This is a genomic window from Roseospirillum parvum (assembly GCF_900100455.1).
Classification (GTDB): domain Bacteria; phylum Pseudomonadota; class Alphaproteobacteria; order Rhodospirillales; family Rhodospirillaceae; genus Roseospirillum; species Roseospirillum parvum.
This window is the reverse complement of the sequence record NZ_FNCV01000002.1, coordinates 56,072-112,786: the sequence shown is the minus strand read 5'-3', so window position 1 is coordinate 112,786 and position 56,715 is coordinate 56,072. Positions and strand designations below refer to the sequence as shown.

General features: G+C 69.9%; 46 protein-coding genes, 1 tRNA gene and 1 other RNA gene (2 of these 48 only partly in view). 23 read left to right on the top strand and 25 right to left on the bottom strand.

The window, feature by feature from the left end:
- The 5 genes from BLR95_RS03560 to BLR95_RS03540 all read left to right on the top strand — a co-directional run.
- Positions 1-258: the 3' portion of a Bbp19 family protein gene (locus BLR95_RS03560; protein WP_092615547.1), read on the top strand. Its footprint begins 21 nt before the window's first position; 258 of the gene's 279 nt are visible here — the last part of the coding sequence; its start codon lies beyond the left edge, outside the window; its stop codon occupies positions 256-258.
- 66 nt (positions 259-324) lie between these two features.
- The gene (locus BLR95_RS03555) at positions 325-1,077 is read left to right on the top strand and encodes a capsid assembly protein (RefSeq protein ID WP_092615544.1); all 753 of its coding nucleotides are present in this window, start codon (positions 325-327) and stop codon (positions 1,075-1,077) included.
- A gap of 300 nt (positions 1,078-1,377) precedes the next feature.
- Entirely contained in the window at positions 1,378-2,079 is a 702-nt protein-coding gene (locus BLR95_RS03550; RefSeq protein WP_092615541.1) for a CPBP family intramembrane glutamic endopeptidase, read from the top strand.
- A gap of 391 nt (positions 2,080-2,470) precedes the next feature.
- Positions 2,471-3,289 carry a phage capsid protein gene (locus tag BLR95_RS03545; protein ID WP_092615538.1) on the top strand — a complete coding sequence of 273 codons (819 nt, stop codon included), beginning with the start codon at positions 2,471-2,473 and terminating at the stop codon, positions 3,287-3,289.
- A gap of 38 nt (positions 3,290-3,327) precedes the next feature.
- Complete coding sequence (locus BLR95_RS03540; RefSeq protein ID WP_092615535.1) at positions 3,328-3,597, top strand: hypothetical protein; 270 nt, start codon at positions 3,328-3,330, stop codon at positions 3,595-3,597.
- 66 nt (positions 3,598-3,663) lie between these two features.
- Here the strand turns inward: BLR95_RS03540 and BLR95_RS03535 are convergent, their stop codons facing one another.
- From BLR95_RS03535 to BLR95_RS03510, 6 genes are all read right to left on the bottom strand, one after another.
- On the bottom strand, positions 3,664-4,674 hold the full coding sequence (locus BLR95_RS03535) for a helix-turn-helix domain-containing protein (protein ID WP_176787584.1): 1,011 nt from the start codon (positions 4,672-4,674) through the stop codon (positions 3,664-3,666).
- 693 nt (positions 4,675-5,367) lie between these two features.
- On the bottom strand, positions 5,368-6,177 hold the full coding sequence (locus tag BLR95_RS03530; protein WP_092615529.1) for a phosphatase PAP2 family protein: 810 nt from the start codon (positions 6,175-6,177) through the stop codon (positions 5,368-5,370).
- 116 nt (positions 6,178-6,293) lie between these two features.
- Positions 6,294-7,979, bottom strand: coding sequence for an ArnT family glycosyltransferase (locus tag BLR95_RS03525; RefSeq protein WP_092615526.1), 1,686 nt, complete (start codon positions 7,977-7,979; stop codon positions 6,294-6,296).
- Between the two features lie 37 nt (positions 7,980-8,016).
- The gene (locus BLR95_RS03520; protein ID WP_218119490.1) at positions 8,017-8,853 is read right to left on the bottom strand and encodes a 3-hydroxybutyryl-CoA dehydrogenase; all 837 of its coding nucleotides are present in this window, start codon (positions 8,851-8,853) and stop codon (positions 8,017-8,019) included.
- Between the two features lie 106 nt (positions 8,854-8,959).
- Positions 8,960-9,904 (bottom strand): electron transfer flavoprotein subunit alpha/FixB family protein, encoded by a 945-nt coding sequence (locus BLR95_RS03515; RefSeq protein ID WP_092615520.1) that lies wholly within the window; start codon positions 9,902-9,904, stop codon positions 8,960-8,962.
- A 2-nt stretch (positions 9,905-9,906) separates the two neighbouring features.
- The gene (locus BLR95_RS03510) at positions 9,907-10,656 is read right to left on the bottom strand and encodes an electron transfer flavoprotein subunit beta/FixA family protein (RefSeq protein WP_092615518.1); all 750 of its coding nucleotides are present in this window, start codon (positions 10,654-10,656) and stop codon (positions 9,907-9,909) included.
- A gap of 361 nt (positions 10,657-11,017) precedes the next feature.
- On the opposite strand from BLR95_RS03510, the gene BLR95_RS03505 reads away from it, so the two are divergent.
- From BLR95_RS03505 to BLR95_RS03495, 3 genes are all read left to right on the top strand, one after another.
- Positions 11,018-11,689, top strand: coding sequence for a tetratricopeptide repeat protein (locus BLR95_RS03505; protein WP_176787582.1), 672 nt, complete (start codon positions 11,018-11,020; stop codon positions 11,687-11,689).
- Positions 11,690-12,032: 343 nt separating this feature from the next.
- Complete coding sequence (locus tag BLR95_RS03500) at positions 12,033-14,432, top strand: methyl-accepting chemotaxis protein (protein WP_092615512.1); 2,400 nt, start codon at positions 12,033-12,035, stop codon at positions 14,430-14,432.
- 111 nt (positions 14,433-14,543) lie between these two features.
- The gene (locus BLR95_RS03495) at positions 14,544-14,780 is read left to right on the top strand and encodes a hypothetical protein (RefSeq protein WP_092615509.1); all 237 of its coding nucleotides are present in this window, start codon (positions 14,544-14,546) and stop codon (positions 14,778-14,780) included.
- A gap of 77 nt (positions 14,781-14,857) precedes the next feature.
- On the opposite strand, the gene BLR95_RS03490 is transcribed toward BLR95_RS03495, so the two are convergent.
- From BLR95_RS03490 to BLR95_RS03445, 10 genes are all read right to left on the bottom strand, one after another.
- On the bottom strand, positions 14,858-17,986 hold the full coding sequence (locus BLR95_RS03490; RefSeq protein WP_092615507.1) for a type I restriction endonuclease subunit R: 3,129 nt from the start codon (positions 17,984-17,986) through the stop codon (positions 14,858-14,860).
- Between the two features lie 176 nt (positions 17,987-18,162).
- Entirely contained in the window at positions 18,163-19,296 is a 1,134-nt protein-coding gene (locus tag BLR95_RS03485; protein ID WP_092615504.1) for a Fic family protein, read from the bottom strand.
- A complete protein-coding gene (locus BLR95_RS15885; protein ID WP_218119477.1) occupies positions 19,293-20,627 on the bottom strand; it encodes a restriction endonuclease subunit S in 1,335 nt (444 codons plus the stop codon). Before BLR95_RS15885 ends, BLR95_RS03485 begins: the two co-directional genes overlap by 4 nt.
- Complete coding sequence (locus tag BLR95_RS03475; protein WP_092615501.1) at positions 20,624-20,956, bottom strand: hypothetical protein; 333 nt, start codon at positions 20,954-20,956, stop codon at positions 20,624-20,626. Before BLR95_RS03475 ends, BLR95_RS15885 begins: the two co-directional genes overlap by 4 nt.
- Entirely contained in the window at positions 20,953-22,695 is a 1,743-nt protein-coding gene (locus BLR95_RS03470; protein ID WP_092615498.1) for a type I restriction-modification system subunit M, read from the bottom strand. The genes BLR95_RS03475 and BLR95_RS03470 overlap by 4 nt, the downstream gene beginning before the upstream one ends.
- A 419-nt stretch (positions 22,696-23,114) precedes the next feature.
- Positions 23,115-23,189 (bottom strand) — tRNA-Gln (locus BLR95_RS03465).
- A 138-nt stretch (positions 23,190-23,327) separates the two neighbouring features.
- Complete coding sequence (locus tag BLR95_RS03460) at positions 23,328-24,254, bottom strand: 4-(cytidine 5'-diphospho)-2-C-methyl-D-erythritol kinase (RefSeq protein WP_092615495.1); 927 nt, start codon at positions 24,252-24,254, stop codon at positions 23,328-23,330.
- A 288-nt stretch (positions 24,255-24,542) separates the two neighbouring features.
- A complete protein-coding gene (locus BLR95_RS03455; RefSeq protein WP_092615492.1) occupies positions 24,543-26,342 on the bottom strand; it encodes a tetratricopeptide repeat protein in 1,800 nt (599 codons plus the stop codon).
- Positions 26,343-26,455: 113 nt separating this feature from the next.
- The gene (locus BLR95_RS03450) at positions 26,456-26,854 is read right to left on the bottom strand and encodes a RidA family protein (protein WP_092615489.1); all 399 of its coding nucleotides are present in this window, start codon (positions 26,852-26,854) and stop codon (positions 26,456-26,458) included.
- A gap of 27 nt (positions 26,855-26,881) precedes the next feature.
- Positions 26,882-28,561 (bottom strand): electron transfer flavoprotein-ubiquinone oxidoreductase, encoded by a 1,680-nt coding sequence (locus BLR95_RS03445; protein ID WP_218119476.1) that lies wholly within the window; start codon positions 28,559-28,561, stop codon positions 26,882-26,884.
- A 255-nt stretch (positions 28,562-28,816) separates the two neighbouring features.
- Here BLR95_RS03445 and BLR95_RS03440 point away from each other — a divergent pair, with 255 nt between their 5' ends.
- The 5 genes from BLR95_RS03440 (at position 28,817) to BLR95_RS03420 (ending at position 33,934) form a co-directional block, all read left to right on the top strand.
- Positions 28,817-30,040 (top strand): mechanosensitive ion channel family protein, encoded by a 1,224-nt coding sequence (locus BLR95_RS03440; RefSeq protein ID WP_092615486.1) that lies wholly within the window; start codon positions 28,817-28,819, stop codon positions 30,038-30,040.
- Complete coding sequence (locus tag BLR95_RS03435) at positions 30,037-30,915, top strand: uracil-DNA glycosylase (protein WP_092615483.1); 879 nt, start codon at positions 30,037-30,039, stop codon at positions 30,913-30,915. The genes BLR95_RS03440 and BLR95_RS03435 overlap by 4 nt, the downstream gene beginning before the upstream one ends.
- A gap of 10 nt (positions 30,916-30,925) precedes the next feature.
- Positions 30,926-32,806, top strand: a complete 1,881-nt coding sequence (locus BLR95_RS16190) for a lytic transglycosylase domain-containing protein (RefSeq protein WP_092615480.1) — start codon at positions 30,926-30,928, stop codon at positions 32,804-32,806.
- Positions 32,803-33,330 (top strand): molybdenum cofactor biosynthesis protein B, encoded by a 528-nt coding sequence (gene moaB / locus BLR95_RS03425; protein WP_092615477.1) that lies wholly within the window; start codon positions 32,803-32,805, stop codon positions 33,328-33,330. Before BLR95_RS16190 ends, moaB begins: the two co-directional genes overlap by 4 nt.
- Before the next feature lie 88 nt (positions 33,331-33,418).
- Positions 33,419-33,934, top strand: coding sequence for a cupin domain-containing protein (locus BLR95_RS03420; RefSeq protein WP_092616454.1), 516 nt, complete (start codon positions 33,419-33,421; stop codon positions 33,932-33,934).
- Between the two features lie 189 nt (positions 33,935-34,123).
- Here BLR95_RS03420 and recR read toward each other — a convergent pair whose 3' ends face one another.
- The 6 genes from recR to BLR95_RS03390 all read right to left on the bottom strand — a co-directional run bounded on the left by recR (position 34,124) and on the right by BLR95_RS03390 (position 39,370).
- Positions 34,124-34,726, bottom strand: coding sequence for a recombination mediator RecR (gene recR / locus BLR95_RS03415; protein ID WP_092615474.1), 603 nt, complete (start codon positions 34,724-34,726; stop codon positions 34,124-34,126).
- 22 nt (positions 34,727-34,748) lie between these two features.
- A complete protein-coding gene (locus BLR95_RS03410; RefSeq protein WP_092615471.1) occupies positions 34,749-35,072 on the bottom strand; it encodes a YbaB/EbfC family nucleoid-associated protein in 324 nt (107 codons plus the stop codon).
- Positions 35,073-35,127: 55 nt separating this feature from the next.
- Positions 35,128-36,918, bottom strand: coding sequence for a DNA polymerase III subunit gamma/tau (locus BLR95_RS03405; RefSeq protein WP_092615468.1), 1,791 nt, complete (start codon positions 36,916-36,918; stop codon positions 35,128-35,130).
- 179 nt (positions 36,919-37,097) lie between these two features.
- Positions 37,098-37,194: signal recognition particle sRNA small type (gene ffs, locus BLR95_RS03400), an RNA gene on the bottom strand.
- Positions 37,195-37,402: 208 nt separating this feature from the next.
- Positions 37,403-38,878: an ImmA/IrrE family metallo-endopeptidase gene (locus BLR95_RS03395; RefSeq protein ID WP_092615465.1), complete on the bottom strand. Its 1,476-nt coding sequence runs from the start codon at positions 38,876-38,878 to the stop codon at positions 37,403-37,405.
- Positions 38,879-38,896: 18 nt separating this feature from the next.
- Positions 38,897-39,370 carry a hypothetical protein gene (locus BLR95_RS03390; RefSeq protein ID WP_092615462.1) on the bottom strand — a complete coding sequence of 158 codons (474 nt, stop codon included), beginning with the start codon at positions 39,368-39,370 and terminating at the stop codon, positions 38,897-38,899.
- A 307-nt stretch (positions 39,371-39,677) separates the two neighbouring features.
- Between BLR95_RS03390 and BLR95_RS03385 the strand changes: the two genes are divergently transcribed.
- The 8 genes from BLR95_RS03385 to cysN all read left to right on the top strand — a co-directional run bounded on the left by BLR95_RS03385 (position 39,678) and on the right by cysN (position 50,459).
- Positions 39,678-40,478, top strand: a complete 801-nt coding sequence (locus BLR95_RS03385) for an FkbM family methyltransferase (protein ID WP_176787580.1) — start codon at positions 39,678-39,680, stop codon at positions 40,476-40,478.
- Entirely contained in the window at positions 40,475-41,488 is a 1,014-nt protein-coding gene (locus BLR95_RS03380; RefSeq protein ID WP_092615455.1) for an MraY family glycosyltransferase, read from the top strand. The genes BLR95_RS03385 and BLR95_RS03380 overlap by 4 nt, the downstream gene beginning before the upstream one ends.
- Positions 41,485-42,450 carry an NAD-dependent epimerase/dehydratase family protein gene (locus BLR95_RS03375; protein ID WP_245689226.1) on the top strand — a complete coding sequence of 322 codons (966 nt, stop codon included), beginning with the start codon at positions 41,485-41,487 and terminating at the stop codon, positions 42,448-42,450. The genes BLR95_RS03380 and BLR95_RS03375 overlap by 4 nt, the downstream gene beginning before the upstream one ends.
- The gene (locus BLR95_RS03370) at positions 42,447-44,435 is read left to right on the top strand and encodes a polysaccharide biosynthesis protein (protein WP_092615452.1); all 1,989 of its coding nucleotides are present in this window, start codon (positions 42,447-42,449) and stop codon (positions 44,433-44,435) included. Before BLR95_RS03375 ends, BLR95_RS03370 begins: the two co-directional genes overlap by 4 nt.
- On the top strand, positions 44,432-45,721 hold the full coding sequence (locus BLR95_RS03365) for an RsmB/NOP family class I SAM-dependent RNA methyltransferase (RefSeq protein WP_092615449.1): 1,290 nt from the start codon (positions 44,432-44,434) through the stop codon (positions 45,719-45,721). The genes BLR95_RS03370 and BLR95_RS03365 overlap by 4 nt, the downstream gene beginning before the upstream one ends.
- A gap of 273 nt (positions 45,722-45,994) precedes the next feature.
- Positions 45,995-47,575, top strand: coding sequence for a bifunctional phosphoribosylaminoimidazolecarboxamide formyltransferase/IMP cyclohydrolase (gene purH / locus BLR95_RS03360; protein WP_092615446.1), 1,581 nt, complete (start codon positions 45,995-45,997; stop codon positions 47,573-47,575).
- Positions 47,572-48,537, top strand: a complete 966-nt coding sequence (cysD, locus tag BLR95_RS03355) for a sulfate adenylyltransferase subunit CysD (RefSeq protein WP_425438431.1) — start codon at positions 47,572-47,574, stop codon at positions 48,535-48,537. Before purH ends, cysD begins: the two co-directional genes overlap by 4 nt.
- Positions 48,537-50,459 (top strand): sulfate adenylyltransferase subunit CysN, encoded by a 1,923-nt coding sequence (gene cysN, locus BLR95_RS03350; RefSeq protein ID WP_092615440.1) that lies wholly within the window; start codon positions 48,537-48,539, stop codon positions 50,457-50,459. Before cysD ends, cysN begins: the two co-directional genes overlap by 1 nt.
- 206 nt (positions 50,460-50,665) lie before the next feature.
- On the opposite strand, the gene BLR95_RS03345 is transcribed toward cysN, so the two are convergent.
- Positions 50,666-51,916: a UbiH/UbiF/VisC/COQ6 family ubiquinone biosynthesis hydroxylase gene (locus tag BLR95_RS03345; protein WP_092615437.1), complete on the bottom strand. Its 1,251-nt coding sequence runs from the start codon at positions 51,914-51,916 to the stop codon at positions 50,666-50,668.
- A gap of 347 nt (positions 51,917-52,263) precedes the next feature.
- Between BLR95_RS03345 and BLR95_RS03340 the strand changes: the two genes are divergently transcribed.
- Positions 52,264-52,602: a P-II family nitrogen regulator gene (locus BLR95_RS03340; RefSeq protein WP_092615434.1), complete on the top strand. Its 339-nt coding sequence runs from the start codon at positions 52,264-52,266 to the stop codon at positions 52,600-52,602.
- Between the two features lie 64 nt (positions 52,603-52,666).
- A complete protein-coding gene (locus BLR95_RS03335) occupies positions 52,667-54,016 on the top strand; it encodes an ammonium transporter (protein ID WP_092615431.1) in 1,350 nt (449 codons plus the stop codon).
- A 307-nt stretch (positions 54,017-54,323) separates the two neighbouring features.
- Here the strand turns inward: BLR95_RS03335 and BLR95_RS03330 are convergent, their stop codons facing one another.
- Positions 54,324-54,947, bottom strand: coding sequence for a methyltransferase family protein (locus BLR95_RS03330; protein WP_092615428.1), 624 nt, complete (start codon positions 54,945-54,947; stop codon positions 54,324-54,326).
- 536 nt (positions 54,948-55,483) lie between these two features.
- On the bottom strand, positions 55,484-56,715 hold the 3' portion of the coding sequence (gene rfaE1 / locus BLR95_RS03325; protein WP_281241282.1) for a D-glycero-beta-D-manno-heptose-7-phosphate kinase. 232 nt of this gene lie beyond the right edge of the window; the window shows 1,232 of its 1,464 coding nt (coding positions 233-1,464); the start codon falls outside the window, past its right edge; its stop codon occupies positions 55,484-55,486.

Sequence of the window (56,715 nt, the reverse complement as noted above, 5' to 3'; positions counted from 1 at the left end):
CCGATGGCGTCGCTGGGTGGCGGCTGGGAGTCGCTGGAGCGGCGCCCGGCCGATCCCGACCAAACACCCGACCATCTGGCGCGCGCCTTCGCCCGCTGTTTCGCCGGCCCCTCCGGCGAGCTGGCGCTGGCCCACCTGGAGTCCCTGACCCGTCAGCGGGTGCTCGCCCCCGAGGCCGGCGACGCGGCGCTGTGGCACCTGGAGGGCCAACGCCACCTGGTCGCCCGCATCCTGGCCCTGATCGCGGCCGGGCGATAAGGCCGCGCCACCCGGCCCGGCTGTTTCGTGTTTCACCCATCCTTCCCAATCTAGGAGACCGATCCCATGACCGATTCCCTGCTCACCGCCAGCCCGCGCGAGGTGGCCGATGCCGCCGACGGGGTGGACAAGCCGGCCTGGCTGCCCGCCAAGTTCTGGGACAGCAAGAAGGCCGATGTGCGCGTCGAGACCCTGGCCAAGGCCTATGTGGAGCTGGAAAACCGCCTGCACGCCCTGACCTCGGGCGGCGGCAAGGGCGACCCCAAGCTCGACAAGGTGCGCGCCGCCATGGGCGTGCCGGGCTCGCCCGATGCCTACCGGATCACCGTCAACCCGGTGCTCGGCGGGCCGGACGGCGAGGTCAATCGCCGCCTGCACCAGGCCGGCTTCACCGAGGCCCAGGCCCAGGTGGTCTACGACCTGGCCGCCGAGCGCCTGCTGCCGGCGGCCGAGGCGATGGCCGCCGACTTCGAGGCCGACCGCCAGCTCGCCCGTCTGGTCGAGCACTTCGGCGGCGAGGAAGCCTGGGGCGAGGTGTCGCGCCAGCTTCTCACCTGGGGCCAGGCCAACCTGCCGCCGGGGGTGCTCGATGCCCTGTCGGGCACCTTCGAGGGGGTGCTGGCCTTGAAGGGCATGATGGAGAAGGGCGGCGAGCCGGGCCTGATGGGCACCGGCGGGCCGCGCCCGGCGAGTGCCCGCGAGGACGAGCTGAAGGCGATGATGCGCGATCCCCGCTACTGGCGCGACCGCGACCCGGCGCTGATCGACAAGGTGGCCCAGGGCTTCAAGCGCCTCTATCCGGGGCAGTCCCAGGGCTGAGGCGCGGGGGCCTCGGCCCCCGGACCCCCCGATTGGGGAGGCCTTTCAAGGCCTCCCCAAACCCCTCCAAGCCTTTTTTGGTTCCGCGGCCCGGCTTCGCCGGGCTGCAATCAACCCCCGCCTGAGTTCGGCTCGAACCGAGCGTATCGCTCCCATGAAAGGAGGGGGTCCGGGGGACGCCCGGCGTCTCCCGGCGGGGTCTAAGGGGCGGAGCCCCTTTTTTGCCTCGCCGATGCGCAAACCGTTTCACACGACTCTGCGAAACAGGCAGTTTGATCCGTGGTTCACGGAAAGGGTGCCATGTCCGGATCATCTCCGCCGTCGGTTCCAAGGCCTGCCGCCGCCCGTTTGTGGCTCGCGGTGGGCTTGGCTTTCTTGCTCGGCAAGGTGCTGGTGCCGCTGGGTTTTTCGTTGCTTGCCGGCGACGGGTTGCGGCTGGATGGCATGGCCGTTTACGGGGCCGACTGGGCGGGGCGGGTCGTGTTGCTGGCCGTTCTGTTGGCGCGGCCGGAGGTGCGTCGCCTGTTGCGCTTTTCCGAGGGCGGCTGGGGGCGGGCTGTGGTGGCGACCCTGGGCATCGGGGTGGTGGTGCCCCTGGTTGTGATCATCTTCGACTTCGCCTGGGTTGTCGGGCGGGTGGACATGTGGTTTTCCGCCTTTCCGCCGATCGTGACCTGGGCGCCCCTTTCCGGTGGCTGGTTGTGGTTCGACCTGACGGTCGGTCTGCTGCTGGTCGCGCTGAGCGAGGAGTTGGTGTTTCGCGGCCTGGGGCCGGCCGCCTTGGCGGATCGCCCGGCGGTTCTGCGGGTCGTGGTGCCGACACTGCTGTTCGTGCTGATCCATTGGCACCGGGGATTGGCGGGCATGGTGTGGGTGGTGCCGTTTGGTCTGTTGGCGGCTCTGTTGGCGCTCAAGCCTGGGCGCCTGCCGGGGCTGATCGCCGCCCACTACCTGATCAACCTTTGGGTCTTCCTGCCTGCCCGAGTTGATGGCTCCGCCTGACTCCTGAAGGTTTTTTTGGTTCCGCGCCCCGGCTTCGCCGGGGTGCCATCGAGCCACGCCTGAGTTCGGCTCGGGCCGGGCGCCTTGCCTCCATGAAAGGCGGGGGTCCGGGGGACGCCCGGCGTCCCCCGGTGGGGGTTCGGGGGCAACGCCCCCGAGCCTCTGCCTCACCTCTTTCCCTTCCCTGACCACGGGAGAACCGCCGCCCTTTTTTGCTGAAGGGCACGCGGCCCTGGTGGTCCTTCGCTGACCCGTTTCGGAGATGTCCAGCGCGGCCCGGGCGGCGTCCTGTCATTTGGCGGGGCTGCCACAACCCGGGCCGTGGGTGGTCGGCGTTGTCTCTTTTTCCGCTTTCAAGCCAATCCAACCCAATCCAACGGAGACACCGTCCATGACGACGACCGTCGATCTTTCCTTCGTCAAGCACTTCGAGAGCGAGGTGCATCTCAACTACCAGCAGATGGGCTCGAAGCTGCGCAACACCGTGCGCACCCGCAACAACATCCAGGGCAGCACGGTGACCTTCCAGAAGGTGGGCAAGGGCACCGCCGCGACCAAGGCCCGGCACGGCAAGGTGCCGGTGATGAACGTCGATCACGAGCCGATCAGTTGCACGCTGTACGACTACTACGCGGGCGACTGGGTGGACCACTTCGACGAGCTGAAGCAGGCCCACGACGAGCGCCACGTGGTGGCCAAGGCGGGGGCCTATGCGCTGGGCCGCAAGAGCGACGAGCTGATCATCAACCAGCTCGACACCTCGACCAACTACGCCCTGGACGGCACCACCGCGCTGACCAAGGAGAAGGTGCTGACCGCCTTCGAGATGCTGGGCGAGGCCGATGTGCCGGATGATGGCGAGCGTTATGCCATCGTCGGCTGGAAGCAGTGGTCGGACCTGATGGGCCTCGAGGAGTTCGCCAGCGCCGACTACGTGGGCGACGACGCGCTGCCGTGGAAGGGCACCCAGGCCAAGCGCTGGCTGGGTTCCTTGTGGATGCCCCACTCGGGGCTGACCAGGAGCGGCACCGTTCGCTACTGCTACTGGTACCACAAGACGGCCATCGGTCATGCCATCGGGGCCGACGTGAAGACCGACGTCACCTGGCACGGCGACCGGGCGGCTCACTTCGTCAACAACATGATGTCGCAGGGTGCCTGCCTGGTCGATGGCTCGGGCGTCGTCAGCCTGCGCTGCCTGGAAAGCTAGGCTGCGCCAGCCTCTCAACCAAAAGGAGATAAACGAGAATGTCCTACGAGAGCAAGAACCTGTCGGTGCTGGCCTACGCCAACGGCTTCACCCTGTGGCACTACACCAGTGGCGACACCGCCGCCCAGGTGGCCGGGTCCGGCTACTTCAACGAGGCGGCCGACATGCTGCGCGTCGGCGACATCATCGTCGCCAACGTGGACACCGACGGTTCGCCGGCGGCCGGGCTGTTCCTGATCAACGCCAACAGCGCCGGCACGGTCGACGCGGCCAACATGACCGAGGTCGGCGGCAGCGACGCGGGCTGAGCAGGCTCCCCCATGGTCACCCGGCGGCCCCGTTGCGGCGGGGCCGCCGGCTGGTCCGGCGGTTGGTTACTCGGCCGCCTGGTTCTGGGTCGCCGCGCCGTTGCCCCGCTGGCGGCGGATGTAGCGCCCCGGGGGCTCGCCGAAGCGTTCGCGGAAGGCGTTGGAGAAGTTGGTCACGTAGCGGAAGCCGACGGCCTCGGCGACCTCCTTCACCGGCAGGCCGCGGTCGACCAGCAGATGGCGCGCCAGATCGAGCCGGCGTTCCTTGAGCAGGCCGTGCGGGGTGGCGCCGAAGGTCTGGACGAACTCGCGCACCAGACGTTTCTGGCTGATGCCGGCGGCGGCGGCCAACTCGCCCAGGGTGGGCGGGTCGGTCAGGCGCTCCATCAGGCCTTCGCGGATGGCGTACAGGCGCTCGATGTCGGGCCGGCGGGGGCTGCCGTGGGGTCCGGGCAGCGGGCGCGAGCCATCCAGCGGCTCGGCCATCTGCACGGCCAGCAGTTCCAGCACCTTGCCTTCCATGTAGATTTCGCGCAGCCGGCCGCTGTAGGGACAGGCCAGGATCTCGCTCAGCACGGCCCGGATGCGCGGCCCGATGCGGCCCTTCATGGCGAACGGTGGGCATGCCTCGCCGGCGGCGAAGGCGCGGATCGGTTCGGGCAGGGCGAGGCCGTTCATCAACTCGGCCGCCGGTCCGCGTCCGAGCAGCACCGACACCGCCAGGACCGGCCGGCCCGGCTGGAGCTCGAAGCGGCCCTCGGCCTGATCGGGCAGGAAGGCCAGGGTCTCGGTCCGTTCGATGGCGAGCTTGCCGTCGATGCCCGGCAGGTGCCCGATCATCGCCCCGTCGAGCAGGAAGATGCCGGCCAGCAGGGGATCGTCATCGGGCAGCTTCAGGTCCAGGGTGACCGGGCGCGACACGCTGACCTCCAGGCGGTTCACGGCCAGTCCGGGGCGGATCCAGAAAAACTCCATCTCGCCCTGGCAGCAGGCGCTGGGCAGGTCGACCCGGGGCGCCGGCGGCACCGAGTGGAGCAGTTCGGACTGCGGGTCATGGACGAGGCATTCGTAGTTCATTGTCGATGTGATTCGCTCTGTCATGGTGGCCCCCACGGCAGTTGGGAGGAAGGAGGCGTCCGTTCCCTGGACGGAGCAGGCCGGTCACCCTGAAGTGGAACAATAGGTACAATTTTATGATTCAGGCGCCGCTCACCATCCTCTAGATCATATGGTGAATTGTTGACTATCCATGGCGCCAATGTCAAAGCCAAATAGCTTACCCTTTGGCAATACAAACCCGCACCGTTGACATGGCTTGGAAGGGATGGCGGATTTTCGCGGGGTACGGGGCAATCGCGCAGCTTTGATTTAAAGCACTGAAAAAGAAAGTTTTGACCTGCCTCGGGCGGACCGCCAGGAACCCTCCCCGCTCGTCTGGTCCGACCCTGTGCTCCCGGCAACGCCCGTCCGGGTGGACATGGGAATGAAATCGCGACCGAGTCGCACTTATCGGGAGAAGTCGTGCGCCCCGGTAACATCAAGGGCTGAATTATGAATGATAGCCGACCACCCGATGCGCGCCCGCATGGCGCGTGCGTGGGGCGTGGTGGGGGGGCATGGTGGTCGGGCGACGCCGGCAAAACCGGGAGGCGGGAACGGGATTTGCGGCAATATCAAGGGCCTGGAGCGTATTGCGTGTTTCACAAAGCACGCAACACGCTCCAGGGGGCCGATGCCCGCTCCCGCCGTGCGGGGGGCCTGGTCGTCGGCTCAGCCGTGGCGTTCCAGGGCCAGCGGCACACCGGCCGCCTCGAACCGGGTCTTCAGGGCGAAAGCCACGGCGATGGCCAGATAGCTGCCCATGACCACGTCGGACAGGTAGTGGGCGCTGACCCCGACCCGCGACAGGGCGACCAGGACGGCCAGACCCATCAGCCACTTGGTGTACTTGGGCACCATGAAGGCCAGCGCGATGAGGGCCGAGAAGATGGCCTGGGAATGGCCGCTGGGGAAGCTGTTGAACCCGGAGAAAGGCTCGAAGCCGAAATAGGTGCCGTCGTCGATCAGGTGCTTGGGGCGCGGCCGGCCGACGGTCAGCTTGATGACGTGCAAAAGGATTCCGGCGGCCAGCATGTTGGCCAGCATGAAGACCCACGAGCGGGCATGCTGGCGCCAGCGGGCGATGGCGGCCTCGTCGTGCTCCGGCGGCGGCGGCGGTTCCTCGCCTTCCGGGGTCGGGCGGGCCTTGTCCAGCCACTTGGCCAGCCTGGCCGAGACCATGGTGCCCATGGCGGCGTGGCCGCCGGCCGCGGTCACCCGGTGCTGGCTGTACAGCCAGCCGCCGACGGCCAGCAGATACCAGATGGTGGCGTCGCCCAGCGGGCTCAGGTACTGCGAGGCGGTGAGCAGGCAGCAGGGGATTTCATCGTGCACCAGCCGGGCCAGCGGCCGGTCGATGACGAGGAAGGAGAGCAGGCTGAACCCCCCGGCCCACAGTCCCCAGGCGAGCAGCGGCCGGGCCCGGGTGAAGGCGGCCAGCGGCGCCAACCGGCGGCCGAGGTCATACAACGACTGAACCATGGACAACGTCTCCAGGTTTGGGAAGGGGCGGTGAAGCGGGGTTCAAGCACGGGCCTGATAGCGCCGGCCATGACCTAACGCAAGCCCACCCATATGGCACCGGGCGCCGGGACCGCTCAGTCGGTCGGCGGGGCGGCGTACAGCGACAGGGTGGTGGGGTCGCCGCGGGAATAGTTGAGGCCCTCGATGCCGATCAGCGGCTCGGGGAGGGGCGCCTTGGGCCGGGCGGCCTGAAAGGCGGTCAGGAAGGCGGCCTGTTCCGAGTCGGCGACCAGGGCCACCGCCTTGGGGTCGCGGGCCAGCCGGGCCGCCGCCGCCGCGCCGCCGGGGGCCAACTCGGTCGCCGTGCCGAGCAGGAAGACCAGCGAGGGTTCGTGGAAGCCGGCGGCGACCACCGGGGCGCCGGGGGCCAGACTGTCGATGGCCCGCGCCGCGCGCTGGCTGAGCCACAGGTCCGACAGGGCCGGCGCCACCCCCTGGAAGACCACGCCGAGGAACAGCACCCCGGCGCCCACCGGGGCCAGCGCGGCGAGCAGCGGGCGGCGTCGCGCCAGCTGCCACAGGCCGCCGCCGACCACCAGCAGGCCGAGCCCGGCGGCGAGCAGGCCGACCGGCAGGCCGGAGGCGTCGCCATACTGCGTCACCAGCACCGGCATCGCCCCGGCCAGGGTCAGGCCGATCACGGCCCACAGGCCGATCCACGGCCACCAGCGTTTGGCCAGCAGGCGGCTCGGGGTGTCGTCGCGCACCGCCAGCAGCACCGTGGCCATGAGCAGGGTCAGGGCCGGGAACAGGGGCAGCACGTAGTGCGGCAGCTTGGTCGGGATCAGCTCGAAGACCAGCCACGCCGGGCCGGCCCAGGCGAGCAGGAAGGCAACCGCCGCCTCGCCGCGCCGCGACACCGAACGCACCACCGCCGGCAACAGGAACAGCGAGGCCGGCCACAGGGTGAGCACGGCGAGCAGGCTGTGATAGCCGGGCGGGGCGCCGTGGCTCTCCTGACCGCCGAGCAGCTTGGGCAACAGGTCGCCGCCCACCGCCTGCCCCAGGAAGGCGCCGCCGGTGGCCTGCTGCACGGCCAGGAACCAGGGCAGCACGATGGCGGCGAGCAGCAGCAGGCCGCGCCCCGGCTTCAGGCCGAGCAGCCAGCCCGGGCCGGGGCCGCGCCTGCGGTCGGCGATCAGGAGGGCGAGCACGGTCAGGGCCAGGACCATCGGCACCACCGGCCCCTTGATCAGGATGGCGCCGCCCAGGGCACCCCAGAACAGCACCGCCTCGGCGGTCGGCCGGGCGGGCGGCGGCCGGGCCCCGCGCGCCGCCAGATAGCGCCCGGCGAGCGGGAACACGCAGGCCAGGGTGAGGGCCAGCAGGACGGCGTCGGTCTTGGCCAGATGGGCCTCGATGACCAGTTGCAGCGAGCCGGCCAGCAGGGCGGCGCCGACAAACCCGGTCTGGCGGTCGAACAGCCGGCTGCCGACCGCGAAGGTCAGCAGCACGGCGGCCACCATGCCCAGCATCGAGGGCACCCGGTAGGGCGCGATGGCCGGGCTGTCGGGGGTGGAGAGGGTGGCCACGCTGGCCGCCTGCAGCCAGTAGATGCCCACCGGTTTCTTGTTGCGCGCCGTGTCCTGGAAGCGGATGGCGATGAAATCATCCGTTTCCAGCATCTGCCGGGTGGCCTGGGCGAAGCGGGCCTCGTCGCGGTCCATCACCGGCAGGGTGGCCTGCCCGGGCAGGGCCAGCATCAGGGCGAGCAGGGCCAGGGCCGCGTAGGGTCGCCAGCCGGTCAGCAGACGGTGCATGGCGGGTGGTTCCTTCGCGGCCGACCGGCAGCCCGGCTCAGCGGGTCGGGGTGGGGACGTCGCCCGAATAGTCGTAGAAGCCGCGCCCGGTCTTGCGGCCCAGCCAGCCGGCCTCGACGTACTTCACCAGCAGCGGACAGGGCCGGTACTTGGTGTCGGCCAAGCCATCGTGCAGCACCTGCATGACGGCCAGACAGGTGTCGAGCCCGATGAAGTCGGCCAGTTCCAGCGGCCCCATGGGGTGGTTGGCGCCCAGTTTCATGGCGGTGTCGATGGCCGACACGCTGCCCACCCCCTCGTACAGGGTGTAGACCGCCTCGTTGATCATCGGCAAAAGGATGCGGTTGACGATGAAGGCCGGGAAATCCTCGGCCGAAACCGCCTGCTTGCCCATCCGGTCGACCACCGTCTTGAGGGCGGTGAAGGTGGCCTCGTCGGTGGCGATGCCGCGGATCAGCTCGACCAGCTGCATCACCGGCACCGGGTTCATGAAGTGCAGGCCCATGAACTGGCCGGGGCGGTCGGTGGCGGCGCCGAGGCGGGTGATCGACAGCGACGAGGTGTTGGAGGCGAGGAAGGCTTCCGGCTTCACCAGCGGGCACAGCTTCTGGAAGATGTTCTTCTTGACCGCCTCGTCCTCGGTCGCCGCCTCGATCACCAGATCGCAGTCGGACAGCGCCTCCAGGCGGGTGTCGATGGAGACGCGGCCCAGGGCGGCGGTCTTGTCGGCCTCGCTGATCAGGTCGCGGCCCACCTGACGGCCCAGGTTGCGGTCGATCAGCTTGAGGCCCTTGTCCAGCGCCTCGCGGTTGATGTCGGTCATCACCACGTCATAGCCGGCCAGCGCGGCCACATGGGCGATGCCGTGGCCCATCTGGCCGGCGCCGATGACCCCAATCCTCTCGATGTTCACGGCTCGCGTCCTTCTAGGCTGGTGGGGGCGGGGGGGGGGCGCCGCCCCGGGAGGGGGCGGCGGTGGCTCAGTCGAGGCCGGCTTCCAGTTCGGGCAGGGCCTTGAACAGGTCGGCCACCAGACCGTAATCGGCGACCTGGAAGATGGGCGCCTCTTCGTCCTTGTTGATGGCCACGATGACCTTGGAATCCTTCATCCCGGCCAGATGCTGGATGGCGCCGGAAATGCCCACCGCGATGTACAGCTCGGGGGCGACGATCTTGCCGGTCTGGCCGACCTGGAAGTCGTTGGGCACGAAGCCGGCGTCGACCGCGGCGCGCGAGGCGCCGATGGCGGCGCCCAGCTTGTCGGCGAGGCCTTCCAGCAGCTTGAAGTTCTCGCCCGAGCCCATGCCCCGGCCGCCGGAAACCACCACCCGGGCGGCGGTCAGCTCGGGACGCTCGGACTTGGACAGCTCCTGGCCGACAAAGCCCGACAGCCCGGGGTCGGCGGCCGGCGCCAGAGTCTCGACAGCGGCCGAGCCACCCTCGGCCGGGGCCGGGTCGAAGGCGGTGGCGCGCACCGTGATGACCTTCAGGGCATCGGCGCTCTTCACCGTGGCGATGGCGTTGCCGGCGTAGATCGGGCGCTGGAAGGTGTCGCCGTCGACCACTCCGACGATCTCGCTGATCTGGGCCACGTCCTTCAGCGCGGCGACGCGCGGCAGGACGTTCTTGCCGGTGGTGGTGGCCGGGGCCAGAACGTGGCTGACGCCGTCCAGGTTGGCGGCGATCAGGTCGGCCAGCGGCTCGGCCAGCGGGTGGGCGTAGTGGGCCGCCTCGGCGTGCAGCACCTTGGCCACGCCGGCGATGCGCCCGGCCGCCTCGGCCACCGGGGCGGCGTTCTCGCCGGCCACCAGGACGGTCACCTCGCCGCCGCTCCGTTGGGCGATTTCCAGGGCGGCGGCGACGGTCGACAGGGTGACCGGCTTCAGCGCCGCGTTGTCGTGTTCGGCCAGAACCAGGACGCTCATGATCAGATCACCTTCGCTTCGGTCTTCAGCTTGTCGATCAGGGTGGCGACGTCGGGCACCTTGATGCCGGCCTGACGGACCGGCGGCTCTTCCACCTTGAGCGTGGTCAGGCGCGGCGCCACGTCGACCCCCAGCTCGTCGGGGGTCAGGGTGTCGAGCGGCTTCTTCTTCGCCTTCATGATGTTGGGCAGCGAGGCGTAGCGCGGCTCGTTGAGGCGCAGGTCGGTGGTGGCAACCAGCGGCAGGTTGACCGATACCGTCTCCAGGCCGCCATCGACCTCGCGCACCACCTCGGCCTTGCCGTCGGCCAGGGTGATCTTGCTGGCGAAGGTGCCCTGGGCCCAGCCCATCAGGGCGGCCAGCATCTGGCCGGTCTGGTTGGCGTCGTCGTCGATCGCCTGCTTGCCCAGCAGCACCATGTCCGGGCTTTCCTTGGCCACCACCTCTTTCAGCAGCTTGGCCACCGCCAGGGGCTGCAGCTCGGCCTCGGTCTCGACCAGGATGGCGCGGTCGGCGCCCATGGCGAGCGCGGTGCGCAGGGTCTCCTGGCACTGCTTGACGCCCAGCGAGACGGCGACCACCTCGCTCGCCGTGCCGGCCTCCTTCAGGCGCACGGCTTCCTCGACGGCGATTTCGTCGAAGGGGTTCATCGACATCTTGACGTTGGCGGTTTCAACGCCGGTGTTGTCGGACTTGACGCGAATCTTCACGTTGTAGTCCACGACCCGCTTGACGGCGACCAGAACCTTCATGGCACTTCCCGGATGCTGACGGACGAAAGGGAGGGCGGCGGGCGCCGTCGATGGGGCCCGACAGGCCCATCTTAACACAGCCCTTGCAGGGGCAACCCCAGGTGTTGCGGGGCCGACGCTGAAGTCGCTCCGCCGGCCGGAAAACTGCCACGGCGGCGGCGGGGCGACAGGGCGCGGGACGGCAATCCCGATCTGTGCGCCGCACCATAGAAGCTTGAAAATGGGGTGTCAATCAGGGGCGACCGGGGCGGGAAGCCGCTTTTGCCGGCCGGCTTTTGCCAGCCAGCTTTTGCCAGGTTGTCCGATGTCGGCTACCATGGACGGAATTATTCCATACACCGGCTCGGCGCGGGAGGCAGCGATGCGGCCGTCACGTCCATTCCCGTGCGCCGTCTGCCTGCTGGCGGCGGCGCTTGTCCTGGCCCGGCCGGTGGCGGCCGACGAGTCCGATCTGGTCAAGGTCAACCAGGGCTACGCCGCCTATGCCAGCGGCGACTTCGCCACCGCCCGGGCGATCTGGGAGCCGCTGGCCAACCAGGGCGACGGCTGGGCCCAGTACTACATGGGCCTGATGTACGAGGCCGGCCAGGGCGTGCCACGGGACGACCGGGCGGCGCTCGACTGGTACCTGAAGGCGGCCAATTCGCGCCAGCGCTTCGTCGAGGGCAGCCGGCTGATCGGCCATCCCGACGCCAAGTTCCGGGCCGGGCTGTTCCACTACCTGGGCCGGGGCACCGAGCCCGATCCCTACAAGGCCTTCAACCTGTGGTCCTCGGCCGGCGGGCGCGGCCATGCCGAGGCGCTCTATAATCTGGCGGTGCTGATGGAAACCTCGGAGGACCGCAAGCTGCAAAGCGATCGGCTGGCCTGGGAGTACTATCATCTGGCGGCCGAGCAGGGGCACCCGGAGGCGCTGGCCCAGCGCGACCGACTGGGCGGCCGCCTGAGCGAGAACGAGATCCGCGAGGCCCGCGAGGCGGCGGCCCGCGAGCGCCAGCGCATGGGCATTCCGGCCCAGGTGGCGGTGCCCTGAGGGCCGCGCCATCCACCCCCGAAGCGGGACCAGGCCGACATACTCAGGTTGGCGAGGGGTCAGGCCGCCGCGCCGCCAACTCCACCGCGAAGCGTGTCCTTGATGGCTCCCACCATCAAGCCAAGTGAAGGCCTCACCCGATCATCAAGTCGGGGCGGGCGTCACGCGATCATCATGCCCAACTTCTGGCCGATTGTTCTATTTACCCCGGGCCGTTTGAGATGTTCAATAAACGGCCCACCCTGCCCCGTGATCAGCCGGCGCCCGCAGGCCAATGGTCCCGTCCACTGTCTCCGCGACCGGCCGCGCCGCCTTGTCCATCCGCCGATTCGTGGAGCCCCCCATGCCACGTCCCCAACTCAAGATCACCACCAAGCTCGTCCTGGCCAGCGCCACCGTGGTGGTCGCCGGTCTGATGATCGGCACCCTGCTGCTCGGCCTGCAGGCCGGTCGGGAAGTCCGTCACCTCGCCCTCAACGAGGGGCGCACCCTGGGCCGCGCCATCGGCGGCGAGATCCAGGCCCAGTTGGAAGAGGGGCTGACGGTGGCGCGCGGGGTGGCCCGCAGCTTCGCCGCCCAGAAGGCCAAGGGGGCGGTGGACCGCGCGGTGTTCGACGAGATCCTGCGCCGGGCGCTGGTCGACAACCCGCAACTGGCCGGGACCTGGGCGGGCTATGAGCCCAACGCCCTGGACGGCCGCGACGCCGAGTTCGCCGGCCAGGGTGGCACCACCGACGAGACCGGGCGCTACATCACCTATTGGTACGATTTCGGGGGCGGCGCGGAGCCCTACTACCTGACCGGCTACGACGATCCGGGCCCCGGTGGGGCCTTCTACCAGGTTCCCCTGTCGACCGGGCGTGACTACGTCACCGAGCCGACCATCTACGACATCGACGGCAACATCGTCTTCCTGACCTCGCTGGCCGTGCCGGTGATCGAGGACGGGCGGACCATCGGCGTGGTCGGGGTCGATCTGCTGCTGTCGGACATGTGGACCCAGCTTGAGAACATCCGGCCGCTGGACAGCGGCTCGGTGTTCATCATCTCCAACGAGGGGCGCTGGGTGGCCTATCCCGATGCCGCCGATCGCGGCAAGCCGGTCGCCGACAGCATGCCTTTCCTGGCCGAGGTGCTGCCCGACATCAAGGCCGGGCGGCCGGCGGAGGTGCGCTCCGAGGATGTGAGCCATGCCAACCTCGGGCACGCGGCCTATACCCACCTGTTCACGCCAATCACGCTGGGCAACTCCGATCTGCCCTGGGCGGTGATGACCAACCTGCCGGAACAGGCGGTGTCGGCCGCCGCCCGGCAGTTGGTCACCAACATGGTGATCGGCAGCGTGGTGCTGGTGGTGGTGCTGCTGCTGGCCCTGGGTTGGGTCGGCCGGCAGTTGATCAACCGTCCGGTCAGCGCCGTGACGCAGGCCATGGCCTCGCTCGCCCAGGGCAAGCTGGAGACCGAGATTCCCTACACCGAGCGCGGCGACGAGATCGGCGTCATGGCCGGGGCGATCAACGTCTTCAAGGAAAACGCCCAGGCGGTGCAGCGCCTGCAAAGCCAGCAGGCCACCGAGCAGCGGCGCAACGCCCGCCGGGTGCAGGGCGAGATGCTGGCCCTGACCAACGCCCTGGACGAAGAGGTGCATACCGCCCTGTCCGGCGTGCTGGGCGAGGCGGCGACCATGCACGATTCCTCGGTCGGCATGACCGAGGCGGTGCAGCGCACCGAGGCCGATGCCGCCGCCGCCGCCAGCGCCTCGCAGGAGGCTTCGAGCAATGTCGACGCGGTGGCCGCCGCCTCCGAGCAGTTGTCCAACTCCATCGCCGAGATCGGGGTGCAGGTCAGCCACGCCGCCGAGGCCGCCCGTCAGGCGGTGGGCGAGGCCGAGACGACCAGCAACCGGGTGGCCGGGCTGTCCAAGGCGGCCGACCAGATCGGCGAGGTGGTCGACCTGATCAGCGACATCGCCAAGCAGACCAACCTGCTGGCCCTCAATGCCACGATCGAGGCGGCGCGGGCCGGCGAGGCCGGCAAGGGCTTCGCGGTGGTCGCCGGCGAGGTCAAGACCCTGGCCAACCAGACCGCCAAGGCGACCGAGGAAATCGCCAGCCAGATCGGCCAGATGCAGTCGGCAACGCGCGAGGCGGTGCAGGCCATCGGCTCGATCAGCCAGGTGATCAACCGGCTGGACGAAATCTCCGCCGCCATCTCCGCCGCCGTCGAGGAGCAGACGGCGGCCACCGGCGAGATCAGCCACAACGCCCAACTGGCGGCGCGCAGCACCCAGGACGCCTCGGACAACATCAACCACGTCTCGCAAAGCTCCGAGACCACCGGCGAGCGGGCCCAGGCGGTGAAGGGGTCGGCCGAGCAGGTGCGGCATCTGGTCGAGTCGATGCAGACCGCGCTGGAGCGCATCATCCGCTCGACCAGCGCCGAGGACCGCGAGGCCAACCGTCTGCGCACCCTGAACGTGGCGGTGGTCCTGGAGTTCGAGGACGGAACCACGCAACCCTGCCTGTTGCAGGACGTCTCGCTGACCGGCGTGGGCACGCTGGACCGGGTGATCGGGACCGACGCGGCCAAGGATTTCGAGGTGCGGCTGCCCGACCTGGGGTCGCTGCCGGGGCGCATCGTGACCACCACCGAGGTTTCCACCCACATCCGCTTCGAGGTCGAGGAGCGGCAGACCCAGGCCTTCGAGCGCTTCGTGGCGCGCCACGAGCGGGGCGGCAAGTAGGGGCTCCGGTGCGCGCCGGCCTCATCGCCGGCGCCACCGGGCATCTGGGGCGCTCTGGGGCGGTTCCTGGTCGATGACTACCGCCGGCGCGGCTGGCAGGTGTGGGCCCTGGTGCGCGACGCCACCAGGGCGCGGGCCTCGGGGCTGGTTGCCGACCGCCTGATCGAGGCCCAGGCGACGCAGCCGGAAACCTTGGCCGGGACCTTGGCCTGGACTATCGGCAGGTCACCGACCGGCACCCTGGCCCTTGTCCAGTACAAGCGCCGCGCCCGCAAACCGAGGAAACCCCGCGACATCGAACAACACCTGTTCGTCGCGGAGAAGGCGACGGCCCACCCCCGTCCCTGACAGGGCCGTGGAGGCCCCAGGGAAGCCCGCCGGTGAGTCTTGGCGACTCCCCGGCCCAACCACCATCCGGGGGGCGTTCAGGGATGGGCGGAAGTGCCGCCGGCGCCCCGGCTGCGGAGGGCTTCGTACAACCCGGCCTGGTTGAGCAGGATGTCGCGCAGGCCGTGTTGGACCTGCTTTGAGTCCAGCGCTTGGCGGCTCATGCTGCTGTGGGCGGTGAGGGCGTCCATGATGGCCTCCTCGAGGGCCCTCATGAGGTTCGGGGAGTCCGCGAAGTGGCTCTTGGAGTTGGTCGCGGCCTGCTGGGCAAGGACGTCGGACTCCTCCAGCTTGCCTTTGAGGGCATGGACGAAGCTCAGCTTGTCACCGTCCGTCAGGTCGCCCTCGAACAGTTCGTTGACCTTGGAGATGACCTCGCTCAGGCGCACCTTGTCCTTGTCCTGCACCTGACCGCTTCCGGTCTCGGTCATGGGCTTGATCCTGTCGCCCTCGCCCTCGCCCAGTGGCAGGTCGCGTTGACCCCGGTTGCGGAGATTGTGGTGGGTGAGTTGGACCCCCGACAGGTCCACCCCGTCGCGCTCCCGCCCGAAGTCCAGGAGCGGCAGAAGGCGGCGGAAGAAGATGGCCCGTTTCTCGACGGCCGTGGTGCCGTAGTCGAAAATCTGCGACAGGAACGAATAGGCCCGCAGGAAGGCCCCCATGTCGTTCTTGAACACGACCAGGGCCGCCATTTCGTCCCTGGCGTCCTTCTCCCGCTGGCCGTCCTGGGCCGCCTTCGCCGCCTGGGCCTGGGTCTGGAGCGCCTTGTAGCGCTTCAGCAGGCGGTCCGCGACCGGCTCAATCGCCGCCGCCAACTGTGCCTGGGAGGACTTCGGGTTCAACTCCGCCCTGACCACGCGCTCAATCTCGTGGTCGTCATAGTGGCCCACGGCGTCCAGCTTGGCCCGCAGATCGAAGACGAGGTTCGGATCGGTGGTCGCCTCAAGCTCGGCCGTTGCGTGGTAGGTCTTGAAGGCGGCCAGGACGTCTTCCGGCTCGTTCACGAAGTCGAGGATGTAGGTGGTGTCCTTCCCCGGGTGCGCCCGGTTCAGGCGCGACAGGGTCTGCACCGCCTGGATGCCGGCGAGGCGCTTGTCCACGTACATGCCGCAGAGCTTCGGCTGATCGAAGCCGGTCTGGAACTTGTTGGCGACCAGCAGGAGCTGGAACTCGTCGGTGTCGAACGCCTTGCGCATGTCCCGACCGTTGAGGGCCGGATTGAGGTCCTTGCTGGTCTCGGTCACGCCGTCGGGGGCGACCTCGTCGTCCCTCACCTCGCCGGAGAAGGCGACCAGCGTCCCGATCCTGTAGCCCTTCTCCTGGATGTACCTGCGCATGGCGATGTGCCAGCGGACCACCTCCTGACGGCTGGCGGTGACCACCATCGCCTTGGCCCCGCCATCCAGAAGGGGCGCGACGTTTTCGCGGAAGTGCTCGACGACCACCTGGACCTTCTGGCTGATGTTGTAGGGATGCAGGCGGACCCAGCGCATGATGCCCTTCATGGCGGCGCTGCGCTCGACCTCCTGCTCGTCCCATTCCCGGCCGCCGCTGGCCAGCTTGAAGGCCATCTTGTAGGGCGTGTAGTTGCGCAGCACGTCGAGGATGAAGCCTTCCTCGATGGCCTGACGCATGGCGTACACATGGAAGGGCTGCGGCAGGTTCCCCGGCCCGGGGGGCCGGGACGGGTCCGGGCGGCGGCCGAACATTTGCAGTGTCTTGGCCTTGGGCGTGGCCGTGAAGGCGACGTAGGTGATGCCGCCCGGGTTCGCCCGCGCGGTCATCTGGGCGGCCAGGATGTCCTCGTTGCTGACCTCCCCGCCGTCCTCGAGCTCCTTGATCTCCTCGGCCGAGAGCACCTGCTTCAGCATCGACGACGAGGCGCCGGACTGCGAGGAGTGCGCCTCATCGGCGATCACCGCGAACCGCTTGCCCTCGGTTGCCGCCAGTTTCTGCACGGTCTGGAGGGCGAAGGGGAAGGTCTGGATGGTGCAGACGACGATCTTCTTGTCCCCCGCCAGGGCCTTGGCGAGTTGGCTGCTCTTGCTCTGTTGGTCGCCGGTGATGCTCTCCACCACGCCGGTGGTGCGCTCGAAGGCGAAGATGGCCTCCTGGAGCTGGCTGTCGAGGACCGTGCGGTCGCTGACCACCAGGATGGAGTCGAACAGCTTTTCGTGCTGGTCGTTGTGCAGGTCGGCCAGGAAGTGGGCCGTCCAGGCGATGGAGTTGGTCTTGCCCGACCCGGCCGAGTGCTGGATCAGGTACTTCTGCCCCGGTCCCTCGGCCAGGACCGCCCCGACCAGCTTGCGGGTGGCGTCGAGCTGGTGGTAGCGGGGGAAGATGACCGTGTCGATCCGCTTCTTGCTGTCGCGCAGGGCGACCATGTAGCGGCCCAGAATCTCCAGCCAGCTTTCCCGTTCCCAGACCTCTTCCCACAGGTAGGCCGTGGGGTGGCCGTTGGGGTTCGGCGGATTGCCCGCCGCCCCGTCGTCGCCCCGGTCGAAGGGCAGGAAGACGGTCCGCGGCCCGGCCAGCCGTGTCGTCATGCGGACATGGGAGTTGCTGACCGCGAAGTGGACCAGGGCACCGCCGGGGAAGTCGAGCAGGGGTTCCGCCGCGCCCTGCCCCTTGGGCTTCGGGGGGCGGTCGAAGCGGTACTGGTCCACGGCGTCCTCGACCGCCTGGGTGAAGTCGCTTTTCAACTCCGCCGTGGCGACCGGGATGCCGTTGAGGAACAGCACCAGATCGAGGCAGTTCTCGTTGTGGATGGAGTAGCGGACCTGCCGCACCACCCGCAGCCGGTTGGCCGCGTAGCGGGCCTCAAGGTCGGCGTTCATGCCCAGCGCCGGCTTGAACTGGGCGAGGCTCAGAGGCTGCCGCAGGCCCAGCATTTCCACCCCGAAGCGCAGCACGTCCAGGGTGCCCCGGTCGTCCAGTTGCGTGCGCAGGCGGTCGAGCAGCACCTCTTGCGCCGCCGCCCCGTGGCTGTTGGTCAGCCCCTCCCAGGCCTTCGGCTGGGTCGCCTGGACCCAGGCCAGGACATCGGCCGGGAACAACGCCCGCTTGCGGTCATGGGCCGCCGCGTCGGCCGGGTCGTAGAGCCAGCCATGGGCCGCCAGATGGGCGCAGATGTCGTTCTCGAACTCGATTTCCTTGTGCAGGCTCATTCCGGCTCCCGTGCCCCCGTCCCCAGTTGGCCCGCTTCCCAGGCCTTGTAGGTTTCGCCCGTGCCCTGACGGCTCCCCGCGACCCGAGGGCCCATGCCCGCAAGCAGGCACATGGGCTTTCCTCCCCCGGCTCCCTTAACTCCGCGCGTGTCTTGGTTAAGGGAAGTGCGTTTTCCTTAACTAAGGAACAGCGCTAGGTAACGATCAAACGCATAGGCCCGCATCCGCCGCTGGCCCGTTATCTCCACCAGAATGCCCAACCGGATGAAGTCCCGGATCAGGGCATTCGCGGTTGGGGTGCTGATGTTCAACTCCGCCTCGATATCGGAGGCCGACACGATCGGCCTGCGATAGAGCATGTTCAGAAGCTGCCGGGCGTTGGGCGTTCGCTTCCCCAGGGTCATGACCGCCTGCTCCACCTCGGTGCGCAGGCTCAGGATTTGTCGGAAAACGCCGCGCCCCTTGGTGGCTGTCTCGGCGATCCCGTTCAGGAAGAACTTCACCCAGTGGATGATGTCGTTGGCGAGGCGCACCCGCATCAAGGCATCATAGTAGGCCGCCCGGTTGCGCTCGAAAAAGTCCGAGAGATAGAGCGATGGCTTGCTGAGCAGCCCGTGCGAGATCAGGTACAGCGGGATCATCAGGCGGCCTATGCGCCCGTTGCCGTCCAGGAAGGGGTGGATGGTCTCGAACTGATAGTGGCTGATCGCGACCCGAACGAGATGCGGCACGGTCACGGCCTCGTTGTGCCAGAACTTCTCAAGGTCGCTCATCAGATCGGGAACCCCGTCGGGGTGGGGCGGGATGAACACCGCATCCGCCACGCTGGAGCCGCCGATCCAGTTCTGGCTGCTGCGGAACTCGCCCGGCATCTTGTGCTCACCGCGCACCCCCTGCATCAGGGTCGCGTGGGTCTGCTTCAGCAGCCGGTTGGACAGTGGCAGTGTGTCCAGTTCCGCGATGGCGGCGTTGACGGCGCTGATATAGTTGCGCACCTCCCGCCAGTCGTCGCGCTTTTCCGGCTCGATCTGCTCCTCGGGCATCAAGGCTTCGTCGATGCCGGTCTGCGTGCCCTCGATGCGGCTTGAGGTCTGCGCTTCCTTGACCACGTGCATCTGGATGAACAGGTCGATGTCGGGGACGATCAGCGAGAAGGCGTTCAGCTCTCCAAGCGCCCTGTTGGCCGCCTCCAGCAGCGTGTTGACGCCCGGGTTTTCCCAGACCCATTCGTGGTTCACCGGTACCGGCTCGAAGCTCTTGTACCGGTACCGCTGCTCCCAGCGCCCCGCCTTGAAGGTTTCGAACTTCACGCGGCCTCCTCCTGCGTCACCAGTCCCCGTACGTCGATCTTGCCGGTGACGGCGGCCGAGATGAGGGCCGCGCGGCGTTCCTTGAGGAGGTCGATGGCACGTTGGGATTCGGTAATGAGCGCATCAAAAGTTGCGCCACAGCGGTCAATATAGCTTGCTATTCGCCTCTGTTCGTTCAGTGGCGGGACAGCCAACCAGATTTCCTTTGTTTTCTCCTGGTTCATGATCCCAATGGTGCTCGCGTTGGACAGGAACCGCATCTCGGCCACCTTGCCTGACAACGAGTACGCGAGAAACAGCCCATCCAGGCTCGGGCTTGGCAGAATAGTGTTAATCTGCTGGTTTGCCGATGCAGGGACCGAAAGAAACGCGGCCTTTCCAAGGGTAGCTCCGATTCCCACCACCAGGACAGAGCCGGGAGGAAAAACCTTTACCTCTCCAGCTTGGACTGCCTCGGGCGGCACCTTCTTTGCGGCGCTGCCAGTACGGATGGCCCCTGAGAAGTCCCCGGGAGTAAACCAGTCGACGCCTCCGTCGATTTCGGCCTCCGGGGGCGCAGAGGAGGGCGTACCACCAGTTTGGACGGTTTCAACTACTCGCCGAAGTTTCACCACCTCCCAGTGCTCCGGCACCTCGCCCAGCCATTCCACGCCGCTGTCCTTCATCGGGGCGTTCGGGTCGAGGCCTTTGGTGACGGCGTGGGAGATGACCGCCTGCCGCTTCTCCTTGAGCAGGTCGATCAACTTCTCCTGCTCGGCCACCAGCGCGTCGATCTTGCCGGTCTCCCGGTCGAGAAACGCGGCGATGGCGGCTTGCTCCGCGCGATCAGCGGGCATCGGCGCCTTGATCCGCATCAGCTCGTTCGCACTGATCGCGGGGTAGCTCACTCCGACCGAGCGTGAGATGATCTCACCGACAATGTACTCTGAGCGAAGGAGATAGCTGAGATAGCCGGAGTGGACACCTCGCGGCCGAACGACAGCGAAACCCGTTGAGGCAATCATGTTCTCGGGTGGTGCGACGACCGGGGCGATGGCTCTTAGGTACGTGCGAACGGTGGAAACTAGAACGTCACCATCTCTGACCTTCCGCCTCGCTCGCGAGGGCGCATCTGCGAAGGCGATCTTGGTGACATCGAAAATGCCGGCCATCGGGTCGACGCCAGAAATCTCCACATACTGAATAACGTGGTCAAAGGGGGTCGTCTCGGGCAGGACATCGTCGTTCCACGATGCCGTTGCCTTGAGCGGCAGGATAGACCAATCGGCGGGCACCGCCTCAATGCCAGCAACGCCGCTGTCCTTGTAGGCGGAATATGCCGGGAAGCTCATTCCTCCCCTCCCGGCTTCTTGCCCCGCCCGGCCTTGGCGGCGGTGCTGGCGAGGCGCTTCAGTTCCGCCTCGACCTCCTGGGCGTGCTCGCGCTCGGCGGTGTCCGCCTCGGCGGTGCGTCGGGCGGCGTCGAAGGTGGCGTAGCGGTCATCGATGATTTTCAGCATCTGCTGGTGGCTGACGCTGCCCGCATGGCTCAGGACGGCGCGATCCGCCAGCTTCGTCCGGTGCCGCCTGCCGTCCGAGGCAGTGGTCAAGGATTCCTTGACAACTGACCCTTTGGTCAGCTCCCCGTCCTCGGTGTTGTACGGGATGACGTTGCCGCTCATGCCGACAGCCCCTCGATCATCGCCTTGATGCGGTCGGTGGTCTGCTTGAGGTCGGCGTCGATCTCCGCCAGCGGGCGGGGCGGGGTGAAGACGTAGAAGTGGCGGTTGAAGGGAATCTCGTAGCCGATCCTGGTCTTGTCGGGGTCGATCCAGGCATCCGGGGCATGGGGCAGGACCTCGCGCTCGAAATAGGCTTCCACGTCCTCCTTGAGGGGCACGTTCTCGGTGTCGCGCAGCTTGCTGTCGGCGACCGGCTTGCCCTTCATCTTGCCGCGCTGGCCGAGGACGATGGCGCCCGCCTCGTCGCGCTCCGGCCGCTCCACGGTGATGGTGCGGTAGCCGAAGTCCTCGTTGTCGAAGAGGCGGCTGATCGGCTTGCCGTCCTGCTCCGCCTCGACGAACTGGCCGAACAGGCGGGTGATCTCCGCGATGTGGGCGTCCGACAGCTCCTTGCGCTTGGAGCCCAGGCTCTTGCGCATTTTCCGCCACATGCCGCTGGCGTCGATCAACTGCACCTTGCCCTTGCGGTGCGCGGGCTTGTGGTTGCTGACGATCCACACATAGGTGCTGATGCCGGTGTTGTAGAACATGTCCGTGGGCAGCCCGACGATGGCCTCCAGGAGGTCGTTTTCCAGCACATAGCGGCGGATTTCGCTCTCGCCGCTGCCCGCGCCGCCGGTGAACAGGGGCGAGCCGTTGAGGACGATGCCGAAGCGGCTGCCTCCCTGCGTCGCGGGTCGCATCTTGCTGATCAGGTGCAGGAGGAACAGCATGGAGCCATCCGACACGCGCGGCAGGCCGGGGCCGAAGCGGCCGTCGAAGCCCTGCTGGTCGTGCTCCTTCTTGACCTCCTTCTGGACGTTCTTCCACTCGACGCCGAACGGCGGGTTGGAGAGCATGTAGTCGAACCGCCGGCCCGGGTGCCCGTCGTCGGACAGCGTGTTGCCGAACACGATGTTGGACACGTCCTGACCCTTGATCAGCATGTCCGCCTTGCAGATGGCGTAGGATTCGGGGTTCAGCTCCTGGCCGAAGACCGTCAGGCTGGCCTCGGGGTTCAGCTCTTCCAGGTGTTCGCCGGCGATGGACAGCATCCCGCCGGTCCCCGCCGTGGGGTCGTAGATGGTGCGGACGATCCCCGGCTTGGACAACGCGTCGTCGTCTTCGATGAAGATCAGGTTGACCATCAGGCGGATGACCTCGCGGGGGGTGAAGTGCTCACCGGCCGTCTCGTTGGACAACTCCGCGAACCGTCGGATCAGCTCCTCGAAGACGAGGCCCATCTGATGGTTGCTGACATGGTCCGGGTGCAGGTCGATCCCGGCGAACTGCTCGGTCACCCGATAGAGCAGCCCGGCCTTGGTCAGGCGCTCGATCTGGGTGTGGAACTCGAAGCTCTCGAAGATGTCGCGGACAGCGGCGGAGAAGCCATTGAGGTAGCTGTAGAGGTTCTCCCGGATGTTGTCCGGGTCCCCCATCAGCGTCTTCATGTCGAGGGATGACGTGTTGAAGAACGCCTGCCCCGAGGCGCGAAGAAGAAAGGGCGCCGGGTTGATGCCCATCGTCTCTTTCGCCTTGAACTCCTCCAGCACTGTCTGCTTGGTCGGCTGAAGGACACAATCCAGCCGCCGCAGGACCGTGAACGGCAGAATGACGCGACCGTATTCCGATTGCTTGTAGTTGCCGCGCAGGGTGTCCGCGACCGACCAGATGAAGGCGGACAGGGATTGCTGGTTCATCGGGGCAGGGGTCCTCGAGGGTGGGCACAACAGGACAGGCCGCCGGGGACGCCATGGCACCGCCACCGCGCCCCCCCAGCGGAGTCAGATTGTCGGAGCCTACTGGCAACCATGGCGGGGGACAAGGCGGGCGCCGCCGCCGCCGCTGGGCGGTTCGAGGCCTTTGGCCCCATCCCCATCGTCCATCTTGGGGGCGGCATTTCACCCGCCAACACATCGAGCGCTTCAACGAGATGGAAGCGGCCCTGAAGGAGCAGGCCCCGGCCATCCCGCGGCCCTTCGCCGAAGCCCTCCGCCTCGCCGCCGAACAGCAAGAGCGGATCGAGGCGCAGAAGGCCCGCCGCCGTGTACCAGAGGGGCGGACCATTCCGCCTCCGGCAGGCACGATAAGCCGTTGATCTTGATTGATTAAAGAGGGCTGGCTGGGGCGGCAGGATTCGAACCTGCGAATGGCGGTACCAAAAACCGCTGCCTTACCACTTGGCTACGCCCCACCGGCTGCCCGAGGGAGGGGCCGAGGGAGAGGCAATGTATGGTCTTTCCGGCGCCGACTCAACCCACCACGCACGGCACTTGTGTCGCCCACCAGCGGCGGCGAGAAAAGGGCCTCAAGGGGGCCTTGGGGGCCGCCTTCACCCCCGGCGCAGGGGAGCCGGGGCGAGCCACCACTCGGGGTGGGCCCGGGCCAGCGCGTCGGCGGCGGCGTGGGCGGTGTCGGGGCTGTCGTAGAGGCCGAAGCAGGTGGCCCCGCTGCCCGACATGCGGGCCAGCCGGCAGTGCGCGGTGGCGGCGAGGCCGTCGAGCACCTGGCCGATCACCGGGGCGAGCTGGCGGGCCGGGGCCTCGAGGTCGTTGCGGCGGCTTTTCAGGGCCGCGCCCAGGGCGCTGGCGTCGGCCGGCGGGGTGGTCAGCGGGGCGGCCCGCGAGAAGTCCCCCTGGCGGGCCTTGAAGACGGCCGGGGTCGACACCCCGACCCCGGGGTTGACCAGCAGCAGCCAGGCCTCGGGCAGGGCGACGGCGGGGGTCAGGGTTTCGCCGATGCCGCTCACCGCCATCGCCCGCCCGGCGAGGCACACCGGCACGTCGGCCCCCAGGGCGAGGGCGAGGTCGGCGACTTCGGGGCTGTCGGCGGCGTCCGGGTCGCCCCACAGGGTGGCCAGGGCCTTGAGGGTGGCGGCGGCGTCGGCCGAGCCGCCACCGATGCCGGCGGCCACCGGCAGCACCTTGGTCAGGTGCAGGCGGGCCTTGGCGGCGACCCCCATCAGCTCGGCCAGCCGGCGGGCGGCGCGCAGCATGATGTTGTCGTCGGGGTCGGGCAACTCGCGGCCCAGGCGGCAGGCCATCGGCCCGCCGACGGACAGCGACAGGTCCTCGGCCGGGCTGGCCTCGACGATGTCGCCCACGTCGGCGAAGACCATCAGGCTGTCCAGCTCGTGATAGCCGTTGGGCCGCCGTCCGGTGACCTGGAGGTAGAGGTTGACCTTGGCCGGGGCCAGGGCGCGCACGCCCGGCCCATGGACGGCAACGCCCGGGGCCTGCTGGAAGGTGTCGGGGAACATGGGGCGATCCGGGGCGGGGGCTCTAGGGCCTGTGGACAATCATGTTGGGGCCTCGGCGGCGCCCATTTCGTCGCTGACCAGGAAGGCTTGGCGCCGTGGTGTGCCCCACCACAAGCCAAGCCTGACGCCGCTCAGGGGCGAAATGGGCCCCGCCCCGAAGGGGTTTGGCGCAATCGGCCCGGTTCCGCGTCGTTCGTCCTCGAATATGCTCGGCATGTCCTTCGTCCTCACTCCTAAAACCGGGCCGATTGCGCCAAACCGAGACCCCAAGATGGTTGTCCACAGGCCCTAGTTGGTCGAGGGGGCGTCGTCCAGTCCGTCGTCCAGTTTGGCGCGGATGGTGTCGGCCAACTCGGGGTCGGGGTCGAAGCTCAGGGCGCGCTGCCACTGGTAGCCGGCTTCCAGGCGCCGGCCGACGCGCCAGTAGGCGTCGCCCAGGTGGTCGTTGATGGTCGGGTCGTTGGGGGTCAGGCTGACCGCCCGCTCCAGGTGCTCGACGGCGGCCTCGTGGTTGCCGGTCAGGTATTCGGCCCAGCCCATGGAATCGACGATGTAGCCGTCGCGCGGACGCTGGGCGACGGCGCGCTGGATCATGTCCTTGGCGGTTTCCACGTGCATTCCCTGGTCCAGCCAGGAGTAGCCCAGGTAGTTGAGGACGAAGGGCTGATCGGGCTCCAGGGCAAGCGCCTGGCGAAAGTCGTCCTCGGCGCGCGGCCACTGTCCGGAGCGTTCCAGGGCGATGCCCCGCCCGTACAGCCACGACCAGTGGCGGGGCAGCACCTGATCGAGGCGGGCGAAGGCGCGGTCGTAGGCCTCCACCGCCTCGGCGAAGCGCTCGTTCTGGCGCAACAGGTCGCCCAGGTCGATCAGCGGTTCGGGGCGCTCCGGCCAGTCGGCGGCCAGGGATTCGAAGGCCTCGCGGGCCTCCTCCAGGCGCTCGGCGCGGCCCAGGCTGTCGGCGGCGCGCTGGCGGGCCAGATAGGTGAAGGCCGAGTCCGCCGGCACTGCCCGATAGGCGGCGACGGCGGCCACCGGGCGCCGCTGGCGGCTGGCCAGATCGCCCTTGAGGATCAGCGCGTAGTCGAACTCGGGTTTCACCGCCAGGGCCAGATGGATGAACAGCAGGGCGGTATCCAGGGCCTGGCTTTGCGCCATGTTGCTGGCGGTGCCGTGGAAGGCCTCGGCCAGCCCGTCGGCGGCGCTGGTGATGGGCGGCGGCGGGGCCACCGGGGCCAGCCGCATCGGTTCGAGCAGATCGGCGGCGAGGCGCGACTCACCATGGGCCTTGAGGTAGGTGGCGATCAGGTCGCGGCCGGCCGGGGCGCTGTCCGGGTCGGCCAGCCGGAAGGCGGCGATGGCCTCGACGGTGCGCAGGGGCAGCTCTTCCGGCACCTCGGTGAGGCGGCCGAACAGCTCGGCGGCGGTGGCCCGCTGGCCGGCCTGGGCGGCGATCAGGCCGCCGTGAAAGGCGAACAGGCGGGCAAAGGGCTCCTCCGCCTCGGCCAGCGGCACGACCACCTCCAGGGCCTCGGCCGGGCGGCCGTCGCCGACCATCAGCCAGGCGCGGACCAGGGGGATGAGCAACTGGTTGAGTCCGCCCTCGCTGCTGGCTTCGGCAAGCGTGGCCAGGGCGCCGGGGAAATCGCCCCGGGCGGCCTGATCGGTGGCCACCATGAGGCGGCTGAGCGAGGCCTCGTCGTGGTCGGCCGCCATGACCTCCCGGGCCAGCGGCACGGCCTCCGGGAAGCGGCCGGCGGTGGTCAGGAAGAAGGCGGCGCGGCGTTTCAGGGCCAGCGCCTCGGGGGCCAGTCGGGCGGCCTCGGCGAAATGGCTGGCGGCGGCCTCGGGGTCGCCCTCGAACTGGGCCTGGCGGCCGGCCAGGAAGGCACCGGCCAGACTGCCGCTGGCCAGGGGCGCGGCGTGGGTCATCTGGCTCAGCCCCGGGCGGCCGTCCAGCGCCACCTGGGCCGGGGTATCCCGCTGGTCCGGCTGGTCCGGGGTGCCGGCGGCGCAGGCGGCCAGCATCAGGGCGGGCAGCAGGGCCGCCGAGCCGAGGCGGAAGGGGGAAAGAGGGGGGCGAGGGGCCATGCCGGGTCCGTCGGGCCTGATGGGGGGGGCGGGACGGGGCCACGCCCCGCCATGATGAGCCCTCAATCTAGGGCCTTGCGGCGCCGCTGGGTAGGGGGTGGGTCGCCCGGGGCTCAGGTTTGCGGGTCGGTGCCGGGCAATCGGGCGGTGACCTCGATCTCGATCTTCATGTCCGAGCTTTGCAGCGCCGCCGAGAGCATGGTCGCCGCCGGCTTGGCCTTGGCGAAGGCGGCCGAGGTGATCGGCCAGCATTTCGGCCATTCGTCGGCGTCGGGCACGATGTAGCGGACGCGCACCACGTCGTCGAGGCTGGCGCCCGCCTCTTTCAGTGCGCGTTCGATGGTGGCCAGGGTGTTGCGGCACTGGGCCTCGATCGTCTCGGGCATGGTCATGGTGGCGTAGTCATAGCCCGTGGTGCCGGCCACGAAGACCCAGTCCCCCGAGACCACGGCCCGGGAATAGCCGATCCGCGCCTCGAAGGGCGAGCCGGTGGAGATGCGTCTGGTGGCCATGGTCGCGGTCCGCCTCCGGGAGAGGGTCTACATGTTGGGGTAGTTGGGCCCTTCGCCGCCCTGCGGGGTGACCCAGACGATGTTCTGGGTCGGGTCCTTGATGTCGCAGGTCTTGCAGTGGACGCAGTTCTGGGCGTTGATCTGCAAGCGCTGGCCGCCCTTCTCGGCGTCCTCCACGAACTCGTAGACCCCGGCCGGGCAGAAGCGCGCCTCCGGGCCGGCGAAGCGGGCCAGATTGACCTCGACCGGCACGTTGGCGTCCTTCAGGGTCAGGTGGCAGGGCTGCTCTTCCTCGTGGTTGGTGCCCGAGAAGGCGACGTTGGTCAGCCGATCGAAGGTCAGCACGCCGTCCGGCTTGGGGTAGTCGATGGGCGGGCACTGGTCGGCCGGCTTCAGGGTCTCGTGGTCGGCGTGGGCGTGGGCGATGGTCCACGGCATGGCGCCCTTGAACAGGTAGGCCTCGAGCGCCGAGTAGGCCAGCCCGCCCCACATCCCCCACTTGAACGAGGGGCGGATGTTGCGCACCTCCTTGAGCTCGGCCCACAGCCAGGAGTCCTTCAGGCGCTCCGGGTAGCCGGCCACCTCGGCCGGCGGGGTGTCGGCCGAAAGGTGCTCGAACAGAGCCTCGGCGGCGAGCATGCCCGACTTCATGGCGGTGTGGGTGCCCTTGATCTTGGGCACGTTGAGGAAGCCCGCCGTGTCGCCGATCAGAAGGCCGCCCGGGAAGGTCAGCTTGGGCAGCGACTGCAAGCCGCCCTCGGACAGGGCGCGGGCGCCATAGGCGATGCGCCGCCCGCCCTCGAAGGTGGGGCGCACCGCCGGGTGGGTCTTGAAGCGCTGGAACTCGTCGTAGGGCGACAGGTGGGGGTTGGTGTAGTCCAGCCCGACCACGAAGCCGACCGCCACCTGGTTGTCCTCCAGGTGGTAGAGGAAGCTGCCCCCGTAGACGTCCGAGGAGACCGGCCAGCCGATGGTGTGCACCACCTTGCCCGGCTGGTGCTGGGCCGGGTCGACCTCCCACAGCTCCTTGATGCCGATGCCGTAGGTCTGCGGCTGGCTGTCGGCGGCCAGCTCGAAGCGGCTGATCAGCTGGCGGGTCAGCGAGCCCCGGCAGCCCTCGGCGAACACCGTCACCTTGGCGTGCAGTTCCACCCCGGGCTCGTGGTTGGGGCCGGGGGTGCCATCGCGCTTCAGGCCCATGTCGCCGGTGGCCACGCCCCGGACCGCGCCGTTGTCGTCATAGAGCACCTCGGCGGCGGCGAAGCCGGGGTAGATCTCGACGCCCATGCCCTCGGCCTGCTCGGCCAGCCAGCGGCAGACGTTGCCCAGGCTGACGATGTAGTTGCCGTCGTTGTGCATCGAGGGCGGCGGCGGCAGCGGGATCGCCTTGCCCTGGGTCAGGAAGAGGAAGCGGTCCTTGCCGGCCGGGGTGTTGAGGGGGGCGCCCTTGTCCTTCCAGTCGGGGATCAGCTCGTCCAGCGCCCGGGTCTCGATGACGGCGCCGGAGAGGATGTGCGCCCCCACCTCGGAGCCCTTCTCCAGCACGCACACCGACAGCTCGCGGCCGGCCGCCTCGGCCTGCTGCATCAGGCGGATGGCCGCCGACAGGCCGGACGGCCCGGCGCCGACGATGACCACGTCGAATTCCATGCTCTCCCGGGCCGGGGCTTCGGGGCGGGTGTCCTGGGCGCTGTCGGTATCGCTCATGCTGGGCTCCGCTGGCTGCCGGCGTCGGGCCGGCGGGTGGGACGAGGGTCTGGTGGCGGTTTGTATACACCATGGTCCTAGAGGATGGTACCGGGCCTGTAAACGCCGACCTTGAGCGGCCCACCTCGCCGCGGACCACCTTGGCCCGGCCCGGGGGGGTGGGCTAGACTGCCGGCCCCGCCCGCCGTCCCGCCCGCCGTCCCGCCCGCCGTCCCACCCGCCATCCCGCCCGCCGCCCCAACCCGGAGTCTCCCCATGGACTGGTCCTTCCTCGATACCCCCAAGGCCTGGCTGGCGGAGTTCTGGGCGGTGGTGATGGAGGTCTGGGAGAAGGGCGTGTTCGGGGTCGACATCGGCCGGGTGCTGGTCGCCCTGGCCATCCTCATCGGCTTCCTGCTGCTGCGCCGGCTGTTCACCCGCTTCGTTTTGAAGCGGCTGGCCGGCTGGGCGGCGCGCACCCGCACCGAGACCGACAACCGGGTGCTCACCGCCATCGAGGGGCCGATCCGCTTCATTCCCATCGTGGTCGGCGTGTTCATGGCCGGCCAGTACATGGCCTTCGAGGGGCTGACCGAAACCTTCTTCCGCAACCTGGTCAGCTCGCTGGTCGCCTTCAACATCTTCTGGGCCTTCTACCGGCTGGTCGAGCCGCTGTCGGTGGTCGCCCGGCGGCTGGAGAAGGTGTTCTCGCGCGAGTTGGTGTCGTGGCTGGTCAAGGCGGTGAAGGTCGCCTTCATCGCGCTCGGCGTGGCGACCATCCTGGAGACCTGGGGCATCGAGGTGGCGCCGCTGATCGCCGGCCTCGGCCTGTTCGGCGTGGCGGTGGCGCTGGGGGCCCAGGATCTGTTCAAGAACCTCATCTCGGGGCTTCTCATCATCGGCGAGAAGCGCTTCGCGGTGGGCCAGTGGATTCGCGTCGATGGGGTGGTCGAAGGCACGGTGGAGCACATCGGCTTCCGCTCCACCCTGGTCCGCCGCTTCGACCAGGCCCCGGTCTACGTGCCCAACGCGGCGCTGTCCGATGCCGCGGTGACCAACTTCTCGGCCATGACCTACCGGCGCATCTACTGGGTCATCGGGGTCACCTACGACACCACCCTTGAGCAGCTGATGGCCATCCGCGACGGCATCCTGGGCCACATCCTCTCGCAGCCCGAGTTCGCCAAGCCGCCGGCGGTGTCCACCTTCGTGCGCGTCGAGGGCTTCGGGCCGTCCTCCATCGACCTCATGGTCTACTGCTTCACCCGCACCACGCGCTGGGGCGACTGGCTGGAAATCCGCGAGCGGCTGGCCTTCGAGATCAAGCGCATCGTCGAGGAGGCCGGCACCTCGTTCGCCTTCCCCAGCCAGTCGGTGTACGTGGAAAGCCTGCCCGCCATGCTGCCCGAGGACCGCCCGGAGGCCTTCCCGCCGCCCGACCCGGCCCAGCCCGAGGCCAGCCCGGCGCCCCAGGCCCAACCCACCGGGCCGGCCGCATGAGCCCGGACGTCCTGAAGGCCGAGGCGGCCGCCCTGGCGGCCGACCCCCGGGCCCTGCTGGCGTGGTACGTGGAGGCCGGGATCGACGTCGCCATCGGGACCACGGCGCCCGACCGCACCCAGGCCCCCGAGCCGCCCCCGCTGGCCGTGGTGCCGATGTCGACCCCCGACCGCCCGGCCGCGCCGGCCCGGCCCCGGCCCGCCTTTCAGCCCGGCCCCGGCGGCCCTCCCGGCGGCCGGGCGGTGGCGGTGCCGGCCGGGCAGGCCGATGCCGCCCACGCCGCCGCCCAGGCGACCAGCCTGGAAGCCCTGCAAAAGGCCCTGACCTCGTTCACCGGCTGTCCGCTCAAGGACACCGCCACCAACACCGTGTTCGCCGATGGCCCGGTGGAGGCCCCGGTGATGGTCATCGGCGAGGCCCCGGGGGCCGACGAGGACCGCTTGGGCCTGCCCTTTGTCGGCGCCTCGGGGCGGCTGCTCGACCGCATGCTGGCCTCGATCGGCCTGGACCGGCGCGAGAACTGCTACATCACCAACATCCTGCCCTGGCGGCCGCCCGGCAACCGCAAGCCCGACACCACCGAGGTCGCCCTGTGCGTGCCCTTCATCGAGCGCCACATCGCCCTCAAGGACCCGCGCCTGTTGATCCTGGTCGGCGGGCTGGCGGCGCAGACCCTGTTCGCCGAAAGCGCCGGCATCACCCGTCTGCGCGGCCAGTGGCGCGACTACGCCACCCCCGGGTTGCCCGGGCCGGTGCCCGCCCTGGCCACCTTCCATCCGGCCTACCTTCTGCGTTCGCCGGAGCAGAAAAGGCTGGCCTGGCGCGATCTGGTGGCGGTGCGCCAGAAGCTGGACAGCCTGGGCCTCGGTGGGTAGACCCGGGCCCATGACGCGCATCGCCTCCCCCGCCTTCCCCCGCCGTTCCCTTGCCGTTCTGCGCCGGCTGTCGCTGCTGGTCCTGCTCGCCGCGCTGCTGCTGGCCGGGGCCGATGCCGTGCGCGCCGCCCCCCTGCCGGAGCCGCTGGCGGCCGATCAGGCCGACCTCTACCGGCGCATCTTCGAGCGCCAGGAGCGCGGCGACATGGCCACCGCCGAACGGCTGATGGCCCGCCTCGATGACCGCCTGTTGCTCGGCCACCTGCTGGCCCAACGCTACCTGCACCCCAGCGCCTACCGCAGCCGTTTCGTCGAGCTGAAGGCCTGGCTGGGCGCCTACGCCGACCTGCCCCAGGCCCGGCGCATCCACCATCTGGCCGAGCGCAAGGGCGGTCGCGATCTGGCCCGTACCCTGCCCCGGCCGGCCGGCGGCATGCTCACCGGATCGGGCGAGCACGGCGGCGGGGTGCGCCTGCGGCAAAGCAGCTACCGCCATCTGGCGGCCACGGAGAAGGCCCGGGCCGAGCGCCTGTGGCGCCGTTTCCGGCACCGCCTGCGCAACGGCTGGACGCTGTCGGTCAAGCGCCTGATCACCGAGGACGACGATTTCGCCCTGCTCACCCCGGCCGACCGCCACCGCATGAAGGGGGCGCTGGCCCATGCCTACTTCGTCGACGGGCACGACGACTGGGTGCTGAAATGGGCCGGCGAGGCGCTGGCCGGGCCGCACGCCGACCATCTGGCCCATTGGCCGGCCGGACTGGCCCACTGGCGCCTGGGCCACATCGCCGAGGCGCGCCGCCACTTCGAGGCGTTGGCCGCCAGTGACCCGGACCGCGTCTCCGGCTGGCTGGTCTCGGCCGCCGCCTACTGGGCGGCGCGGGCCAACCTGAAGGATCACCGGCCGCACACGGTCAGCCGTTGGCTGGCCGTCGCCGCCGAGTATCCGCGCACCTTCTACGGCGTCCTGGCCCGCCGCGCCCTGGGCCTGCCGCTGCGCCCGCGTTGGGACGACAGCCGCCCGGACGCCGCCGACCTTCAGCGCATCGCCGCCACGCCGGCCGGGCGGCGCGCCCTGGCCCTGTTCCAGGTGGGACGCCCGGCCCTGGCCGAGGGCGAGCTGCGCAAGCTGGCCTCCAGCGCCCTGGCCAATGACGACGACCCCCTGGCCCGGGCCATCCTCGGTCTGGCCGACGCCGCCGGCCGTCCGGCCCTGGCCATGCGTCTGGGGGCGGAACTGGGCGATCCGGTGGGGCCGATCCGGGTCGCCGGCCGCTTCCCCGAGGCGCCGTGGACGCCGAGCGGCGGCTGGCGGGTCGACCGCGCCCTGGTGTTGGCCTTCATCCGCCAGGAATCGGGCTTCGATCCCCAGGCCCGCAGCCCGGCCGGGGCGCGCGGCCTGATGCAGTTGATGCCGGCCACCGCGCGCTGGATGGCCGAGCGCCTGGGGCGGCCGGAGCTGGCCCGCCGGCTGGCCGAGCCGGCCGTCAACCTCTACCTGGGGCAGGCCTACCTGGAGCACCTGATGGAGCTGCCCCAGGTCGGCCCCGACCTGTTCCGCCTGACCGCCGCCTACAACGCCGGGCCGGGGCGTCTGGCCGGCTGGCTCGACCCCGACCGCCACCACGACGACCCGCTGCTGTTCATCGAAAGCCTGTCCAGCCACGAGACCCGGGTGTTCATCGAGCGCGTGGTCTCCAACTTCTGGATCTACCGCGACCGCCTGGGCCAGCCGACGCCGAGCCTGGATGCCGTGGTCGAGGGCGACTGGCCGACCTACCAGCCGCAGGACGTCCCGCCGGCGCCTCAAGTCGCCCGCAAGTTTGCCGGTAAGCTTGCCGGCAAGTTTGCCCGGCAGGTGGCGCGGGTGCCCCGGGAGGCGGCGCGATGAGCCAGGGCGTGGACAAACCGTTCCGGCCGCTGGCCATCGCCGTGCTGACCATCTCCGACAGCCGCCGGATGGCCGACGACCGCTCCGGCGACACCCTGGCCCAACTCCTGACCGAGGCCGGCCACCACCTTGCGGCGCGTCAGTTGGTGCGCGACGACCAGCCGGTCATCGAGGCGGCGTTGCGCGCCTTCATCGCCGACCCCGGGGTCGAGGTGGTGCTGAGCACCGGCGGCACCGGCATCACCGGCCGCGACGTCACCCCGGAGGCCCTGGCCGCGGTGCGCGACAAGGACATCCCCGGCTTCGGCGAGCTGTTCCGCTGGCTGAGTTACGAGAGCATCGGGGCGGCCACCATCCAGTCGCGGGCCTGTGCGGCGGTGGCCGGCGAAACCCTGATCTTCGCCCTGCCCGGCTCGCCGGGGGCCTGCCGCGACGCCTGGGCCGGCATCCTGGGCCGCCAGCTCGACAGCCGCACCCGGCCCTGCAACTTCGCCGACCTGCTGCCCCGCTTGGGCGAGCGGTAGGGGGCGGGCACGCTCGGGGGTGGTCCACATCGGCGGGCCGTGCCATGCTGGTCGCTGTCCTTCCCCTTTGCGCCCGGCCAGCCTCAAGATGCCCACCTCGCCGCCCGCCGCCCAGTGGATCATCGACCACCTGGGCCTTCAGCCCCACCCCACCGAGGGCGGCTGGTTCCTGGAAACCTACCGCTGCCCGGACGTGGTCGGGGCCGATGCCCTGCCGCCGCGCTATCCGGGGGCGCGCAGTGTCTCCACCGCGATCTACTACCTGCTGACCCCGGACACCGTTTCGGCGCTGCACCGGCTGGCCAGCGACGAGGTCTTCCACTTCTACCTGGGCGACCCGGTGGAGCAGCTTCAGCTCTATCCCGACGGCTCCCACCAGATGGTCACCCTGGGCAACGACCTGGTGGCCGGTGAGCAGGTGCAAAGCGTCGTCCCCGCCGGCACCTGGCAGGGGGCGCGACTGGTCCCCGGCGGCGATGTCGCCCTGCTCGGCTGCACCGTCGCCCCCGGCTTCGACTTCAACGACTACCAGCACGGCAACCGGGCCGACCTGTGCCGCGACTGGCCCCAGGCCAGCGAGCTGATCGCCAGCCTGACGCCGTGAGACGCAAAGGGGCGCTGCCCCTTTGAACCCCGCCGGGGGGACCAGGGGCCTCCCCAGACCCCACCATGAATCAAAACCCCACCCAGGGGGCTTGCCCCCCTGGGTGGGGTTTTAAGTCACGGCGGGGGTCCGGGGGGGCCCCTGGTCCCCCCGGCGGGGGTTCCAAGGGGGCAGCGCCCCCTTGGCGCCTCACAGCACCGGGCGGCGGGCCTTCAGCGCGGTCGACAGGGTGCCGTCGTCCAGGTAGTCCAGCTCGCCGCCGACGGGCACGCCCTGGGCCAGGGTGGAGACGGTGGTGCCGACCCCGCCCAGGCGTTTGGCGATGACGTGGGCGGTGGTCTGGCCGTCGACGGTGGCCGGCAGGGCGAGGATCACCTCCTCCACCCGCTCGCTCTGGCAGCGCGCGGTCAGCCGGTCGAGGCCCAGGTCCTCGGGCCCGATGCCGTCGAGCGGCGACAGCAGGCCGCCCAGCACATGATAGCGCCCGGGGAAGCTGCCGCCGCGCTCCAGGGCCCACAGATCGCCCACCTCGGCGACCACGCAGAGCAGGCCCGGCTGGCGCTCCGGGTCGGCGCAGATGGCGCACGGATTGATGGTGTCGTAGTTGCCGCAGATGGTGCAGGGGGCGACCGTCTCGGCCACCCCCTCCAGGGCCTTGAGCAGCGGCACCAGCAGGCTGTCGCGCTTTTTCACCAGATGCAGCGCGGCGCGCCGGGCCGAGCGCGGGCCGAGGCCGGGCAGCCGGGCCAGCAACTGGATCAGGTGGCCGATGCGGGCGCCGTCATCACTCATGCCGGGGCGGCGGGGACGGAGGTCAGAACGGCAACTGCATGCCGCCGGGCAGGCCCAGGCCGCCAGTCACCTCGTCCATCTCGGTCTTGACCAGTTCCTCGACCTTGGCCTTGGCGTCGGCGAAGGCGGCGACGATCAGGTCCTCCAGCACCTCGACATCGTTGGGATCGACCAGCGTGGGGTCGATCTTGACCGAGCGCACATCGGCCTTGCCGGTGACGGTGACGGTCAACATGCCGCCCCCACTCGACCCGGTGACCTCGGTCTCGGCCAGCTTTTCCTGCATCTCGGCCATCTTGGTCTGCATCTGCTGGGCCTGCTTCATCAGGTTGCCGAGGTTCTTCATCGGGGATGGGGTCCTTCTCTCTAACTTGGGAACTTGGGGATGTGGCGGAGGCGGGTCAGAACAAGGCGCTGTCGGCGTCCCAGTTCATGTCCATCTCCATCTCCATCTCGGGTTCGGGGGGCGGCGGGTTGATCTCGCTTAAGGGTTCGAGGCGCAGTTTGGCCCCGGGAAAGGCGTCGAGCAGGGCGGCGATCAGCGGCTCCTGGCGCGCCTCGGCGAGCAGGCGGGCGCTCAACGGGTCGAGCCCGGCCTGGGTCGAGCGTTCGACCACCCACAGCCGGCCGGTCCAGGTGGACAGCCGCTGGCGCAGCCGGGGCAGGAAGTCGGGCGGCAGCGGAGCATCGGGGTCGAGGTTCAGCTCCAGCCGCCCGGGGGCGCAGGCGACCAGCCTGACGTCGCGCTTGAGGTGGGCGGCGAGGCGCGGTTCGCCGCGCGCCTCGAACAGGGCGACCACGGCATCGAAGTCGCCCGGGCAGGCGGCGTCGGTCGAGGCGGGCGCCGGGGCCGGCGACTCGGCAGTTGGCGGCGCCGAGGCCTCGGCGGCCGGTCCGGACGGCGGCGTGGCGGGGCCCCGGGGCGGCTGGCCGGCCTCGCCACGGCCGTCCTTCAAGGCCTTCAGGGCGTCCTCGGGGCTCGGCAGGTCGGCCGCGAAGGCGACCCGGATGAGCAGCATTTCCACCGCCTGCAGGGTGGAGGGAGCGCCGCGCGCCTCGGACAGGCCCTTGAGCAGCATCTGCCAGGCCCGCGAGAGCACCGGCATGGACAGGGTCTGGGCCAGCTCGCGGCCGCGCGTGCGCTCGGCCTCGGCAATCGCCGGGTCGTCGGCGCTGGCCGGGATCAGCTTGACCCGGGTCACCCAGTGGGTGACGTCGAGCAGGTCCTGCACCACCACCAGCGGGTCGGCGCCGGCCCGGTGGTGGTCGGCCAGCTGGTCCAGCGCGGCGGCGATGTCGCCGCCCATCAGCGACTGGAAGAGGTCGAACACGGCGGCCCGGTCGGCCAGCCCCAGCATGGCCCGCACCTGGGTCGCCTCGACCGTGCCGGCGCCGTGCACGATGGCCTGGTCGAGCAGCGACAGCCCGTCGCGCACCGAACCATCGGCGGCCCGGGCGATCAGGGCCAGGGCCTCGGCCTCGATGCCGGCCCCCTCGGCCTGGGCGATACCGGCGAAGTGGCGGGCCAGGGTCTCGGCCTCGACGCGGCGCAGGTCGAAGCGCTGGCAGCGCGACAGCACGGTGACCGGGACCTTGCGGATCTCGGTGGTGGCGAAGATGAACTTCACATGGGCCGGCGGCTCCTCCAGGGTCTTCAACAGGGCGTTGAAGGCCTGGGTGGAGAGCATGTGCACTTCGTCGATGATGTAGATCTTGTAGCGCGCCGAGGTCGGCCGGTAGCGCACCCCGTCGAGGATCTCGCGCATGTCGCCGACCCCGGTGCGGCTGGCCGCGTCCAGCTCCAGGATGTCGACGTGGCGGTCCTCGGCGATCGCCCGGCAATGCTCGCACACCCCGCACGGGGTGACGGTGGGGCCGCCCTGGCCATCGGGGCCGATGCAGTTGAGGGCGCGGGCGATGATGCGCGCCGTGGTCGTCTTGCCCACCCCGCGCACCCCGGTCAGCATGTAGGCCTGGGCCAGCCGGCCACGGGCGATGGCGTTGGACAGGGTGCGGACCAGCGCTTCCTGGCCGATCAGGGCCGAGAAGTCGGCCGGCCGGTACTTGCGGGCCAGCACGGTGTAGGGGGTCTGGGAGGCGCCGCGGGTCGCTGGCGGGGTTCTGGCCGCCGGGCCGTCGGCCGCCGGGCTGTCGGCCGCCGGCGTGTCGGGCGGCGGAGGCTGCTCGGTCATCGGGGCGACCCCTGGCAAGGGAGCGGACAGGGCACGCGGTCAGGCTGCGCGGTCAGGATCAAGAGGTGGCGCGGCGCTCCCCCCAAGGGGGCACGGCCAAAAAGGGCGCGGCCAAAGGGGGGCGCGGTTCCACCCTCGATCCTCCCTCGGGCGACCTGTCGGGAAGCTCTGGGTAAGGGGTGGAAGACCGAACGACGACCCGGACGGAAACTCGTTGCGGCTGCTTCCTTCCGGACCTGACCGGGTTGGCGAGGCGCCCGTCCGCCGCCGGCCTTCCGAGGCGGAGTATATGCGATACCCCGCCCCCCGAAGCAAGCCCCCATGTTGCTGTCAGGAGACGTTTCGCCCTAGCCTTGGTGTGCTTGCGTGCGGTCCCTGGCTCGAAGGTACCGCCAGAATGGCCCGGGAGAACCTAGGTCGTCGGTGATCCATCGATAGGGCGGCAGGGCATCCGGAGTGCCAAGAACGGCTTGCCATTCCAAAGTTAGGCAGCGTCAGCGTCGTGATCGCAGATGCTGTCAAGAGCCCGCATGTCGGCGTCGGACAGACTTGTCCGCCCGGCATTTCTTAACTGTTGGGCGGCCAAATGCACCGACACGCTGTAGCGTGCCTGGATTTCGGCCAGGGTCTGCTTGATGGGGGGCCGTCCGAGTTGCCGGTGGAGTTCGATCAATGCCTGCTGGGGGGCCAGCAACTCGGCGGCAAAGGCGTTGGCCCGCTTTTCCGGTCCACCGGGGGCGAGTCCCCCGTAAACCTCGGCAACGGTCAGGGCGTCGTGGCGGTCTACCAGGAGGTGGCAGACCTCGTGGGCCAGAACGGCGCGTCTGCCGTTCTGGTTGCTACTGAATTTCCCGTTCATGTTGACCAGGATTGCCGGCCCATGGTTGGGCCCCCAGCACGTCAACGCATTGAGTTCGGGCGGTCCAAGGTCCTGCGTATGAACAGGTATACCCCAATCGGCCAGCAGAGATTGAGGGTCGACCGGGTCCTCGGGGTCCAGCTGCAGAAACCTGCGGAACCAGAGTGCGATCTTGCGCCCCTGCTCGAAAAACTTCTGCGTCCCGAAGTGTGGTTTAGCAATAATATCCTGCCGCAGCGTTTCCGCGATACGATCCACCTCTGGCGTTTCTCTGTGCGGCTGCTGTCCTATCCAGTCGATTGCCCGATTGAGATGGGCGTCGTCCAGGTGGTTTCCAATCATTCTGGCAACGGCCCGAAACTCATCATCACTGGCTGCTTCACGACGGTTGCGCGGCGGCGTGGATGGGGGAATCCTCACGTTGTTCAGGCGGGCCGGGTCCAGGCCGGTGCGCAGTCGGGTCAGGCGCTCGGGCTCGATCTCCCAGCGCGCCTGCCACGCAGCCCTGGCTTCGGCGACTCCGTCGCGCGGATTGCCCGCCAGGGCGTCGAACAGGGCATCGCCAGTCTGCTCCAGGACTCTAACCACCTCGTCAAAGGGGCGCCGCACAGGTGGCTCGGTGCCGGCCTGAAGAAGCATGGAGGCGCCTTCGCGCATCACAAGAAGGCTGGGCAGGCTCATGCCGGAGGTGGAAAAGGCCAGGTTATGGGAATCCTCGAAGCGGTGGACTGCCTCGTCCTCGTCGTCCATCACCTCTTCGGCCGGTTGGATGCGGTCCCACCGGGCCTCAAGGTCTTTCCACAGGTCAGCCGGCATAAGCGGTGTCAGTCCCAGGGGGTAGGTCTCCTGGAACAGCAGATGGGCCCAGCGTGTGCCGAGGAAGTCAAGCAGGTCCTCCCAGAACCAGTAGAGTGGCCGACGGCAGTCGTCACCGCCGCCGTGCCACAGCGGACGACCGTTCAGCTCCAGGATCAACGGCAGGGCGCCGTCCAGGTCGTGGGCCTCGGGCGACATCCACAGGGTGATCCTTAATCCGTCCTCGCCGCCGATCACGGTCGGCGGGTACGGGGGAATTCCCTGGGTGCATGTGGTCTTGCTCATTTTCGGTATGGGTCCCGGTCAGAACCGGCGCCGTTCGGTGGTATGCTGGTCCACCCACTCCTGGAACGCCCTGAGGTGCCCTTGAGCTTCGGCGCGCTCCCTCAGCTGCCTCAGGATGGCGCGGGGAATGCCCCGTTTCGGATCACCCTGCTGGTCGAAGGGGTAGCCGTGGAAGGTCCCCGCTTCGGCCCGGGTCGGGTGGGCAACATAGATAGCTCCTTCGTGTACATTGAACACCCGACGTGGGCAAGGTCGCCCCCGAGGGTCGGTCCGGGCCACCTCGTCCTCGCCAGGATAGTGCGCAATGCCGTTCTTCAACAGACCCTCGGCCAAGCCCGCGTCGATGGTTCGCGGGCACTTGCCAATCAAGCCGTTTCCCTGGCGGACAAACTCGGGCTCGTGGTTGTTTCCCTTGTGCTTGGTGCGTCGCTCTCCGGGATCGTAGCTCAGCCAGGAGAGATCGTCTTTCTCATCGCACATGCTTTCGACCATAACCCATCTTGCGGCTCGGCACACACGATTCCCCCTGCACTGGGCGGGTCGTGCCAGTCGTGCTGTCACGCTGTTAGGGGCCAGGGGCAACGCCTTGGCGGAAGTGTATGTGCAGCCAGGGAAAAGGGGCAACTGGAAAGCGGCGCTCCTCATGATTGTGTTCTTCGGGCCGATTCCGGCGTTCGCCCCGACGGTGGGCGGCCGGGCGCTGCCCGCCGGCCGGCCTTGTCGGGGGGCAAGGGTTGTGGCACATCAGGGCCTCGCCACCGGTTTTTCTGATCCTTCAGCCAAGGCACGCCCCGGCGCCATGACCCGTCTGCAACGACTCCTGCTCGGCCTCAACCGGCGGCTGGCGGCCAGCGGCCTGTTGGAGAAGCCCTGGGTGCAACGCCTGTGGCTGCTGCTCTACGATTTCTACAAGGCGCGCCTGGAAGCCCCCGGCACGGCGCATCTGGCCGAGCTGGTGACGCCCGGCAGTCTGGTCCTCGACATTGGCGCCAACGTCGGCTTTTTCGCCCGTCGCTTCGCCGACTGGGCGGGGCCCGAGGGGCTGGTGGTGGCGGTCGAGCCGGGGCCGGACAATCTGGTCCGCCTGTCCCTGCTGCCGGCCCGCCGGGGGGCGGCGCCCATCCGCGTGCTGGCCGCCGCCTGCGCCGAGGCGCCGGGGACGCGGCGCCTGAAGCTGGATGCCGGCAATCCGATGGACCACAAGCTGGCCACCGGCGCGGCGGCCGGGTCCGAGGGGCTGACGGTCGGCGCCACCACGGTCGACGCCCTGGTCGCCCGCCACGCCGCCGGGCGTCCGCTGTCGCTGGTCAAGATCGACGTCCAGGGGGCGGAAAGCCTGGTTCTGGACGGGGCCGCCGAGACCCTGGCCAGCCACCGCCCGGCGCTGCTGGTCGAGGTGACCGACGGCGCCCTCAGGGCCTACGGCGCGTCGGCCGGCGCGCTGCTGGCCCGGCTGCGCGACCACGGCTACCGGCTGTCGATCCCCGACCGCGCCGGCCTGGGGGAACCGCTGGACGACGCCGCCATCCTGGCCCGGGCCGGCGGCCCCGATGGCTATTGCGATGTGCTGGCCCGCCCGGCCGGGGACCCCGCCCGGTGAGCCCCGGGCTTGCCGTGGCCCTGCTCGCCGCCCTGGTCGGGCTGGCCTGGCTGGCCACCGCCGGGGCGCTGCGCTGGCTGCGCCACCGGCAGGTGCTGGACATGCCCAACCACCGCTCGTCGCACCATCTGCCGACTCCGCGCGGCGGCGGGCTGGCGGTGATCGGGGTCGGGCTGGCCGCCCTGCTGGCCCATCATCTGACCTGGGGGGGCGATGGACTGGGGCAGGTCGGCTGGGTGTTGGCGGCGGCCCTGCTGCTGGCCGGAGTGTCGTGGCTCGACGACATCCGGGGCCTGCCCGCCGTGCCCCGCCTGATCGCCCATCTGGCCGCCGCCGGGATTGGCGTGGCGGCGCTGCCCGGCGAGGGGCTGCCCGGCCTGCTGCCGGGCTGGATCGAGGCCCCGCTGCTGGTCGTGGCCTGGGCCGGTTTCCTCAACGTGGTCAACTTCATGGACGGCATCGACGGGATCACCGGGGTGGAAGGGATCGCCATCGCCGCCGGCGCCGCCGTGGTCGGCTGGCAGGCCGCCCTGCCCGGCGACCTCGCGGCGGCCGGGCTGATCGTCGCCTGCGTGCTGCTCGGCTTCCTGCCCTGGAACTGGCACCGGGCCAAGCTGTTCCTGGGCGACGTGGGGAGCATTCCGCTGGGCTATCTGCTCGGCTGGCTGCTGTTGCTGCTGGCCGTCAAGGGACAGTGGGCGGCGGCGCTGATCCTGCCGCTCTATTATCTGGTCGATGGCGGGCAGGCCATTTTGACCCGCCTCATGAAGGGCGAGAACATCCTCACCCCGCACCGCCGCCACGCCTATCAGAAGGCGGTCGACGCCGGCTGGCCGCACGACCGGGTGGCGGCGCTGATCGGGGTCGTCAACCTGGCCCTGGTCGCCCTGGCCCTGGGCAGCGTCGGGGCCGATCCGGCGGGCCAGGGGCTGGCCCTGCTGGCCGCCCTGGGCGTGGTCGGGGTGCTGATCTGGCTGCTTGCCGGCCGCCGCCCCGGGGAGGCCGCATGAGCCCGCCCCTGACCCTGCTGGTCACCGGCGCGACGGGCTTCGTCGGCCGTCATCTGGTGCCCCTGCTGCGCGCGCGCGGCCACACGGTGGTCGCCGCCGGGCGGGCCGAGCATGGCGAGATCGGCCCCGACACCGAGTGGGCGCCGCTGCTCGACGGCGTGGATGGGGTGATCCATCTGGCCGCCCGGGTGCACCAGATGGCCGACCGCGACCCCGATCCGGCGGCCGCCTTCCGCCGGGTCAACGCCGGCGGCACCCGGCGGCTGGCCGAACAGGCCGCCGAGGCCGGGGTGCGCCGGCTGGTGCTGGTCAGCTCGATCAAGGCGATGGGCGAGCACACGCCGCCCGACCGGCCGCTCAGGGCGGGCGATCCGCCGCGCCCGGTGGACCCCTATGGGGCCTCCAAGCTGGAGGCCGAGCGGGCCCTGTTCGCGGTCGCCGGCCGGCAGCGGCTGGAGGCGGTGGTGCTGCGCCCGCCGCTGGTCTACGGGCCGGGGGTGGGGGGCAATTTCACCAGCCTGATGCGGCTCTGCGACAGTGCCCTGCCGCTGCCCCTGGGCGGCCTCGCCAACCGCCGCTCGCTGGTTCATGTGGCCAATCTGGCCCAGGCCCTGGCCCTGGCCGCCGAGCATCCCCAGGCGCCGGGCCGGGTATGGCTGGTTCGCGACGGCCTGGACCTGTCGACGCCGCAACTCATCACCGCCCTGCGCCGTCACCTGGGACGCCCGCCGGGTCTGTTCAGCCTGCCCCAGGGGTGGCTGGCCCGGGCCGCCGGGCTGGCCGGGCAGCGGCCCCGGCTGGAGCGGCTGGCCGGCAGTCTGGTGGTCGACGACACCCCGATTCGCCAGCGCCTGGGCTATGCCCCCACGGTGTCGGTCGAGCAGGGGCTGGCCGAGACGGTGGATGCCTGGCGGGCCACCTGGCCGACCACCCGGCGAGCCGAGCGGGAGAACGGCCGATGAAAAAACCGCGCCTTGCCCCCTTCGCCCTGCTGCCCGGCAACCGGCGGGCCCGGGTGGCCTATGTGCACGACATCACCATGGCCGGGCTGTCGTTTGCCGCCGCCCTGTTCCTGCGGGTCGGCGAGGCGATGCCCTTTTACCCGCCGGAAGTCCTCTATGGCGGGCCGCTGTTGATGGCCCTGATCGGGGTCGTGGTGTTCCGCGCCATGCGCCTGTATCGCGGCGTCTGGCGCTATGCCTCGACCCACGATCTGGTCGCCATCACGCGGGCCGCGACGGCGGTGGTGCTGGTCTTCCTGCTGGCCATGTTCCTGTGGAGCCGGCTCGAGGCGGTGCCCCGCTCGGTCCCCTTCATCAACTGGTTCGTGCTGATGGCCCTGCTCGGGGGGCCGCGCTTCGCCTATCGCATGATCAAGGACGGCCACCTGGGCATCCTGGCCGGGGGATTGGCCGAGGACGGACCAGGGGGCGGGCCGGCTGGAGGAGCAAGAGGCGGGCCAAGGGGCGAGTCGGTGCGCCGCATTCCGGTGCTGCTGGTCGGCGCCGGCGGCGGCGCCGAGTTGTTCATCCGCGACGCCAGCCGGGCCGGCAGCGCCAACCTCTACCGTCCGGTCGGTCTGTTGACCCGGCGGCCGGAGCGCCTGGGGCGGTCGATTCGCGGCATCGGGGTGCTGGGCACCCTGGATGATCTGGCCGCCGTGGTCGCCCGGCTGGAGGCCGAGGGGCGGCGCCCGGAGCGCCTGATCCTGACCAGCGACGACTTCGACGGGGCGACCGTGCGCCGTCTGCTCGATGCGGCGACGGGGCTCAACCTCAGCCTCGCGCGGCTGCCCCGGCTGACCGACTTCCGCGACCACGCCGCCGCCGAGGGGCGGCCCATCGAGGTCCGCCCGGTGGCCCTGGAGGATCTGCTCGGCCGGCCGCAGGCGGTGCTCGACCGGGCCGCCATGGGCCGGCTGGTGGCCGGGCGGCGGGTCCTGGTGACCGGCGCCGGAGGCAGCATCGGCGGCGAGCTGGTGCGCCAGATCGCCGCTCTCGGCCCGGCCCGGCTGACCCTGGTCGACCATGGCGAATACGCCCTTTATGAGATCGACATGGAGATGGCCACCCGGGCCCCCGACCTTCAACGGGTTGCCCGGCTGGCCGACGTGCGCGACCGCGCCGCCGTGGACCGCCTGTTCGCCGCCGAGCAGCCCGAGTTGGTCTTCCACGCCGCCGCCCTGAAGCACGTCCCCATGGTCGAGGCCAACCCGCTGGAGGGGCTGTTGACCAACGCCATCGGCTCGCGCGTGGTGGCCGATGCCTGCCGAGCCCACGGGGTGGCGCTGCTGGTGCAGATTTCCACCGACAAGGCGGTCAACCCGACCAACGTCATGGGGGCCGCCAAGCGCCTCGCCGAGATGTATGGCCAGGCCCTGGACGCCCAGAGCGGTGCCGACACCTGCCGGGTGGTCACCGTGCGCTTTGGCAACGTGCTGGGCTCGACCGGCTCGGTGATTCCGCTGTTCACCCGCCAACTGGCCGCCGGCGGGCCGCTGACCGTGACCCATCCCGAGGTGACGCGCTACTTCATGACCATCCGCGAGGCGGTGGAACTGGTCCTGGAGGCCAGTGCCCTGGGCCTGGAAAGCCCGGCCTACGAGGGGCGCATCTTCGTGCTCGACATGGGCCAGCCGGTGCGCATCGCCGATCTGGCCCGGCAGATGATCCGCCTCGCCGGGCTGGTGCCGGAGCGCGACATCGCCATCGAGTACATTGGCCTGAGGCCCGGCGAGAAGCTGTACGAGGAAATCTTCCACGGCGCCGAGCCGCCCCAGCCGACCGACCACAAGGGCTTGCTGGTCGCCTCGCCCCGGGTGGTGGCGCGCCACTGGCTGGGCGGTCGCCTGGACGCCCTGGAGGCCGCCTGCCGGGCCGGCGACCATGCCGCCGCCCTGGCGGTGGTCGCCGAACTGGTCCCCGAATACGCCCCGGCCGCGTCATGAGCCGGCCCCCCAGGGACTCGCGGGCCGCCGCCCTGGCCCTGCTCACCGGGGTGCTCGACGAGCATCGCACCCTGGACCAGCTCGCCCCCGCCGCCCTGGCCTCTCTGCCGCCGGCCGAGCGGGCCCTGGCCCAGCGCCTCGCCGCCACCACCCTGAAGCGCCTCGGCCAGATCGATGCCCTGTTGGCGCCGCGTCTGCCGCGCGGTCTGAAGAGCCTGCCCCCCGCCGCCCGCGGCGCTCTGCGCCTGGGGGTGGCCCAGCGCTGGTTCGCCGACATCCCGGCCCATGCGGCGATCAACACCTCGGTCAACCTCTTGGGCCGTCAGACCAAGCTCAAGGGGCTGGTCAACGCGGTGCTGCGCCGTCTGGAGGAGAGCGCCGAGGCGACCCTTGCGGCCCAGGACGCGGCCCGCCTGAACACCCCGGACTGGCTGTGGCGGACCCTGGAGGCGCGCTTCGACGGGGCCACCGCGCGGGCCATCGCCAGCGCCCATCTGGCCGAGCCGCCGCTCGATGTCACCCTGAAGCCCGGCCTCGACGCCGCCGAGTGGGCCGGGCGGCTGGGCGCCACGGTGCTGCCCACGGGCAGTCTGCGCCTGCCCCGGGGCGGCGATCTGGCGGCCCGCCCGGGGCATGGCGAAGGCCTCTGGTGGGTGCAGGACGCCGCCGCCGCCCTGCCGGCCCGCCTGCTCGCCCCCCGGCCCGGCGAGGCCATCGCCGATCTGTGCGCCGCCCCCGGCGGCAAGACCCTGCAACTGGCCGCCGCCGGGGCCCGGGTGATGGCGCTCGACAACCAGGAAAAGCGCCTCGTCCGGCTGCACGAGAATCTGGCCCGCACCGGCCTCGAGGCCGAGGTGATCCAGGCCGATGCCGCCACCTGGACGGCGCCCCGGCCGCTCGATGCGGTGCTCTTGGATGCGCCCTGTTCGGCCAGCGGGACGGTCCGCCGCCATCCCGACCTGCCCCATCTGCGCCGGGGCGGCGATGTCGGCCCGCTGCTCGACATCCAGCGCCGTCTTCTGGCCAACGCCGCCGGACTGCTCAGGCCCGGGGGGCGGCTGGTCTATGCCGTCTGCGCCCTGAGCCGCGCCGAGGGGCCTGACCTGATCGCCGACCTGCCGGCGATTGCCCCCGACCTCGCGCCCGATCCGTTCAGTCCGCAGGAACGGGCCAGTCTGCCGGGACTGCTGGTCGAGGGGGCCACCGTCACCACCCATCCCGCCCTGTGGCCCGAGCTGGGCGGGCTGGATGGGTTCTTCATGGCCCGGTTGCGCCGCCGGGGCTGAGCCGCCAAGGGGGCGCCGCCCCCTTGGAACCCCCGCCGGGGGGACCAGGGGCCCCCCGGACCCCCGCCATGAGACAAAACCACCCAGGGGGGCAAGCCCCCCTGGGTGGTTTTGCGTCACGGAGGGGGTCTGGGGGACCCCCTGGGTCCCCCAGCGGGGTTCCAAAGGGGCAGAGCCCCTTTGCGGTCAGCACGGGTGGTGGCGACCGGGCGATGGTGGTATATGGCCGCATCCATCGAGTCGCCTTTCTCCACTTCCAGCCAGGGTTCGTCCATGTCCGAACTGCCCATCCGTCGTGCGTTGCTGTCCGTCTCCGACAAGTCGGGCCTGATTCCCTTCGCCCAGGCCCTGGCCGGGCGGGGAGTCGAATTGTTGTCCACCGGGGGCACCGCCCGCGCCCTGAAGGAGGCCGGCCTGACGGTGATCGAGGTCTCCGAGCACACCGGCTTTCCGGAGATGATGGACGGCCGGGTGAAGACCCTGCACCCGCGCGTCCACGGCGGCCTGTTGGCCATCCGTGGCAACGCGGACCACGACAAGGCGGCGGCCGAGCACGGCATCCCGCCGATCGACCTGCTGGTGGTCAACCTCTACCCGTTCGAGGCCACCCGGGCCTCGGGCGCCGACTACGAGACCTGCGTCGAGAACATCGACATCGGCGGCCCGGCCCTGATCCGCGCCGCCGCCAAGAACCACGTCGCGGTGACGGTGGTGGTCGAGCCGGCCGACTACGATGCCGTGCTGGCCGACATGGCGGCCCACGACGGGGCCACCACCCTGGACACCCGGCGCCGGCTGGCGGCCGCCGCCTATGCCCGCACGGCGGCCTACGACTCGGCCATCTCCGGCTGGTTCGCCGAGCAGTTGGGCGACACCTTCCCGCCCCGCCTGACCCTGGCCGGGGAGCGGGCCCAGGTGCTGCGCTACGGCGAGAACCCGCACCAGAAGGCCGCCTTCTACACCACCGGCGAGGCCCGCCCGGGGGTGGCCACGGCGACCCAGGTGCAGGGCAAGGAGCTGTCGTACAACAACCTCAACGACACCGACGCCGCCTTCGAGCTGGTTGCCGAATTCGCCCAGCCGGCCTGCGTCATCGTCAAGCACGCCAACCCCTGCGGCGTCGCCCTGGCCCCCGACGGCAACATGCTGGAGGCCTACCTCAGGGCCCACGCCGCCGATTCGGAAAGCGCCTTCGGGGGCATCGTCGCCTTCAACCGCACGCTCGATGCCGCCACCGCCGAGGAGATGGCCAAGATCTTCCTGGAGGTCATCATCGCCCCGGAGGTGGACGACGCGGCGCGCGACGTGCTGGCCAGGAAGAAGAACCTGCGCCTGCTGACCACCGGCGGCCTGCCCGACCCGCTGGCCCCGGGGATGACGGTGAAGACCCTGGCCGGCGGCCTGCTGCTCCAGGGGCGTGACGACCGGCTGGTCGCCGACGACCTCAAGGTGGTCACCAAGCGCGCCCCCACCGAGGCCGAGCGGGCCGACCTGATGTTCGCCTTCACGGTGGCCAAGCATGTGAAGTCGAACGCCATCGTCTATGCCCGGGACGGCCGCACGGTGGGCGTCGGCGCCGGCCAGATGAGCCGCGTCAACTCCTCGCGCATCGCCGCCTTCCGGGCCGAACAGGCGGCCCGTCAGGCGGGCGAGACGGAAAGCTGGGCCAAGGGCTCGGTGGTCGCCTCGGACGCCTTCTTCCCCTTCGCCGACGGCCTTTTGGCCGCCGCCGAGGCGGGCGCCACGGCGGTCATCCAGCCGGGCGGCTCGATGCGCGACGACGAGGTCATCCAGGCCGCCGACGAGGCCGGGCTGGCCATGATCATGACCGGCATGCGCCACTTCCGGCACTGAGCGCCCTCTTACCCTCCGCCAGCGGACCCCCCATGACCGACCCCATCGCCGCCCCGGACAGCGCCCGGCTGACCCACCTCGCCCGCCTGGAGGCGGAGAGCATCCACATCATGCGCGAGGTGGTCGCCCAGTTCGACCGCCCGGTGATGCTCTACTCCATCGGCAAGGACAGCTCGGTGATGCTGCACCTGGCCATGAAGGCGTTCTTCCCGGCCCCGCCGCCGTTCCCGCTGCTGCACGTGGACACCACCTGGAAGTTCCGGGAAATGATCGCCTTCCGTGACCGCCGGGTGCGCGAACTGGGGCTCGAGCTTCTGGTCCACACCAACCCCGAAGGCCTCGCCCAGGGGGTGGGGCCGATCAGCCACGGCTCGGCGGTGCACACCGAGGTGATGAAAACCCAGGCCCTGAAGCAGGCGCTGGACCATTACAAATTCGACGCCGCCTTCGGCGGGGCGCGCCGCGACGAGGAGAAAAGCCGCGCCAAGGAGCGCATCTTCTCCTTCCGCACCAAAACCCACCGCTGGGACCCCAAGAACCAGCGCCCGGAGTTGTGGAACCTCTACAACGGCCGGGTGGCCAAGGGCGAAAGCGTGCGCGTCTTCCCGCTCTCCAACTGGACCGAGCTCGACATCTGGCAATACATCTACGTCGAGAACATCCCGGTGGTGCCGCTCTACTTCGCCGCCCCGCGCCCGGTGGTCGAGCGCGACGGGGCGCTGATCCTGGTCGATGACGACCGCCTGCCCCTGGAACCCGGCGAAACCCCGAGCGAACGCTGGGTGCGCTTCCGCACCCTGGGCTGCTACCCGCTGACCGGCGGCGTCGAAAGCCGCGCCGCCAGCCTGCCCGAGGTGATCGCCGAAATGCTGATCGCCACCACCAGCGAACGCCAGGGCCGGGTGATCGACCGCGACCAGGGGGCGAGCATGGAACTGAAGAAGCAGGAGGGCTACTTCTGATGAGCGACTCCCTGCTTGCCGACACCGCCCGCGATGCCGCCGTGGAACGCGTCGAGGCCTACCTCAAGGGCCAGGAAGCCAAGGACCTGCTGCGCGTCCTCACCTGCGGCTCGGTGGACGACGGCAAGTCGACCCTGCTCGGGCGCCTGCTCTACGACTGCCGCCTGCTGTTCGAGGACCAACTGGCCGCCCTGGAAAGCGATTCCGGGCGTTTCGGCACCACCGGCAGCGGCAATCTCGATTTCGCCCTGCTGGTCGACGGGCTGGCCGCCGAGCGCGAACAGGGCATCACCATCGATGTCGCCTACCGCTTCTTCGCCACCGAGAAGCGCAAGTTCATCGTCGCCGACGCCCCGGGCCACGAACAGTACACCCGCAACATGGTCACCGGCGCCTCGACCGCCGATGTCGCCCTGCTGTTGATCGACGCCCGCAAGGGCATGGTCACCCAGACCCGGCGCCACCTGACCATCGCCGGGCTGCTCGGCCTGCGCCACGTGGTGGTGGCGGTCAACAAGATGGATCTGGTCGACTGGGACCAGGGCACCTTCGAGCGCATCGCCGCCGACGTGCGCACCTTCGCCGGCAAGATCAGCCTGCCCGAGGTGACCTGCCTGCCCCTGAGCGCCCTGACCGGGGCCAACGTCTCCACCCCGGCCGGCGAAGTCGCCCCCTGGCACCACGGCCCGTGCCTGCTCGAACACCTGGAAACCCTGCCCGTCGCCGAGCAGGAAAGCACCGGTCCTTTCCGCCTGCCGGTGCAGTGGGTCAACCGGCCGCACCTCGACTTTCGGGGCTTCACCGGCACCGTCACCGGCGGACCGCTGGCCGCCGGGGCCGAGGTGGCGGTGCTGCCGGGCGGCCAGACGGCGCGCGTTTCGCGCATCGTCACCCACGATGGCGACCTTCAGGTGGCCCTGCCCGGGCAGGCCGTCACCCTGACCCTGGACAGCGAGGTGGACGTCTCGCGCGGCGATGTCATCGCCCCCGTCGAGGCCCGCCCCGAGATCGCCGACCAGCTGGCGGCCCACGTGGTCTGGCTGTCCGACACCCCGCTGCTGCCCGGGCGCGGCTACCTGATGCGCCTCGGCCCGGCCCAGGTCGGGGCCCAGGTGACCGAGATCAAGCACGCCCTGAACGTCAACACCCTGGATCATCTGGCCGCCAAGCACCTGGAGCTGAACGACGTCGCCCTGTGCAACCTGGCCCTCGACCGGCCGCTGCCCTTCGATCCCTACAGGGACAACCGCGAGGGCGGCGCCTTCATCCTGATCGACCGGCTGACCAACGCCACCGTCGGCTGCGGCATGATCGACTTCGCCCTGCGCCGGGCCGGCAACATCCACTGGCACACCATGAAGGTGGACCGCGCCGCCCGCGCCAGCGCCAAGGGCCAGCGGCCCTGCGTGCTGTGGTTCACCGGGCTGTCCGGGGCCGGCAAGTCGACCGTCGCCGACCGGGTCGAGCAGATGCTGGCGGCGCGCGGCCGCCACACCATGACCCTGGACGGCGACAACGTGCGCCACGGCCTCAATCGCGACCTCGGCTTCACCGACGAGGACCGGGTGGAAAACATCCGCCGGGTCGGCGAGGTGGCCCGCCTGATGGCCGACGCCGGGCTGATCGTGCTGGTCAGCTTCATCTCGCCGTTCCGCTCCGAACGCCGGCTGGCCCGCGAGCTGATGCCCGACGGCGAGTTCCTGGAAGTGTTCGTCGACGCGCCGCTGGAAGTCTGCGAACAGCGCGACCCCAAGGGCCTGTACAAGAAAGCCCGGGCCGGCCAGATCCCCAACTTCACCGGCATCGGCAGCGCCTACGAGCCACCCGAGAACCCGGAACTGACCCTGGCCGCCGACCAGCACAACCCGGAAGCGCTGGCCGAACAGGTCCTCACCCTCCTCACCACCCGCGGCTTCATCTGAAGACTGGCGCGTGTCGCCAAGGGGGCGCCGCCCCCTTGACCCCCGCCGGGGGGACCAGGGGCCCCCCCGGACCCCCGCCGTGAATCAAAACCCCACAAGGGGGGGCAAGCCCCCCTTGTGGGGTTTTAAGTCATGGTGGGGTCTGGGGAGGCCTCCCGGCCTCCCCAGCGGGGATCAAAGGGGCAGCGCCCCTTTGCCGGCCCGCGTCAGCCGCGCATCAGGCGGGGCAGGGTGCCGGTTTGGCCCATGGCGTGTCGCATGAACAGGCGTTTCAGGTCGGGCCATTTGTCGACCGCTGCCATGCCCAGGTCGCGGGCGGTTCTGAGCAGGGCCATGTCGTTGGAGAACAGGCGGTTGAGGCCATCGGTGACGGCCAGCATCAGCATGTTGTCGAAGCGTCGCCAGCGCACGTAGTCGGTGATCACCTGGGCCCCGCCGACGTCCAGGCCGAGGCGGTGGGAATCGACCACCACCTGGGCCAGGGCGGCGATGTCGCGCAGGCCCATGTTCATGCCCTGGCCAGCGATCGGGTGCATGCCGTGGGCGGCATCGCCGACCAGCACCAACCGGCGGGCGTGATAGGCGGCGGCGTGTTGCAGGCTCAAGGGGTAGCCGAAGCGCGGCCCCAGCGGGCGCACGGCGCCCAGGAAGTCGCCGATGCGGCTTTCCAGCTCGGCCTGGAAGGCGTCGTCGGGCAGTTTCAGGATGGCCGGGGCGAGGCGGCTTCTCTCGGTCCACACCAGCGAGCTGCGGTGGCCCTCGGTGGGATCGTCGGGCAGCGGCAGCACGGCGAACGGCCCGGCCGGCAGGAAATGTTCGAAGGCGCAGCCCTGGTGCGGCTTTTCATGGCCGATGGTCAGCACGATGCCGGTCTGGTGGTAGTCGTACTTGCGCACCCCGATGCCGGCGGCGGTGCGGGTCGGCGAGCCGCGGCCATCGGCGGCGACCACCAAACGGGCGGTGAGGGTGCGGCCATCATCCAGCCGGGCCCGGGCGCCGCCGGCCTCGCGCCTGATCTCGGCGACCCGGGCCGGGGCCAGCCAGGCGAGGGGCTTGCCGGCCGCTTCCAGCTCTTTCAGGCGGGCGTGGATGGCCTCGCGGATGATGCGGTTCTCGGCCATGTGGCCCAGTGGCTCGGTGCCGATCTGCCGGTGGTCGTAGTGCAGGAAGAGCAGCGAGGGGCCATCGGAAACGCGGATGTCCTCGATCGGCTGGGTGTGGCCCGCCATGTGCGGCCAGATGCCGGTGCCGGCGAACACCTTCTGTCCGGCCAGGGCGATGGCCGAGGCCCGGCCATCGTGCGCCGGGGCGGTCAGGGTGGCCGGGTCCTCGGTGTCGATCAGGGCGGTGGACACGCCGTCCTGGGCCAGGGCGGCGGCCAGGGTGCCACCGACCAGCCCGCCGCCGACGATCAGCACATCCACGTCAAGCGGCGGGGCGGGGTGGGTCTGGGGCATCGGGTGGCATCCGTGCAGGGAAGGGGCGGGGGAGGCTTGAATGACTCCAAGATGGCGGCCCCTGGGGCGGCTGTCCAGGGGGTGGGCCGGCGCGGGCCGTCTGCCCAAGAAAACAGCAGTGTTTAATTATTGTGCAACGGGTGGGGTGCCACGGGGGCCGCCCGCGACTCGGAGGGTGCAGGGTAAGCATCTGGAAAATCGTAAAATTTTCCGCATCCCTCCGACTGGCACGGGGCTTGAAAACAGCTTGGTGACGGGTCGTCCGCCGGGCGGCCTGCGAGCCGCGCCGCCTGGGGACGTTCCCCGGCGGACAACCGCCAGACATCAACCGTGAGAGGGATCGCGAGATGAAGCTTGTCATGGCCGTCATCAAGCCGTTCAAGCTCGACGAAGTGCGCGAGGCCTTGGTCGGCCTCGGCCTTCAGGGCCTGACCGTCAGCGAGGTCAAGGGCTTTGGTCGCCAGAAGGGGCAGACCGAGGTCTATCGTGGCGCCGAGTACGAGGTGCACTTCCTGCCCAAGGTGAAAGTTGAAGTGGCCGTGGAGGATTCCATGGTCGACCGGGTGGTCGAGACCATCCGCGGCGCCGCCCTGACCGAGAAGATCGGCGACGGCAAGATTTTCGTGCTCGACGTCCTCAAGGCCGTGCGCATTCGCACCGGCGAGTCGGACAGCCAGGCCCTCTAAGGCCCGAACCCGAAACCCTTCCCGAACACACTCGAAAAGACGTTCCGACGAGAAGGAAAGACCAATGCGCATTGATCGCACGTATCTGAGCGCCGGGATCGCCGCCGCCCTGGGGGCCATGACCCTGGGCGCCGCCCCGGCCGCCGCCCAGGAGCCGGCGTTCTTCGATCTGGCCGAGGGCCAGTACATCCTGAACAGCTTCTCCTTCCTGGTGCACGGCTTCCTGGTCATGTTCATGGCCTGCGGCTTCGCCATGCTGGAAGCCGGCCTGGTCCGCACCAAGAACACCTCCATGCAGCTTCTGAAGAACGTGATGCTGTATTCCACCTCGGGCATCATGTTCTACATCGTCGGCTACCAGCTGATGTACAACATCGACGCCGGCGGCTTCCTCGGCGTGCCCGGCATCTGGTCGATCGCCGGCGACAACGCCATCATCGACGGCGCCTCGATCGGCGAGGCCGGCTATTCGGACGCCTCCGACTGGTTCTTCCAGATGGTGTTCGTGGCCACCGCCGCCTCGATCGTCTCCGGCACCCTGGCCGAGCGCATCAAGCTGTGGCCGTTCGCCATCTTCGTGGTCGTGCTGACCGCCATCATCTACCCCATCCAGGGCTCCTGGCAGTGGGGCGGCGGCTGGCTGGCCGAGGCCGGCTTCTCCGACTTCGCCGGCTCGACCCTGGTCCACTCGTGTGGTGGCTGGGCCGCCCTGGCCGGCGCCATCCTGCTCGGCGCGCGTAAGGGCAAGTACGGGGCCGACGGCCGCGTCCACCCGATGCCGGGCGCCAACCTGCCGCTGGCCACCCTGGGCACCATGATCCTGTGGCTGGGCTGGTTCGGCTTCAACGGCGGCTCGCAGCTCGCCATGGGCACCGGCGCCGACGTCGCCTCGATCGCCAAGATCTACATGAACACCAACCTGGCCGCCGCCGGCGGTCTGGTCATGGCGGTCATCCTCACCCAGGTGATGTACAAGAAGGTCGACCTGACCATGGCCCTCAACGGCGCCCTGGCCGGTCTGGTCTCGATCACCGCCGAGCCGCTGACCCCGGTCCCCGGCCTGTCGATCCTGATCGGTGCCGTGGGCGGCGTGATCGTCGTCTTCGCCGTGCCGCTGCTCGACAAGCTCAAGATCGACGACGTGGTTGGCGCCATCCCGGTCCACCTGTTCGCCGGTATCTGGGGCACCATCGCCGTGGTCCTGTCCAACCCGGGCACCAACATCGGCTCGCAGCTGCTGGGCATCTTCGCCATCGGCGCCTTCGTCTTCGCCGTCTCCTTCGCCGTCTGGTTCATCCTCAAGATGACCCTCGGCATCCGGGTCAGCGAGGAAGAGGAAGAGCTCGGCCTCGACAAGGTGGAACTGGGCCTCGAAGCCTACCCCGAATTCGGACGCGGCTCCGCCAAGGCCTAAGACAAACCCTCCGATCAGAAAACACTACCGACGGCCCGCCCCCCACGGCGGGCCGTCGCCGCTTCGAGGACCCCCCAGGCGTGGAGTGTGGGGCCCTGCCAAGGGGGCGCTGCCCCCTTGGAACCCCCGCCGGGGGGACCAGGGGCCCCCCCGGACCCCCGCCGTGACTTAAAACCCCACCCAGGGGGGCAAGCCCCCCTGGGTGGGGTTTTGATTCATGGTGGGGTCTGGGGAGGCCCCCGGCCTCCCCAGCGGGGTTCAAAGGGGCAGCGCCCCTTTGCATGGCTCCACGTCCCACGCCTGGGGGTCACTCGACCCAAGCGCGGCCTTTCCAGGGGATCAGGGCGGGCACGGTGTTGCGGTAGCGGGTGTAGTCCTCGCCGAACAGGCGGGTGAGTTTCCTTTCCTCGTGCCGGCTGCCCAGCCAGAAATACAGGGTCGCCCAGATGGCGGTGGCCAGCCCGGCCTCGGTGAAGGCCAGGCCCCAGAAGATCAGGATGCCGGCGCTGTACAGCGGGTGACGGACGTAGCGGTGCGGGCCGACCCGGTGCAATGGCTCCTCGTCGGACTCGGCGTGGCCCTCGTGAGCACCCTTGAGCTGGGTCACCCCCAGCAGGCGCATGCCGTCATAGTAGCCGGCGAACCACACCATCAGCCCAACCCCCAGCACCCCCACCGCGCCCATCGCCCACGGCGCCCAGTCAGGCAGCGGCAGCGGCTGGCCAGCCGGCAGCAGCCAGCCACCCAGCGCCATCACCAGCAGGATGTGCAAGGTCGAGATGACATTGTAGACAATCCGCCACCAGGCCCCGAACAGAGGCTTGAAACGCCGCTCCGCCGCCGGCCCGGCCAGCCACGAATGGCTAAGCCCGAAACTGAGCCAGCCCAGGCCATACAAGGCATGGGCCAGGGGATCAAAAGGCAGGGACATCGAACACCCTCCGTTGCGAATGGACAGCAGACCCTAACCACCAAGCCTGAACGACGCCTTGCGTCCGGTCAAAGGGGGGGAAGCTTGGGCTCCGCGCGCGGGGCTCCGCCCCGCACCCCGCCGGGGGGACAGGGTCCCCCCGGACCCCGCCAATTCGTTGGTGCCAAACCGCGCCGGTGAACGGCTTGCCCGCTAGGGGTTAATTACGCGGGCCAGCTTTGCTGGCCCGCAACCAAAAACCTACCGACCGCGTCGACACGCCGACCGACCACAGAGCCTTGGGCCCATGGTTGTTTAAGCAGGCCGGCCAAGCCGGCCTGCTTAAACACCCCGAAACGCGCTTCAGAGTGCCTTCGGCTATCGGAGGCGTGTTTCTCTGGGGGGTGTTTCAGCAGGCCAGCAAAGCTGGCCTGCAACCAAAAAACCGGAGCACCCTGCTCATCCCGAGCGTTTCGCACCAACGAAATGGCGGGGGTCCGGGGGACCGCCTTCGGTCCCCCGGCGGGGTCAGGGGCGGAGCCCCTTTTGTGCCTTCTTCAGCCTTTCAGCCGTTGCACGGTGCTGGTGGTCGAGTGGCCTTCCTTCAGCCGGGCCAGGTGGACGCGGCCGCCCCGGGCTTTCACCTCGGCGGCGCCGACCACTTGGTCCTCGGTATAGTCGGCGCCTTTGACCAGCACGTCGGGGGCCAGGGCCTTGATGAGGGAGAGCGGGGTATCCTCGGCGAAGATGACCACGGCATCGACGGCGGCCAGCCCGGCCAGCACGGTGGCCCGGGCGGCTTCGTTCTGGATCGGCCGTTCGGGGCCTTTCAGGCGTTTTACCGAGGCGTCGGAGTTGAGGCCGACGACCAGCCGGTCGCACTGGCCCCGGGCCTCGGCGAGCAGCGACAGGTGGCCCGGGTGGAGCAGGTCGAAGCAGCCGTTGGTGAAGCCGATGCGCTGGCCGCGGGCCCGCCAGTCGGCGAGCCGGCTCTGTGCCGCGTCGAGCGAGAGCAGCTTGTGCTCGGCCCGCCACAGGTCCTGGTGGTGGAGGGCGGCCAGCACCTCGTCGGCGCTGGCGGTGGCGGTGCCCACCTTGCCGACCACGATGCCGGCGGCGACGTTGGCCAGCCGCGCCGCCTCGGGCAGGGCGAGGCCGCCGGCCAGGGCGGCGGCCAGGGCGGCGACCACGGTATCGCCGGCGCCGGAGACGTCGAACACCTCGCGCGCCCGGGCCGGCAGGTGGAGGGTGCCCGCGCCCTCGATCAGGCTCATGCCGTGCTGGCTGCGGGTGATCAGGATGGCTTCGGCGCCGCTGGCCGCGCACAGGGCCTGGCCGGCGGCGGCCACCTGGGCGTCGGTCTCGGTGGGCAGGTCGCTGGCCAGGGCGGCTTCGGCGCGGTTGGGGGTGATCACCCGGGCGCCGCGATAGCGGCTGAAGTCGCGCCCCTTGGGGTCGACCACCACCGGCACGCCGAGGGCGCGCGCGGCGTCGATCAGGCGGCCGGTGAGGTCGGCGGTGAGCAGGCCCTTGCCGTAGTCGGAGAGGACCAGGGCGCCGGCCCCTTGCAGGGCGGCCTCGGCGTGCTCGGCGATCTGGTCCAGAACCGGTTGGGCCAGCGGCTCGGCGGTTTCCTCGTCGGCCCGCAAAAGTTGCTGGTTGGCGGCGAAATAGCGGGTTTTGATGGTGGTCGGCCGGCCCGGCTGGCGGGCCAGATGGACGCTCGCCCCCAACTCGGCGAGCAGGCGGGCCACCTCGTCGCCCGCCGTGTCGTCGCCGACGGCGGCCA

What these genes read in the sequence shown, in the direction of transcription:
- BLR95_RS03555 (WP_092615544.1), top strand. Translation starts at nt 325, where the DNA reads ATGACCGATTCCCTGCTCACCGCCAGCCCGCGCGAGGTGGCCGATGCC.
- BLR95_RS03550 (WP_092615541.1), top strand. Translation starts at nt 1,378, where the DNA reads ATGTCCGGATCATCTCCGCCGTCGGTTCCAAGGCCTGCCGCCGCCCGT.
- BLR95_RS03545 (WP_092615538.1), top strand. Translation starts at nt 2,471, where the DNA reads ATGACGACGACCGTCGATCTTTCCTTCGTCAAGCACTTCGAGAGCGAG.
- BLR95_RS03540 (WP_092615535.1), top strand. Translation starts at nt 3,328, where the DNA reads ATGTCCTACGAGAGCAAGAACCTGTCGGTGCTGGCCTACGCCAACGGC.
- BLR95_RS03535 (WP_176787584.1), bottom strand. Translation starts at nt 4,674, where the DNA reads ATGAACTACGAATGCCTCGTCCATGACCCGCAGTCCGAACTGCTCCAC.
- BLR95_RS03530 (WP_092615529.1), bottom strand. Translation starts at nt 6,177, where the DNA reads ATGGTTCAGTCGTTGTATGACCTCGGCCGCCGGTTGGCGCCGCTGGCC.
- BLR95_RS03525 (WP_092615526.1), bottom strand. Translation starts at nt 7,979, where the DNA reads ATGCACCGTCTGCTGACCGGCTGGCGACCCTACGCGGCCCTGGCCCTG.
- BLR95_RS03520 (WP_218119490.1), bottom strand. Translation starts at nt 8,853, where the DNA reads ATGGGCCACGGCATCGCCCATGTGGCCGCGCTGGCCGGCTATGACGTG.
- BLR95_RS03515 (WP_092615520.1), bottom strand. Translation starts at nt 9,904, where the DNA reads ATGAGCGTCCTGGTTCTGGCCGAACACGACAACGCGGCGCTGAAGCCG.
- BLR95_RS03510 (WP_092615518.1), bottom strand. Translation starts at nt 10,656, where the DNA reads ATGAAGGTTCTGGTCGCCGTCAAGCGGGTCGTGGACTACAACGTGAAG.
- BLR95_RS03505 (WP_176787582.1), top strand. Translation starts at nt 11,018, where the DNA reads ATGCGGCCGTCACGTCCATTCCCGTGCGCCGTCTGCCTGCTGGCGGCG.
- BLR95_RS03500 (WP_092615512.1), top strand. Translation starts at nt 12,033, where the DNA reads ATGCCACGTCCCCAACTCAAGATCACCACCAAGCTCGTCCTGGCCAGC.
- BLR95_RS03490 (WP_092615507.1), bottom strand. Translation starts at nt 17,986, where the DNA reads ATGAGCCTGCACAAGGAAATCGAGTTCGAGAACGACATCTGCGCCCAT.
- BLR95_RS15885 (WP_218119477.1), bottom strand. Translation starts at nt 20,627, where the DNA reads ATGAGCTTCCCGGCATATTCCGCCTACAAGGACAGCGGCGTTGCTGGC.
- BLR95_RS03475 (WP_092615501.1), bottom strand. Translation starts at nt 20,956, where the DNA reads ATGAGCGGCAACGTCATCCCGTACAACACCGAGGACGGGGAGCTGACC.
- BLR95_RS03470 (WP_092615498.1), bottom strand. Translation starts at nt 22,695, where the DNA reads ATGAACCAGCAATCCCTGTCCGCCTTCATCTGGTCGGTCGCGGACACC.
- BLR95_RS03460 (WP_092615495.1), bottom strand. Translation starts at nt 24,254, where the DNA reads ATGTTCCCCGACACCTTCCAGCAGGCCCCGGGCGTTGCCGTCCATGGG.
- BLR95_RS03455 (WP_092615492.1), bottom strand. Translation starts at nt 26,342, where the DNA reads ATGGCCCCTCGCCCCCCTCTTTCCCCCTTCCGCCTCGGCTCGGCGGCC.
- BLR95_RS03450 (WP_092615489.1), bottom strand. Translation starts at nt 26,854, where the DNA reads ATGGCCACCAGACGCATCTCCACCGGCTCGCCCTTCGAGGCGCGGATC.
- BLR95_RS03445 (WP_218119476.1), bottom strand. Translation starts at nt 28,561, where the DNA reads ATGAGCGATACCGACAGCGCCCAGGACACCCGCCCCGAAGCCCCGGCC.
- BLR95_RS03440 (WP_092615486.1), top strand. Translation starts at nt 28,817, where the DNA reads ATGGACTGGTCCTTCCTCGATACCCCCAAGGCCTGGCTGGCGGAGTTC.
- BLR95_RS03435 (WP_092615483.1), top strand. Translation starts at nt 30,037, where the DNA reads ATGAGCCCGGACGTCCTGAAGGCCGAGGCGGCCGCCCTGGCGGCCGAC.
- BLR95_RS16190 (WP_092615480.1), top strand. Translation starts at nt 30,926, where the DNA reads ATGACGCGCATCGCCTCCCCCGCCTTCCCCCGCCGTTCCCTTGCCGTT.
- moaB (WP_092615477.1), top strand. Translation starts at nt 32,803, where the DNA reads ATGAGCCAGGGCGTGGACAAACCGTTCCGGCCGCTGGCCATCGCCGTG.
- BLR95_RS03420 (WP_092616454.1), top strand. Translation starts at nt 33,419, where the DNA reads ATGCCCACCTCGCCGCCCGCCGCCCAGTGGATCATCGACCACCTGGGC.
- recR (WP_092615474.1), bottom strand. Translation starts at nt 34,726, where the DNA reads ATGAGTGATGACGGCGCCCGCATCGGCCACCTGATCCAGTTGCTGGCC.
- BLR95_RS03410 (WP_092615471.1), bottom strand. Translation starts at nt 35,072, where the DNA reads ATGAAGAACCTCGGCAACCTGATGAAGCAGGCCCAGCAGATGCAGACC.
- BLR95_RS03405 (WP_092615468.1), bottom strand. Translation starts at nt 36,918, where the DNA reads ATGACCGAGCAGCCTCCGCCGCCCGACACGCCGGCGGCCGACAGCCCG.
- BLR95_RS03395 (WP_092615465.1), bottom strand. Translation starts at nt 38,878, where the DNA reads ATGAGCAAGACCACATGCACCCAGGGAATTCCCCCGTACCCGCCGACC.
- BLR95_RS03390 (WP_092615462.1), bottom strand. Translation starts at nt 39,370, where the DNA reads ATGGTCGAAAGCATGTGCGATGAGAAAGACGATCTCTCCTGGCTGAGC.
- BLR95_RS03385 (WP_176787580.1), top strand. Translation starts at nt 39,678, where the DNA reads ATGACCCGTCTGCAACGACTCCTGCTCGGCCTCAACCGGCGGCTGGCG.
- BLR95_RS03375 (WP_245689226.1), top strand. Translation starts at nt 41,485, where the DNA reads ATGAGCCCGCCCCTGACCCTGCTGGTCACCGGCGCGACGGGCTTCGTC.
- BLR95_RS03370 (WP_092615452.1), top strand. Translation starts at nt 42,447, where the DNA reads ATGAAAAAACCGCGCCTTGCCCCCTTCGCCCTGCTGCCCGGCAACCGG.
- BLR95_RS03365 (WP_092615449.1), top strand. Translation starts at nt 44,432, where the DNA reads ATGAGCCGGCCCCCCAGGGACTCGCGGGCCGCCGCCCTGGCCCTGCTC.
- purH (WP_092615446.1), top strand. Translation starts at nt 45,995, where the DNA reads ATGTCCGAACTGCCCATCCGTCGTGCGTTGCTGTCCGTCTCCGACAAG.
- cysN (WP_092615440.1), top strand. Translation starts at nt 48,537, where the DNA reads ATGAGCGACTCCCTGCTTGCCGACACCGCCCGCGATGCCGCCGTGGAA.
- BLR95_RS03345 (WP_092615437.1), bottom strand. Translation starts at nt 51,916, where the DNA reads ATGCCCCAGACCCACCCCGCCCCGCCGCTTGACGTGGATGTGCTGATC.
- BLR95_RS03340 (WP_092615434.1), top strand. Translation starts at nt 52,264, where the DNA reads ATGAAGCTTGTCATGGCCGTCATCAAGCCGTTCAAGCTCGACGAAGTG.
- BLR95_RS03335 (WP_092615431.1), top strand. Translation starts at nt 52,667, where the DNA reads ATGCGCATTGATCGCACGTATCTGAGCGCCGGGATCGCCGCCGCCCTG.
- BLR95_RS03330 (WP_092615428.1), bottom strand. Translation starts at nt 54,947, where the DNA reads ATGTCCCTGCCTTTTGATCCCCTGGCCCATGCCTTGTATGGCCTGGGC.